Source organism: Bacillus sp. FSL K6-3154 (assembly GCF_040869395.1).
In the GTDB taxonomy this organism is placed as follows: Bacteria; Bacillota; Bacilli; order Bacillales; family Bacillaceae; genus Bacillus; species Bacillus safensis.
This window is the reverse complement of the sequence record NZ_CP152033.1, coordinates 3,279,729-3,337,399: the sequence shown is the minus strand read 5'-3', so window position 1 is coordinate 3,337,399 and position 57,671 is coordinate 3,279,729. Positions and strand designations below refer to the sequence as shown.

At 41.6% G+C, this 57,671-nt stretch carries 64 protein-coding genes (2 of these 64 cut by a window edge); all 64 read right to left on the bottom strand.

Annotated elements, in window-relative coordinates:
• Positions 1–366, bottom strand: the start of a protein-coding gene (tsf, locus tag MHH61_RS17255; RefSeq protein WP_024424151.1) for a translation elongation factor Ts. Its footprint begins 516 nt before the window's first position; 366 of the gene's 882 nt are visible here — the first part of the coding sequence; the start codon lies at positions 364–366; its stop codon lies off the left edge, out of view.
• A gap of 91 nt (positions 367–457) precedes the next feature.
• Complete coding sequence (rpsB, locus tag MHH61_RS17250; RefSeq protein WP_024426991.1) at positions 458–1,192, bottom strand: 30S ribosomal protein S2; 735 nt, start codon at positions 1,190–1,192, stop codon at positions 458–460.
• 155 nt (positions 1,193–1,347) lie between these two features.
• Entirely contained in the window at positions 1,348–1,887 is a 540-nt protein-coding gene (locus tag MHH61_RS17245) for a hypothetical protein (RefSeq protein WP_024424153.1), read from the bottom strand.
• A gap of 21 nt (positions 1,888–1,908) precedes the next feature.
• Entirely contained in the window at positions 1,909–2,676 is a 768-nt protein-coding gene (locus MHH61_RS17240) for a FliA/WhiG family RNA polymerase sigma factor (protein WP_024424154.1), read from the bottom strand.
• Between the two features lie 24 nt (positions 2,677–2,700).
• On the bottom strand, positions 2,701–3,201 hold the full coding sequence (locus tag MHH61_RS17235; protein WP_024424155.1) for a chemotaxis protein CheD: 501 nt from the start codon (positions 3,199–3,201) through the stop codon (positions 2,701–2,703).
• Entirely contained in the window at positions 3,201–3,827 is a 627-nt protein-coding gene (locus tag MHH61_RS17230) for a chemotaxis protein CheC (protein WP_024426988.1), read from the bottom strand. Before MHH61_RS17230 ends, MHH61_RS17235 begins: the two co-directional genes overlap by 1 nt.
• 12 nt (positions 3,828–3,839) lie before the next feature.
• Positions 3,840–4,301: a chemotaxis protein CheW gene (locus MHH61_RS17225; RefSeq protein WP_024424157.1), complete on the bottom strand. Its 462-nt coding sequence runs from the start codon at positions 4,299–4,301 to the stop codon at positions 3,840–3,842.
• 24 nt (positions 4,302–4,325) lie between these two features.
• Positions 4,326–6,353: a chemotaxis protein CheA gene (locus MHH61_RS17220; protein ID WP_044330605.1), complete on the bottom strand. Its 2,028-nt coding sequence runs from the start codon at positions 6,351–6,353 to the stop codon at positions 4,326–4,328.
• A gap of 5 nt (positions 6,354–6,358) precedes the next feature.
• Complete coding sequence (locus MHH61_RS17215) at positions 6,359–7,432, bottom strand: chemotaxis response regulator protein-glutamate methylesterase (protein ID WP_024426987.1); 1,074 nt, start codon at positions 7,430–7,432, stop codon at positions 6,359–6,361.
• Positions 7,429–8,334: a MinD/ParA family protein gene (locus tag MHH61_RS17210; protein ID WP_125586781.1), complete on the bottom strand. Its 906-nt coding sequence runs from the start codon at positions 8,332–8,334 to the stop codon at positions 7,429–7,431. The genes MHH61_RS17215 and MHH61_RS17210 overlap by 4 nt, the downstream gene beginning before the upstream one ends.
• A complete protein-coding gene (flhF, locus tag MHH61_RS17205) occupies positions 8,328–9,446 on the bottom strand; it encodes a flagellar biosynthesis protein FlhF (protein ID WP_125586783.1) in 1,119 nt (372 codons plus the stop codon). The genes MHH61_RS17210 and flhF overlap by 7 nt, the downstream gene beginning before the upstream one ends.
• Positions 9,446–11,479 carry a flagellar biosynthesis protein FlhA gene (gene flhA / locus MHH61_RS17200; protein WP_025092587.1) on the bottom strand — a complete coding sequence of 678 codons (2,034 nt, stop codon included), beginning with the start codon at positions 11,477–11,479 and terminating at the stop codon, positions 9,446–9,448. The genes flhF and flhA overlap by 1 nt, the downstream gene beginning before the upstream one ends.
• Positions 11,480–11,508: 29 nt before the next feature.
• On the bottom strand, positions 11,509–12,597 hold the full coding sequence (gene flhB / locus MHH61_RS17195; RefSeq protein ID WP_125586786.1) for a flagellar biosynthesis protein FlhB: 1,089 nt from the start codon (positions 12,595–12,597) through the stop codon (positions 11,509–11,511).
• A complete protein-coding gene (gene fliR, locus MHH61_RS17190; RefSeq protein ID WP_125586788.1) occupies positions 12,594–13,376 on the bottom strand; it encodes a flagellar biosynthetic protein FliR in 783 nt (260 codons plus the stop codon). Before fliR ends, flhB begins: the two co-directional genes overlap by 4 nt.
• Positions 13,377–13,379: 3 nt before the next feature.
• Positions 13,380–13,649: a flagellar biosynthesis protein FliQ gene (gene fliQ, locus MHH61_RS17185; protein WP_003211206.1), complete on the bottom strand. Its 270-nt coding sequence runs from the start codon at positions 13,647–13,649 to the stop codon at positions 13,380–13,382.
• Positions 13,650–13,665: 16 nt separating this feature from the next.
• A complete protein-coding gene (gene fliP, locus MHH61_RS17180) occupies positions 13,666–14,331 on the bottom strand; it encodes a flagellar type III secretion system pore protein FliP (RefSeq protein WP_008354479.1) in 666 nt (221 codons plus the stop codon).
• Complete coding sequence (gene fliZ, locus MHH61_RS17175; RefSeq protein WP_231506887.1) at positions 14,324–14,944, bottom strand: flagella biosynthesis regulatory protein FliZ; 621 nt, start codon at positions 14,942–14,944, stop codon at positions 14,324–14,326. Before fliZ ends, fliP begins: the two co-directional genes overlap by 8 nt.
• Positions 14,945–15,001: 57 nt before the next feature.
• Positions 15,002–15,364 carry a response regulator gene (locus tag MHH61_RS17170; RefSeq protein ID WP_007499584.1) on the bottom strand — a complete coding sequence of 121 codons (363 nt, stop codon included), beginning with the start codon at positions 15,362–15,364 and terminating at the stop codon, positions 15,002–15,004.
• Positions 15,365–15,391: 27 nt separating this feature from the next.
• Positions 15,392–16,513 (bottom strand): flagellar motor switch phosphatase FliY, encoded by a 1,122-nt coding sequence (gene fliY / locus MHH61_RS17165; RefSeq protein WP_125586790.1) that lies wholly within the window; start codon positions 16,511–16,513, stop codon positions 15,392–15,394.
• Complete coding sequence (fliM, locus tag MHH61_RS17160) at positions 16,503–17,501, bottom strand: flagellar motor switch protein FliM (RefSeq protein ID WP_024424167.1); 999 nt, start codon at positions 17,499–17,501, stop codon at positions 16,503–16,505. Before fliM ends, fliY begins: the two co-directional genes overlap by 11 nt.
• A gap of 32 nt (positions 17,502–17,533) precedes the next feature.
• Complete coding sequence (gene fliL, locus MHH61_RS17155) at positions 17,534–17,962, bottom strand: flagellar basal body-associated protein FliL (RefSeq protein ID WP_024424168.1); 429 nt, start codon at positions 17,960–17,962, stop codon at positions 17,534–17,536.
• A complete protein-coding gene (locus MHH61_RS17150) occupies positions 17,959–18,174 on the bottom strand; it encodes a flagellar FlbD family protein (RefSeq protein ID WP_008344794.1) in 216 nt (71 codons plus the stop codon). The genes fliL and MHH61_RS17150 overlap by 4 nt, the downstream gene beginning before the upstream one ends.
• Positions 18,175–18,211: 37 nt before the next feature.
• Positions 18,212–19,003: a flagellar basal body rod protein FlgG gene (flgG, locus tag MHH61_RS17145; RefSeq protein WP_024424169.1), complete on the bottom strand. Its 792-nt coding sequence runs from the start codon at positions 19,001–19,003 to the stop codon at positions 18,212–18,214.
• Between the two features lie 17 nt (positions 19,004–19,020).
• A complete protein-coding gene (flgD, locus tag MHH61_RS17140) occupies positions 19,021–19,467 on the bottom strand; it encodes a flagellar hook assembly protein FlgD (RefSeq protein ID WP_025092581.1) in 447 nt (148 codons plus the stop codon).
• Positions 19,467–20,792 carry a flagellar hook-length control protein FliK gene (locus MHH61_RS17135; protein WP_125586792.1) on the bottom strand — a complete coding sequence of 442 codons (1,326 nt, stop codon included), beginning with the start codon at positions 20,790–20,792 and terminating at the stop codon, positions 19,467–19,469. The genes flgD and MHH61_RS17135 overlap by 1 nt, the downstream gene beginning before the upstream one ends.
• Positions 20,793–21,494, bottom strand: a complete 702-nt coding sequence (locus tag MHH61_RS17130) for a MotE family protein (protein WP_169510835.1) — start codon at positions 21,492–21,494, stop codon at positions 20,793–20,795.
• Between the two features lie 12 nt (positions 21,495–21,506).
• On the bottom strand, positions 21,507–21,950 hold the full coding sequence (gene fliJ / locus MHH61_RS17125; RefSeq protein ID WP_024424173.1) for a flagellar export protein FliJ: 444 nt from the start codon (positions 21,948–21,950) through the stop codon (positions 21,507–21,509).
• 8 nt (positions 21,951–21,958) lie between these two features.
• A complete protein-coding gene (gene fliI / locus MHH61_RS17120) occupies positions 21,959–23,275 on the bottom strand; it encodes a flagellar protein export ATPase FliI (RefSeq protein WP_024424174.1) in 1,317 nt (438 codons plus the stop codon).
• Complete coding sequence (gene fliH / locus MHH61_RS17115; RefSeq protein ID WP_125586796.1) at positions 23,272–24,036, bottom strand: flagellar assembly protein FliH; 765 nt, start codon at positions 24,034–24,036, stop codon at positions 23,272–23,274. The genes fliI and fliH overlap by 4 nt, the downstream gene beginning before the upstream one ends.
• Positions 24,029–25,045 (bottom strand): flagellar motor switch protein FliG, encoded by a 1,017-nt coding sequence (gene fliG / locus MHH61_RS17110; RefSeq protein WP_024424176.1) that lies wholly within the window; start codon positions 25,043–25,045, stop codon positions 24,029–24,031. Before fliG ends, fliH begins: the two co-directional genes overlap by 8 nt.
• 11 nt (positions 25,046–25,056) lie before the next feature.
• Entirely contained in the window at positions 25,057–26,649 is a 1,593-nt protein-coding gene (gene fliF / locus MHH61_RS17105) for a flagellar basal-body MS-ring/collar protein FliF (protein ID WP_024424177.1), read from the bottom strand.
• Between the two features lie 49 nt (positions 26,650–26,698).
• Complete coding sequence (fliE, locus tag MHH61_RS17100; protein ID WP_231506888.1) at positions 26,699–26,962, bottom strand: flagellar hook-basal body complex protein FliE; 264 nt, start codon at positions 26,960–26,962, stop codon at positions 26,699–26,701.
• 65 nt (positions 26,963–27,027) lie between these two features.
• On the bottom strand, positions 27,028–27,480 hold the full coding sequence (gene flgC, locus MHH61_RS17095; protein WP_024424179.1) for a flagellar basal body rod protein FlgC: 453 nt from the start codon (positions 27,478–27,480) through the stop codon (positions 27,028–27,030).
• The gene (gene flgB / locus MHH61_RS17090) at positions 27,480–27,869 is read right to left on the bottom strand and encodes a flagellar basal body rod protein FlgB (protein WP_206427965.1); all 390 of its coding nucleotides are present in this window, start codon (positions 27,867–27,869) and stop codon (positions 27,480–27,482) included. Before flgB ends, flgC begins: the two co-directional genes overlap by 1 nt.
• Before the next feature lie 288 nt (positions 27,870–28,157).
• A complete protein-coding gene (codY, locus tag MHH61_RS17085; RefSeq protein WP_007499612.1) occupies positions 28,158–28,937 on the bottom strand; it encodes a GTP-sensing pleiotropic transcriptional regulator CodY in 780 nt (259 codons plus the stop codon).
• A 34-nt stretch (positions 28,938–28,971) separates the two neighbouring features.
• Positions 28,972–30,372, bottom strand: coding sequence for an HslU--HslV peptidase ATPase subunit (gene hslU, locus MHH61_RS17080; RefSeq protein WP_024424180.1), 1,401 nt, complete (start codon positions 30,370–30,372; stop codon positions 28,972–28,974).
• A gap of 16 nt (positions 30,373–30,388) precedes the next feature.
• On the bottom strand, positions 30,389–30,934 hold the full coding sequence (gene hslV / locus MHH61_RS17075; protein WP_024424181.1) for an ATP-dependent protease subunit HslV: 546 nt from the start codon (positions 30,932–30,934) through the stop codon (positions 30,389–30,391).
• Between the two features lie 14 nt (positions 30,935–30,948).
• On the bottom strand, positions 30,949–31,866 hold the full coding sequence (gene xerC / locus MHH61_RS17070) for a tyrosine recombinase XerC (RefSeq protein WP_024424182.1): 918 nt from the start codon (positions 31,864–31,866) through the stop codon (positions 30,949–30,951).
• A gap of 62 nt (positions 31,867–31,928) precedes the next feature.
• Positions 31,929–33,233: an FADH(2)-oxidizing methylenetetrahydrofolate--tRNA-(uracil(54)-C(5))-methyltransferase TrmFO gene (trmFO, locus tag MHH61_RS17065; protein ID WP_125586800.1), complete on the bottom strand. Its 1,305-nt coding sequence runs from the start codon at positions 33,231–33,233 to the stop codon at positions 31,929–31,931.
• Between the two features lie 70 nt (positions 33,234–33,303).
• Positions 33,304–35,379: a type I DNA topoisomerase gene (gene topA / locus MHH61_RS17060; protein ID WP_024424184.1), complete on the bottom strand. Its 2,076-nt coding sequence runs from the start codon at positions 35,377–35,379 to the stop codon at positions 33,304–33,306.
• Positions 35,380–35,572: 193 nt separating this feature from the next.
• Entirely contained in the window at positions 35,573–36,475 is a 903-nt protein-coding gene (gene dprA / locus MHH61_RS17055; protein ID WP_125586802.1) for a DNA-processing protein DprA, read from the bottom strand.
• Between the two features lie 63 nt (positions 36,476–36,538).
• Positions 36,539–37,441, bottom strand: coding sequence for a succinate--CoA ligase subunit alpha (sucD, locus tag MHH61_RS17050; protein ID WP_007499624.1), 903 nt, complete (start codon positions 37,439–37,441; stop codon positions 36,539–36,541).
• Between the two features lie 22 nt (positions 37,442–37,463).
• Positions 37,464–38,624, bottom strand: a complete 1,161-nt coding sequence (gene sucC, locus MHH61_RS17045; RefSeq protein ID WP_024426972.1) for an ADP-forming succinate--CoA ligase subunit beta — start codon at positions 38,622–38,624, stop codon at positions 37,464–37,466.
• Between the two features lie 176 nt (positions 38,625–38,800).
• On the bottom strand, positions 38,801–39,076 hold the full coding sequence (locus MHH61_RS17040; RefSeq protein ID WP_003211418.1) for a FlhB-like flagellar biosynthesis protein: 276 nt from the start codon (positions 39,074–39,076) through the stop codon (positions 38,801–38,803).
• Positions 39,073–40,800: a glycosyltransferase gene (locus tag MHH61_RS17035; protein ID WP_125586804.1), complete on the bottom strand. Its 1,728-nt coding sequence runs from the start codon at positions 40,798–40,800 to the stop codon at positions 39,073–39,075. The genes MHH61_RS17040 and MHH61_RS17035 overlap by 4 nt, the downstream gene beginning before the upstream one ends.
• A 26-nt stretch (positions 40,801–40,826) precedes the next feature.
• Positions 40,827–41,591, bottom strand: a complete 765-nt coding sequence (locus MHH61_RS17030; protein ID WP_024426970.1) for a ribonuclease HII — start codon at positions 41,589–41,591, stop codon at positions 40,827–40,829.
• Positions 41,592–41,667: 76 nt separating this feature from the next.
• Positions 41,668–42,516, bottom strand: coding sequence for a ribosome biogenesis GTPase YlqF (gene ylqF / locus MHH61_RS17025; RefSeq protein WP_024424188.1), 849 nt, complete (start codon positions 42,514–42,516; stop codon positions 41,668–41,670).
• Positions 42,517–42,605: 89 nt separating this feature from the next.
• Positions 42,606–42,953 carry a 50S ribosomal protein L19 gene (rplS, locus tag MHH61_RS17020; protein ID WP_008354510.1) on the bottom strand — a complete coding sequence of 116 codons (348 nt, stop codon included), beginning with the start codon at positions 42,951–42,953 and terminating at the stop codon, positions 42,606–42,608.
• A gap of 137 nt (positions 42,954–43,090) precedes the next feature.
• Complete coding sequence (gene trmD, locus MHH61_RS17015) at positions 43,091–43,825, bottom strand: tRNA (guanosine(37)-N1)-methyltransferase TrmD (RefSeq protein ID WP_024426969.1); 735 nt, start codon at positions 43,823–43,825, stop codon at positions 43,091–43,093.
• Positions 43,822–44,346 carry a ribosome maturation factor RimM gene (rimM, locus tag MHH61_RS17010; RefSeq protein WP_024424190.1) on the bottom strand — a complete coding sequence of 175 codons (525 nt, stop codon included), beginning with the start codon at positions 44,344–44,346 and terminating at the stop codon, positions 43,822–43,824. The genes trmD and rimM overlap by 4 nt, the downstream gene beginning before the upstream one ends.
• Positions 44,347–44,354: 8 nt before the next feature.
• On the bottom strand, positions 44,355–44,741 hold the full coding sequence (locus MHH61_RS17005; protein WP_024426968.1) for a YlqD family protein: 387 nt from the start codon (positions 44,739–44,741) through the stop codon (positions 44,355–44,357).
• A 103-nt stretch (positions 44,742–44,844) separates the two neighbouring features.
• Positions 44,845–45,090, bottom strand: coding sequence for a KH domain-containing protein (locus tag MHH61_RS17000; RefSeq protein ID WP_024424192.1), 246 nt, complete (start codon positions 45,088–45,090; stop codon positions 44,845–44,847).
• On the bottom strand, positions 45,090–45,362 hold the full coding sequence (rpsP, locus tag MHH61_RS16995; protein ID WP_008344841.1) for a 30S ribosomal protein S16: 273 nt from the start codon (positions 45,360–45,362) through the stop codon (positions 45,090–45,092). The genes MHH61_RS17000 and rpsP overlap by 1 nt, the downstream gene beginning before the upstream one ends.
• A 105-nt stretch (positions 45,363–45,467) precedes the next feature.
• Positions 45,468–46,808, bottom strand: a complete 1,341-nt coding sequence (gene ffh, locus MHH61_RS16990; RefSeq protein ID WP_024426967.1) for a signal recognition particle protein — start codon at positions 46,806–46,808, stop codon at positions 45,468–45,470.
• Positions 46,809–46,821: 13 nt separating this feature from the next.
• The gene (locus MHH61_RS16985; protein ID WP_012009935.1) at positions 46,822–47,154 is read right to left on the bottom strand and encodes a putative DNA-binding protein; all 333 of its coding nucleotides are present in this window, start codon (positions 47,152–47,154) and stop codon (positions 46,822–46,824) included.
• Between the two features lie 143 nt (positions 47,155–47,297).
• Positions 47,298–48,284, bottom strand: a complete 987-nt coding sequence (ftsY, locus tag MHH61_RS16980; protein ID WP_125586806.1) for a signal recognition particle-docking protein FtsY — start codon at positions 48,282–48,284, stop codon at positions 47,298–47,300.
• 21 nt (positions 48,285–48,305) lie between these two features.
• Positions 48,306–51,866: a chromosome segregation protein SMC gene (gene smc, locus MHH61_RS16975; RefSeq protein ID WP_125586808.1), complete on the bottom strand. Its 3,561-nt coding sequence runs from the start codon at positions 51,864–51,866 to the stop codon at positions 48,306–48,308.
• A gap of 105 nt (positions 51,867–51,971) precedes the next feature.
• Positions 51,972–52,715, bottom strand: a complete 744-nt coding sequence (rnc, locus tag MHH61_RS16970; protein ID WP_008344850.1) for a ribonuclease III — start codon at positions 52,713–52,715, stop codon at positions 51,972–51,974.
• 181 nt (positions 52,716–52,896) lie between these two features.
• Positions 52,897–53,130 (bottom strand): acyl carrier protein, encoded by a 234-nt coding sequence (acpP, locus tag MHH61_RS16965; protein WP_003212028.1) that lies wholly within the window; start codon positions 53,128–53,130, stop codon positions 52,897–52,899.
• 81 nt (positions 53,131–53,211) lie between these two features.
• Positions 53,212–53,955, bottom strand: a complete 744-nt coding sequence (gene fabG, locus MHH61_RS16960) for a 3-oxoacyl-[acyl-carrier-protein] reductase (protein WP_025092570.1) — start codon at positions 53,953–53,955, stop codon at positions 53,212–53,214.
• Complete coding sequence (gene fabD / locus MHH61_RS16955) at positions 53,955–54,899, bottom strand: ACP S-malonyltransferase (RefSeq protein ID WP_125586811.1); 945 nt, start codon at positions 54,897–54,899, stop codon at positions 53,955–53,957. Before fabD ends, fabG begins: the two co-directional genes overlap by 1 nt.
• A 16-nt stretch (positions 54,900–54,915) precedes the next feature.
• A complete protein-coding gene (gene plsX / locus MHH61_RS16950) occupies positions 54,916–55,914 on the bottom strand; it encodes a phosphate acyltransferase PlsX (RefSeq protein WP_024426965.1) in 999 nt (332 codons plus the stop codon).
• A gap of 15 nt (positions 55,915–55,929) precedes the next feature.
• Positions 55,930–56,496: a transcription factor FapR gene (gene fapR, locus MHH61_RS16945; protein WP_024424199.1), complete on the bottom strand. Its 567-nt coding sequence runs from the start codon at positions 56,494–56,496 to the stop codon at positions 55,930–55,932.
• Positions 56,497–56,608: 112 nt separating this feature from the next.
• A protein-coding gene (gene recG / locus MHH61_RS16940) for an ATP-dependent DNA helicase RecG (RefSeq protein ID WP_024426964.1) crosses the window boundary here: on the bottom strand, positions 56,609–57,671 show its 3' portion. 986 nt of this gene lie beyond the right edge of the window; only the last 1,063 of its 2,049 coding nucleotides appear in the window; its start codon lies off the right edge, out of view — the gene reads right to left on this strand; the stop codon is at positions 56,609–56,611.

Below are 57,671 nucleotides of genomic sequence, written 5' to 3'. Positions count from 1 at the left end.
TTCAACTGTTGAACCGTTTTCCATTTTAGAAGCATGAGCTTCTTCAAGTGTTGCAGGTTTAGCAGCAAGCAAATGATCAGCAAGTTCGTTAAGAAGTGCTTGGAATCCTTCGTTTTTCGCAACGAAATCAGTCTCAGAGTTCACTTCTAGGATCACGCCTGTGTTGCCGTCAGTTTTGATAAGAGTTAATCCTTCTGCCGCAATACGGTCTGCTTTTTTCGCAGCTTTTGCGATTCCTTTTTCTCTTAGAAGGTCGATTGCTTTCTCGATGTCACCATCAGTTTCTGTTAACGCTTTTTTACAGTCCATCATACCTGCACCAGTTTTTTGACGCAGTTCTTTAACTAATTGAGCAGTAATTGCCATTTTACATTTCCTCCTTCTATGTTAAAACACGGATTACTAGGTGAAAAAAAGGTGATAAAAGGCATTTCCCTCTTATCACCTTTTGAATAGGTTACGCAGTTGTTGTTTCAGTTTCTGTCGTTTCTTCTACAACAGCTTCTTCTTCGCCTTGTTTAGACTCAAGAATCGCATCTGCCATTTTAGCAGTTAGAAGTTTTACAGCACGGATTGCATCATCGTTTGCAGGGATCACAACATCAATTTCGTCTGGATCACAGTTTGTGTCAACGATACCGATGATTGGGATATTCAATTTACGAGCTTCTGCAACTGCAATACGCTCTTTACGAGGGTCGATAATGAAAAGTGCATCCGGAAGACTCTTCATGTCTTTGATTCCGCCTAGGAATTTTTCAAGACGCTCTAATTCTTTTTTCAGTTGAACGACTTCTTTCTTAGGAAGAACTTCGAATGTACCGTTTTCTTGCATTTTTTCAATATCTTTTAAACGTTTAATACGTTTTTGGATTGTTTCAAAGTTTGTTAAAGTTCCACCAAGCCAGCGTTGGTTCACATAGAACATACCAGAACGGATTGCTTCTTCTTTCACTGAATCTTGTGCTTGCTTTTTCGTACCAACGAAAAGGATTTTTCCTCCGTCAGCAGCAAGGTTTTTCGTGAAGTTGTATGCTTCCTCTACTTTTTTCACCGTTTTTTGAAGGTCGATGATGTAGATACCGTTACGCTCTGTAAAGATGTAACGCTTCATTTTTGGGTTCCAACGGCGAGTTTGGTGACCGAAGTGAACACCAGCTTCTAGCAATTGTTTCATAGAAATAACTGACATTTTGTTGCCTCCTAATATAATGGTTTTTTTTCCTCCGCTTAAGTCATGTTCACATAAAACTGCGCCACGGCAGCACCTTTATACGAATCATTAAGCGTGTGTATTTAACACCAAGAAATAATATAACACATGATGGACTGACAATCAAGAATCCTTTACAGCTTTCCGCTAAATTTTAATAAAAGCTCGATTTCTGTCTTGCCAGTTTTCATTTCTTTCGCTATTTCTTCTAGTGACCGCCCTTCATCATATAGGGTCTTCACTTGGTCCTCGAATGTTTCTTCTATTTCACTTTTAGAAGGCAGAGAAGCCTCTGTTTCAAGTTGTGGAACGGGTTCGTTTACCTTCTCTTCCTGCACCTCAACTTCGCTAAGGAGAGCCGACAGGTGCTCTGGTACGGGATCTTCACTTTCGACCGATTGCTGGGATTCAATTGGTGGTTGTGGCTGCTTTGGTGTCTGAAGATCCGATTTCAGCTCTTCAGCAGAAAAATCAGGGGAAGCGGCTGCCACTTTTGATAGTTTGTCATTCTCTTCTTTGACCTCCATCAAAAATGCAGCCAGGGTATTTTCCGTTTCTTCTAGAAGTTCTCGCTGCTTTTGTTCTGTTGCCTTCAGCGAATTCATTCTCGTATATAAAATAATCACAAAATAAATAAGTGCAGCATGAAGCATGAAGCTAATCAGCCATAACATATTTTTTCACTCACTAACTCTTTAAGATTGAATGGCTTTATCAAGCAGATGCTTAAGCTTGAACAAGGCCTTTGAATGAATTTGCGAAATGCGCGAAGTAGATAAATTGAGCACTTGACCGATTTCCGTTAATGTCAGTTCTTCTTTATAGAAAAGACTGATCACAAGCTTTTCTTTTTCTGAAAGCTCTGTGATTTTTTCAGAAAGCTGTTCAATTAATTCATCTTTCAGCATTTTCTCTTCTGGAGTCACAGACTTCTCGTCGCGAATCATGACTTGGACGTTCTCTCCGTCTTCTTGATCATGCAACTTCTCATCAATTGAGAGCAGATTTGCAAAGAATCCTTCATTCATCGTTGTGACGACATCCTGTTCACTCATGCCGAGTTCCTCAGCCACCTCTGTCGGCGTCACATTACGCAAATAACGCTGTTCAAGCTTTTCAATAGCCGCTTCTACTTTTTTTGTTTTTTCTCTTGATGTACGAGGCAGCCAGTCCTCTTTACGAAGACCGTCGATAATGGCCCCGCGGATTCTGAAGGATGCATATGTATCAAACTTCAGATCTCTTCCGGGATCAAATTTTTCAAGGGCATCATATAAACCGAGCATCCCTAGACTGATCAAGTCTTCTTTATGCACTGACTTCGGGAGACCGATGGAAATTCTTCCAACATGATATGTGACGAGCGGCATATAGCGGCGCATAAGATCATCTCCAGCAGCTGGGTCTTTCCACTCTTTCCATCTAGCCCATAGCGCCTGATCTTCGTAATTTAAGGATTGCATCTTTATCCCCCTATACTTCCTTAGTTATATCTTCATAATGCCTTGCTTCACAGTACGGATCTCAAGCTCTGCCGTAAGCGGATCGAATTCGATCGTGCGGCCACTGTTTCCGCCTGTATCCTCACTAATAATCGGGATATGATGAAGAGACAGATGTTCTTTTACAGCTGAAACGTTTCTAGGTCCAATTCTCATTAGATCATTGGTTGACTTAAACTTAAACATTTCCGCTCCGCCAGCAAGTTTTGCCTTTAGCGCATGTTTGCGTGCGCCTGCTTTTAAGAGCAGATCAATTGTATGCTTGACACCTGTATCTGCATATTTAGCCAAGTTCTCCACCGCCCCTTTTGAAAGAGAGGAATCTGGAAGCATAACATGGACAAGGCCTGCCAGCTTTTTGTCTTGATCAAACAAGACAAGCCCTACGCAGGAACCAAGACCGGATGTCCGAATGCGGTCCGGTGATTTAACAAGCTGAACATCCGCAATACCAACCTTTACAACTGCCGGAATTTGCACGTTCATTATAGGTTACCTAATGCTTTGAATAGTTTTTCGAACGATTCAAAGTCTGGTAATAGAAACATATTTCCTTTCAGCTCTTGCTTATTTTGATCATCAAAAATAGATGTATCAATCACAATCGCCTGATCCCCAAGAGGACTGAATTGCATCAACCCTTCACTAATGACAGCCCCGAACATATCGAGCGTGACATCTGGAACACTTGGGTAAAGCTGCAATTTGGTTAAATCGGCAAGGGCTGATAAATAAGAGCCCGCTAAAATATTTCCAAGTTCATGAAGTGCTGACGTCCCCATCTCATGTTCATGAATCGTATCAATATCAAATGCCGGATCCTGGACAAGCTCTCTTACAAATTGCTCTGCTTGCTCAAACGGCGTAATGAAAAAGATTGAGCCGGTTAAATCCCCTTCCATTCGCAGGAAAATACTTGCAACAGGAAGGTCTGCACCGCCAAAGAAATCCATTAAATCTTCAAACGAGAGAACCTTGACAAAAGGAACAGCCATATCGATTTTTCGATCCAATAGGTTGGCAAGAGCAGACGCTGCGTGGCCTGCCCCGATATTCCCAACCTCTCCTAAAATATCTAGCTGTTCATCTTTAATTTCGTTGAAAATGCTCATTTCACATCCCCCTTAATGAACAGGTGCACCTTGAACGCTCTTGTCGAGGACAGCACCGGCATGAATGATATTGAAAAGACGCTGATCATGCTTAATGATACCTGTCACCCATGACTGTCCTTCTTTTTCAGCTGATTCAGGAGAAGATTCTACTTCTTCCTGATGAACGGTTATGACATCATTTGCTTCATCAACAATCCAGCCGACTTCAATGTCACCAACTTGTACAATGATCATTCTTGTTTCATCTGTAATTTCGTTGTCAGTAGAACCAAGTCTGACTCTCAGGTCAATGACAGGTGTCACGACACCGCGTAAATTAATAACACCGCATATATAAGGGGCAACGCCAGGAACTCTTGTCGGCTGCTGCCATTTTTCAATGGACTTTACTTCTGATACTGAAATGGCGTATTCTTTTTTGTTTACGATAAACACAATCATCTTTTCGCCAGTTTTGATATCTGTACTCATTTCAGACCGCTCCTCTATTGTTTTTTACTTGATCAGTGCATTACAGTCAACGATGAGTGCAACTTGACCGTCACCTAGGATCGTTGCGCCGGATATCGCAAATACGTTTGGCAGATAATCTCCTAGTGATTTCAATACAACCTCTTGCTGACCAATAAATGAATCGACCACAAATGCTGTCAGCTTGTCTCCTTTACGAACAACAATGATGTGCAGTTCTTCCTCTAATTCATTCGCATTTGGTACGTGGAATTGTTTCTTCAAGTACACGACCGGTACGATAAATCCGCGGAAATCAATCACTTCACGATCATGCGTTTGCAGGATGTCACTTTTCTTAATGACAGCCGTTTCAATAATAGAAGAAATCGGAATCGCAAATGTTTCCTCTTCTAGTTTTACAAGAAGAACGGAAATAATCGATAATGTAAGCGGAAGCTGGATCGAAAATAGTGAACCTTGTCCTTCTGTTGAGTTAATGCTTACAGATCCGCCAAGTGATTCCAGCTTGTTTTTCACAACGTCAAGACCTACACCGCGGCCTGAGATGTCAGAAATCGTATCAGCTGTAGAGAATCCTGCTGCAAAGATCAATGAATCAATTTGATGATCTTCAAGTGTTTCTGCTTCTCTTTCTGTGATAACCCCGCGCTCTAATGCTTTTTCAAGCACCTTTTTACGGTTAATTCCGCCGCCATCATCTTCTACTTCAATGAAGACATGGTTTCCGCTATGGTACGCTTTTAATAGAACCGTACCTTTTTCCGGCTTGCCTTTTTTCACACGTTCTTCTGGTGATTCAATACCGTGATCTAGACTGTTTCTGAGTAAGTGCAAGAGCGGATCACCAATCTCGTCGATCACTGTTCGATCAAGCTCCGTCTCAGCACCCTCAATAATAAGCTCAATTTTCTTATTAAGCTCTTTCGTCAATTGACGAATCATACGCGGGAATCTGTTAAAGACAGTTTCCACAGGTACCATTCTCATGTTCAGGATGATTGATTGCAGGTCTCCAGAAATACGAGTCATTCTTTCGACTGTGTCTGTGAGTTCGTTATTTTCTAGTTCTTTCGCAATCTGTTCTAATCGGCCTCTATCAATCACAAGTTCTTCAAATAGATTCATAAGAGAATCAAGACGGTCGATGTTGACACGAATTGTTTTCGTTCCGCCGGCAGCTGCACCGTTATTGCCATTTGCTTTTGGCGCATCATTTGCTGGCGCTTTCGCAGCAGGAACGGATACTTCTTCTTTTTTCTGTTCAGGCTGCGTCTCTTGTTTTTCAGCTGGAGCTGCTTCTTCAAATGCGGAGACTTCAGAGATCTCAACCTTCTCAACCTCTGAGATCGCCGTAACGATTTTCTGTACTTCGTCCATCGGCTGTTTAGAAAGATAAGAAATGCTGAATTCAGATTCAAAATCTTCTGATTCTAACAGTTCTGCATTTGGAACGGTTTTGACAACCTCGCCTGCTTCATTTAATCTTTCAAAAATCATATAGACACGAACGGCTTTTAGTAAGCACGCTTCACTTAATGTCACGTTGAGTTCATAGCATTTGAAGCCTTGCTCTCTCGCTTCATCAAGAACCGTTCGTTCAAATTCGTTATAATCTAAGTCATTAGCAGCAGCTGATGCATCTGCTGTTTCAACGCTTGAAGCTGCCTCAGCATGGCTTCCTGTCACATCTAGCTTTTTACTAATCTCTGTGACATCGCGTTTCCCGTCTCCTCCTTCTGCAATCGATTGAACCATTGCTTCAAGATGATCGAGTGCTTCGAACATCGTATCCATTGACTCAGGAGTGACAATCATTTGTTCATTACGGATAGCATCAAACATGTTTTCTAAATGATGCGTTAAGTGAGCCATATCATCAAAGCCCATCGTTGCACTCATGCCTTTCAATGTATGAGCCGCTCTGAATATATCATTCACTAGCTGCAAGTCGGTTGGGTTCTTTTCTAAATCAAGAAGTTTTTCATTACAAGTTTGTAAGTGTTCTCTGCTTTCATCTAAAAAGATATCTAAGTATTGGTTTACATCCAACGTGTTCACGCCCTCTCTTTTTTCATGGAGCTTATAATTGCATGTGCGATGTCATCCACATGCCTTGTTTCATGTGCAAGGCCTGCTTTAATGACTGATTTAGGCATTCCGAAAACAACACATGATTCTTCTTTTTCTGCAATGACTTTTGTATGACCGCTTGCGACCATTTTTTTGACACCTTCAGTACCGTCACTGCCCATACCTGTCATAATGACAGCGATTTTCTCGTAACCTTTTATGCTGCTGATGGATTCAAATAAATAGTTAACAGATGGCTTGTGCCGGCTTTCCGTGTCTTCAGGGGACAGCCTGATAACAAGTGATCCCCCTTGGTCATGAAGTGACATATTCATTCCACCAGGAGCTATGTAAGCCACTCCATTTTTCGCGATGTCTCCATCTTGCGCTTCTTTAATCGTAATTTGTGATAAATGATCTAACCTAGCAGCAAGTGATGCCGTGAATCCTGCTGGCATATGCTGCACAATCAATATAGGTGCCTCGATGTCCTTAGGCAGCTTCGTTACGACTCGTTGAAGTGCCCTTGGTCCTCCTGTAGATGTTCCGATAGTAATAATCTTTCGGAGTGAGCTGCCTTTTACTGGTTGCAGACGGGGTGCAGCCACTGGACTTGGCGGCTTTATCACCGGCTTAGGAGACACCTTCTCTTCAGTGCGTTTCCTTGACAGTCCTGCCGCAAGTACCCGCTCTACAATTTGCCCTCTCACTTTGTGCAAATCGAGCGAAATACTTCCCGAAGGCTTTGTCACAAAGTCAAAAGCACCGAGTTCTAAGCAATGGATGGTTAAATCTTTTCCTTGCTTTGTCTGGCTTGACACCATAATCACGGCAAGGTCGTGTTCAGCCAGAATTTGTTTTAATGCTTCTGTTCCGTTTAAAACAGGCATTTCCACATCTAATGTGACAACATCTGGATTCAGTTCCTTGATTCGTTTTAAGGCATCTTCCCCATTTCGCGCCGTTCCGACGACTTCTATTTCTTGCTCGGCACTTAGAAAATCACTAATGAGCTTTCTCATAAAGGCCGAGTCATCTACTACTAGCACTCTAATCATGAGTCCACCTTCCTCCTTTTAAAAAAAGAGGACAACTTATCTATAAACGTATGCTGTTCTCTCCGTGCCTCTCTTATCTGCTGATGATATAGTGTTTCTGCCAGCATCTTAATGGTTTTACTCAGCCTTGAATGAGGCTGCTTCATATAAAATGGAATTTGTTCTGATACTGCTTTAGGAACCGCAGGATCATCAGGCACAGCGCCAGCAAATACAAGTTTTCTGTGAAGAAAAGATGTGACCACTCCTGCTAATTTCCGGTAGGTTTCAGACCCTTCTGACGGGGTTTTGCACCGGTTAACAATGATTTGCACAGACCGTTCAAACTGATGAATGGCTAAGTGTTTAATCGCGCTGTAGGCATCCATGATGGATGTTGGCTCTGGCGTAGTCACAACGACCACTTCTCCTGCCGATAAGACAAAAGGCAGCTGATCTTTTGACAAGCCGGCTCCCATATCGAAGAAAATACAATCGAAGTCCTGCATCATTCTTTCCATCTCTTCCAAAAAGAACGACCATTGATCTTTATCTAAAGAAAACAGCTGTTCAAGCCCGCTTCCGCCAGAAATGTAATATAGGTTATCCGTTCCTTTTGTCATGGCTGCTTGGAAGGATTTTTTTCTAACGAGAACATCTAATATAGAACTAGTCGATGTTTTCCCTAGTAAAATATCAATATTCCCCATCCCAAAATCAAGATCAATCACTAACACTCTTCTCTCTGTACTTGCGATAGACAGTGCCATATTCAGGGTCAAATTCGATTTACCTACCCCGCCTTTACCGCTCATGACGGCAATGGTTTTGGCCTGTCCGCTGACGTTAGGAGGAGCCGGTGTGATCATTTGACTCTGCTGAACTAGTTTTCTTAACCCTTCTGCTTGGTCGGGCTTCATGATTGTAAAACCATCCTTGTTAGTTCAAGAGGCGAGCCTTCAAGAATATCCTCAGGCACATTTTGACCATTTGTTAAAAAACCAAGTTTGATTTGAGAGTCAGCAATGATTTGAAAAATGGTTCCCATCGTGTCCGTTTCATCTACTTTTGTAAAAATGAATTGATTGATTGGAACGTGTTCAAAGCGTTTGACCATGGCTTTCATGTCTTGATACTTCGATGTAGCACTCATCACGAGAAAACTTTGAATGCTCTCATCAAATGGAATAATGTCGGTCAGCTCTTTGATATACGCTTCTTCTTTAAAGTTACGACCTGCTGTATCGATGAAGATATGATCATACTCTTTAAAGGTCTCTTGGGCTTTTACAAAATCCTCTCTTGAATAACAAACCTCAAGCGGTGCATTCAGCAGTTCAGCATATGTTTTCAGCTGTTCGATCGCTGCAATCCGGTACGTATCGGTTGTAATAAAAGCGATTTTCTTTTGCTGCTGAATGGCCGTTTTAGCAGCAAGCTTTGCAATCGTTGTCGTTTTACCAGCTCCAGTTGAACCGAACAAAACAATGTATTTTGAAGAAATCATCGGCTCATCAGAGGTTTTAGCTGGAAGCATATTTGTCAGCAGTTGTTCAAGTTCTTTTTTTATGTGATTTTCTTTAACCGCACCCTTTGTTAAAAGACCCTTCAGGCATTCGTCTCGAATGGCATCATCAAGTCCTTGATCCTTTAGCTTTTGATCGATTGCTATGAGAGGATCAGGCAGAATACCCGCATGCCGTTCATTCCTCACATATTCTAAAGGCTGGGTATGAGAAGGCGCTGGTTTCGCCGCCTTGGGAGCAAATGAAGGCTCTTCGGGCAGCTTTTGAACTTGTTCCTTTTTTGGTAATACTGGAAGAGGCGGCGCAGGGTTTAACCCTTTACCAGCTCTTTCCTCGAAATCTTGATCCAGCACTGCAATCACTTCGACCATTTGCTGTTTCTTCAAACCGAACAGTTTGCGTTTGACAACGGTTTTAGAATTTAAAATAACGGCATCTTTCCCAAGCTGCTGCCTGATTTGAATTGTTGCCTCCTGCATAGAATTTGCTGTGATTTTTTTCATTTTCATTAGATATCCACCACTCCGATGCTCTGTACTTCCACATTCGCTTCTAGTTCGTTATAAGATAGTACCGGTAAATCTGGGAAATATCTTTCTAACAACTGCTTAACGTACATTCTTATAGGAGGTGAGCATAATAGAACCGGCGTTTCCTGACGAAGCGAAAGCTGTTCAATTTCTCTCGCCACTGATTGAATCACACTTTCAGAGGATTCTGGATCTAACGATAAGTAGTTTCCATGCTCTGTCTGCTGAACGCTGTCCGCAATCACCTTTTCTACTCGGCCTGAGCATGTCACAACTTTGAGTGATTCATTTTCTCTTGCATACTGTGCGGTAATCTGTCTTGCGAGCGCCTGTCTAACATACTCTGTTAATAAATCTGTATCAGTCGTTAATTTTCCGTAGTCTGCAAGCGTCTCAAAAATGGTGACAAGGTTTCGGATAGAGACCTTTTCTTTCAGCAGCTTCGCCAGCACTTTTTGAATATCACCGACTGCCAGCGGATTTGGTGTTACCTCATCCACTAAGACAGGATAACTTTCTTTCAGATGATCGATTAATTGCTTCGTTTCTTGGCGTCCGAGCAGCTCGTGTGTGTTTTGTCTAATCTTCTCTGTGATGTGAGTAGACACAACAGACGCTGGGTCCACAACCGTATAGCCTAGCATCTCAGCCTGATCTTTTTCTGCTTCTGATATCCATTTAGCCGGCAGGCCAAAGGATGGTTCGATTGTTTCAATTCCTTCAATCGGATCATCATCAGGCGTTGGGGACATCGCTAAGTAGTGATCAAGCAGCAGCTCACCTTTTGCTACTTCGTTCCCTTTAATTTTCAACCGGTATTCATTTGGGTTCAGTGCAATATTGTCCCTGATCCGGACGACTGGAATGACAAGACCAAGTTCGAGGGCAAGCTGCCTTCGGATCATCACAATTCGGTCTAACAGGTCACCGCCCTGATTTGCATCAGCGAGCGGGATGAGGCCGTAGCCAAATTCAAATTCAATAGCATCCATTTGCAGGAGATGAATAACACTTTCTGGACTTTTCATCTCTTCTACCTCTGCCTGTTCTTCCAGTACCTCTTCGATTTCTTCTTGATCTTGTTTGTTTTTCGACATCATGTATGCGCCAAGTGCTATTAAACCTGCAATTGGCCCAGTTAAAAGTACGCCGATTGGCGTAAACAAACCAAGAAGGAAGATCGTTCCTGCTGTGACATAAAGCATGGCTGGGAAGGCAAAGAGCTGACCTGTAATGTCTGATCCAAGGTTTCCGTTAGAAGCTGCTCTCGTAACAACAATCCCTGTCGCCGTTGAAATGAGGAGTGCCGGAATTTGCGAAACGATTCCGTCCCCTACCGTTAATAGGGTAAAGTGAGAAGCTGATTCTTGAATCGACATGCCTTGCTGAAGCATCCCGATAATGATTCCAAATATAATATTGATGATAACGATGATAATACCTGCGATGGCGTCCCCTTTAACGAACTTACTGGCACCGTCCATCGCTCCATAAAAGTCTGCTTCCCTCGCTACTTTTTCACGGCGGTTTCTTGCTTCACTTTCTGTCAGCATCCCTGCATTTAAATCAGCGTCAATACTCATTTGTTTACCTGGCATCGCATCAAGTGTAAATCTTGCCGCAACCTCTGATACACGCTCAGCCCCTTTTGTGATAACAATAAACTGAATGATGATCAGAATAAGGAAAACAACGAGACCAACGATGATATTTCCTCCAACAACAAATGAACCGAACGTTTCGACAACCTTTCCAGCATCTCCTGTTGAAAGAATAGAACGTGTTGTAGAGATGTTAAGCCCTAAACGAAACAGTGTTAAGAGCAAAAGCAATGATGGAAAAATTGAAAATTCCAGTGGTTCTTGCATGTTCATAGTGGTGAGAAGCACGATAAGCGCAAGAGAAATATTAATAATAATTAAAATACTTAATAGCATTGGCGGAAACGGTATGACCAGCATCGCCACAATTAAAATAACACTGAATATAACAGATAAATCTCTTGCTGACATGCCTGTTCTCTCCTTTTAAAACCAAAAATTCATAAAATCTTTTGTTTCGTTTTATAGACGTAAGCTAAAATTTCTGCGATGGCCTTAAAGTATTCTTCCGGCACCGCTTGGTCGATGTCGACCTGATCATAGAGCGCACGGGCAAGCGGGCGGTTTTCTACAGTCATGACATCATGTTCTTTCGCAATCGTTCTAATTTTCAAAGCCAAAATATCCGTTCCCTTTGCCACAACATAGGGCGCGTCCATTTTTTCTTCATCATACTTTAAAGCAATGGCATAGTGGGTTGGGTTTGTAATGATGACGTCCGCTTTTGGGACTTCCTGCATCATCCGTCTCATGGCCATTTCCCGCTGACGCTGTTTAATCTTTGATTTGATGAGCGGGTCACCCTCTGATTTTTTATACTCATCTTTGATGTCTTGTTTGGACATCCTCAAGTTTTTTTCATAATCAAATTTCTGATACATATAATCAAGCCCTGCCAAAATCAAAAGAGCACCAGCAGCATACAGCCCCATAATTAAGGTCATATTTGCAACGAAATGAAGGGTTTCCTCTGCTGTTAATAAAGGAAGCCGCAGAATTTCGTCAAAGTGCATCCAAAGAGCAATAAATGTCGCAAAGCCAACAAAGCCAATTTTCAAAATGGATTTTAATAGCTCTACGAGGGCTCGAATACTGTATATCCGTTTAAACCCTTTGATTGGGTCAAGCTTTTCTAATTTCGGTTTGATCACTTCTGCTGAAAAGAGAAAGCCGACTTGTAAATAGTTACTGATAATCCCCGCCAGCATGCCAACACCAAGGATTGGCATGAGGAGGAGCCCTGTTTCCTGAAGCAATTCCAAGAATAGTTGATGAATATTAGATGTGCTAACCTTCATTAGAATGGTTGTTGAATAAAAACGTTCTATGAGCGCGATAATCCGCTCTTTCATAAAAGGCCCAATAAAAAAGAATGATAAAAAGATTAATAGAAATGAGATGGCTGTATTGACGTCGGTACTTTTGGCAACCTGTCCTTTTTTACGTGAATCCCGCCTTTTTTTCGGCGTTGCTTTTTCTGTTTTTTCACCTGCGAAAAATTGCAAGTCTAGTCTAAGCCTTGTCATCATGACGAACCACCGACCAATGCTAAGAAATTCCTCATGGTGAGTACAATCGTTTCAAATGTATTTTGGACAACACCGAAGATGACGCCCATACAGATGATGATCATAATAAAACTCACACCTATTTTAATAGGAAGTCCGACCACAAATACGTTCATTTGCGGAACTGTACGTGCCACAATCCCCAGCGCCAAATCGACTAAAAATAGACTTGCCACGACAGGTGCCGAGATTTGAAAGGCGATGATAAACATTTGGTTGAAGCTCTTTGCGATAAAGTAAGCAAAGGATTCACTGCCGAAATTCAGCGCGTATTGATCAACTGCAATGTATTGAAAGCTGTAATAGATTCCATCAAGCAGCAGGTGATGTGCGTTTGTTGCCAGCATTAATAGCAATGTGACCGTATAAAAAAACTGTCCCATCAGCGGCGTCTGCGCCCCTGTTTGCGGATCAATAATATTGGCAATCGCAAAACCCATTTGAAAATCAATGAATGAGCCGGCAATTTGAACAGCGGACACCATGATGTATGCAATCAGCCCAAGCAGCAGACCGACCATCGCTTCTTTCACCGCAAGCATCATATAAAGACCGTCTATGTCGAGTGCTGGCGGTTCTTTTATGGTGCTAAAACTAATGACAGCTAAAAACAGCGAGAATCCAACTCTGTGTACAGCTGGGATCGTTCTATGCGCTAAAAGCGGTACTGTCACAAAAAAAGCGGTGATCCGAATAAAAACTAAAAGAAAAGCAGGGAATAATTCTATGATTGACATCACTTGTTAACCTGCAAATCGATCTAAATTCGAGAACAGCTCTGTCGTAAAGGACACGATTGTTGAAAGCATCCATGGACCAAACACAACAAGCCCAATGAGTACAGCAACAATCTTAGGAATAAACGCAAGCGTCTGTTCTTGAATTTGGGTTGTCGCCTGAAACACACTGACAATCAGTCCCACAATAAGTGCGAGCGCTAGAAGCGGCCCACTCACAAGCAATACTACATACACTGATCTTTCAGCCATCGTAATGACAAATTCTGAACTCATGTTTTAAGCACCTACTCTAAAAGCTTTGCAGCAAAGATTTAACTATCAAATACCATCCATCGACTAAAACAAATAACAATATTTTGAAAGGGAGCGATATCATAACCGGCGGAAGCATCATCATCCCCATTGACATCAGAACACTTGCGACCACCATGTCAATAATTAAAAATGGAATAAAGATCATAAAACCAATTTGAAATGCCGTCTTTAATTCTGAAATGGCAAAAGCGGGAACCATCGCCGTTAATGGAATATCTTTAATCGATTCAGGTGTATCCATTTTTGCGTAGCTAAGAAATAAAGCCAAATCTTTCTGTCTTGTATGTTTACTCATAAACTCTTTAATAGGCACTTCGGCTTTTTCATACGCCTGATTTAACGTGATGTCATCATTTAAAAGCGGCGTCAGCGCCTCTTTATTAATCTGTGAGAACGTGGGAGCCATGATAAAAAATGTGAGAAACAAAGCAAGCCCAACAAGCACTTGGTTTGGCGGCATTGAGTTGGTTGCAAGTGATGTTCTGACGAATGAAAGAACAATCACAATCCGTGTAAAACAAGTCATTAAAATGAGAATGCCCGGTGCAACCGAAAATACAGTTAAAAGTAATAGAAGACGGACAGATGTGCTGATATTTCCTGCACCGCTGGAATTAAATAAATCGATAAACTCATTCATTTTGTTTCGGGCCTTTCTTTCTGACTTCTGATTGGGTCTTTTTCAATTCGGCTAGCTGCGCCTTTAAATTGGCTGAAAAAGAAGAAGTGGTCGGCTGATCATGTTTCTTTACCTGCGATGTGAATTTTTGAACCATTTTTGGTAAATCGGTTTTGCTTTCCATCGCTTCTTCATATTGTTTCACGATTGCTTCACATTCTTGTTCATCATCAATCTCTTTTAGCAGCTGGATTGAGTCTGCTACGCCGACAACTAATACTCTTTTGCCCACTTTGATCAGCTGGACTGAACGGTTTTGTCCGACTGTCGTTCCGCCAATATTTTCAACATATCGAAATGGTTTGAGTAAGCGGTTTTGCTTACCAACAAATCTCACCAATCCATAAATAAGCAGGATGACAAAAAGTAAGGCACCAATCATTTTGACAAAATCCATAATGGAGACAGAAGAAGAGGGAACTTCTTCTGCCGGATTCGTTTGATTGTCAGTGGTTTTCTTCTCTGTATCCTTTTTGCTTTCTTTCTCACCTTTGAGCCAGTCATTCACTGTGCCATTCTCAGGATCTTTCGTTTCGGCAAACAGTGAGGCAGGCTGCATCGTCAAGAAAAGCATAAAACTGATCATTGCTATACATATCAAACGTTTTTTCAACAAATCTTACACCCTTTTTTAGCCTAACGTTTTATTAATTGCTTCAAGTACGCGGTCTGCCTGGAATGGCTTCACGATAAAGTCTTTTGCACCTGCTTGGATTGCGTCAATAACCATTGACTGCTGTCCCATAGCAGAACACATGATGATTTTTGCTGAAGCATCGATTTGTTTAATTTCTTTTAGTGCAGTGATTCCGTCCATTTCTGGCATGGTGATATCCATTGTGACAAGATCAGGAGATGTTTCTTTGTATTTTTCAACTGCTTGTGCGCCGTTTTCTGCTTCTCCTACTACATCAAATCCGTTTTTTACAAGAATATCCTTGATCATCATTCTCATGAATGCTGCATCATCTACGATTAATACCTTAGTAGCCATTTACTTATTCTCTCCCTATATGTTTGTTTATTTTAAATTAGAAAGTCTTTCTGACTGACTTAAAATATCAGTCACACGAACACCAAAGTTCTCATCAATGACAACGACTTCCCCTTTGGCGACGATTCGTTTGTTCACTAGAATGTCTACTGGCTCACCAGCAAGTTTATCCAGTTCAATGATACTTCCAGCTGAAAGCTCAAGAACTTCTTTCACACTGCGCTGAGTTCTTCCAAGTTCCACCGTAATGGAAAGCGGAATGTCCATCAGCATATCAAGGTTTCCAAGCTGGCTTGTTGTATGCTGAGGCTCACTGAACGATTCAAATTCAACTGGCGCCACATTTACAGGTGCTGCCGGCTTTTGCTTCGCCTGTCTTTTCGGCGGTGCTGCTTGCTGCGCTGGGGCAGACTGCGTTTGCGGTGCTGCCGGCTGAGGTTCAGGTGCACTCACTTCTTCTTGAACCGGCGCTTCTTCTTGCGCAGGATCTGTTAATTCTGCAATTAAATCCTTCGCAAATGTAATAGGATAAAGCTGCATAATATTTGAATCGATGAGTTCACCTATTTTTAATCTGAAGGATACTTTGACAAGCATTTCTTCAGCTGGAATGCGGTCTGTCCCTTCTCCTTCTTTCACATCAAGTAATTCGACGCGCGGCGGAGAAATATCAATCTTTTTATTAAAGACAGTCGACATGGATGTCGCAGCAGAACCCATCATTTGGTTCATTGCTTCTTGTACTGCACTTAAGTGAATCTCACTTAAAGAAGGGTCAGCATTTGTCCCGTCTCCGCCCATCATTAAGTCCGCAATAACTGCTGCATCTGTTTGCTGGACGACAAGCAGGTTACTTGCGCTGAAACCTTCCGTATAATTCACTTCAATAGCGACATACGGATGAGGAAATTCCTCATTCAGCATACTTTTTTGAATCACTGTAACAGTTGGAGTTGTAATCTCCACTTTTTGATTTAATAGGGTTGAAAGTGCTGTTGCAGAGCTGCCAAATGAAATATTTCCGATTTCTCCAATGGCATCTTGCTCCATTGCAGAAAGGATTGTATCAGGCTCTATATCGTCATTGCTGCCTCCTTTAAGGAGCGCATCGATTTCGTCTTGTGATAATTTACTTCCGTTATTCTCCATCTTCTTCACCTCTTATGTCGTGATCTAGAATTTGAATCGCCTGTTTCCGATTCACGCGGCCGGCCTGTCCCAAGAATTTCGGTTTATTTCCGACCATAACAGTAAGAGGCGCATTTACTGGTTTGTCCAAGGCAATACAATCACCAATTTCCAAATTCAAAAACTCTTCCACCGTCATTTCCGATTGTCCCAGCTCTGCGACTACCGGTATTTTTGCCTTCATAATCCGTTTTTCAATGGCCTTTGTTTCTTGCTGTTTTGGTTCATTTCGTTCAGACTGCATCCAGTAGTGTACAGACAGCTTCGGAATAATAGGCTCTAATACAACGTGAGGAATACATAGGTTAATAACCCCGCTTACCTCGCCAATTTGTGTATTAAGAGAAATGACGACAACTGTTTCGTTTGGTGACACCATTTGAACAAACTGGGGATTTACCTCGAAATCTGCCATTTCAGGCTCGATGTCGGTTATGGACTGCCACGCTTCTCTGTAATTTTCCAAAGCTCCCTCAAACATGTTTGAGATAATCTTTGTTTCAATTTCTGTAAGTGATTCTGTCTTATTATGACTAATGCCAATCCCGCCCATCAGCCTGTCCATCATCGCATAGCCGATTGTTGGGTTTACTTCAAGCATGATTCTTCCTTCAAGCGGGCTGACATAAAATAAGTTTAATAATGTCATATTAGGAATCGAACGAATAAATTCTTCGTATGGTACTTGGTCAACCGAGCTGACAGTAATTTGAATATATGATCTTAGCTGCGCTGAAAAATGCGTGGTGAGCAGTCTAGCGAAGTTATCATGAATCCTTGTTAAACTACGAATCTGGTCTTTTGAAAAGCGCAGTGCACGTTTAAAGTCATACACCTTCACTTTTTTCGTCGTTTCCTCTTTTTTCAGCTCTTCTGCATCCATTTCGCCTGTTGAGATGGCGGATAATAATGCGTCGATCTCATTCTGGGAAAGCACTTCTCCTGACATTTCTTCACCTCCATCGCGTTAATTAATCGCCTCTATTGCAGATTAAAGGAGGTTATATATACTTCTTTCACCTTGCCATCTTGCAAATAGTTATTCACTTTGTTTTTGACTTGTGTTTTAAAATGTTCTCTGCCTTTTTTGCCATCAAGTTCATCTGCATTCGTGTCTGATAAAATGTCGATGACAGCATCTTTTACCTGGAAACTTCTTTTCTCAAGCTCTGATTTTGCTTTTTCAGAGTCCGTTTCAATATTCAGGACAAGTTTGACAGCATTTCCTTCAGATTTTAAATTGGTGATAATCTCAGGAATTTCAACAGAAGCTTTTACAACTTCATCTGCTGTTGGCTCTTTTTCGGCTTTTGCTTCGTCTGACCCATTCAGCAGAAAAAAGATGCCTGCTCCAATTCCGACGATGGCAATAATCATGATTAGCATTACTACGACTAATTTCTTCTTCATTCAAACTCCTCTATTCCTTGATTCAATGAAATGACTTGGATTTTTCTGTAGAAAGAAATGATTTTCTCTTGAAGCTGCTCTTCATCTTCTTTCACAACGAATTTCTTTCCATTGGCCAAAGTAATGGTCGTGTCTGGAAAACTTTCGATTTGCTCGATATGGAGAGCGTTCAGCATAAATCCTTTGCCATTTAATCTTGTCACTTCAATCATATTAAGCAGAGAAGCGAGCATCCGCTCCCCCTACCTCCTATCGTTTCAGATTCACAAGCTCTTGCAGAATTTCATCAGATGTTGTGATCGTCTTTGCATTCGATTGGAATCCGCGCTGCGCGATAATCATTTCGGTAAACTCATCTGTTAAATCAACGTTTGACATTTCTAGTTTACCTGTTTGGATCACGCCAGTTCCTTCTTGACCAGGTACGATAGGGTTACTTGGTGCACCTGAACTTAACGTTTGGCGGTAAAGGTTGTCACCAACTTTGTCTAATCCTCCTGCGTTACTGAAAGATACGAGTGAAATCTGTCCAACATTTCTAGATACGTTGTTTTCAACAACCGAAATTGTTCCATCTGGACCAACACTTACACTTGAAATGCCATCTGGGATCGTTATTTTTTGTCCATCCATTCCGAGAAGGTAATTTCCGTCAGTAGTCGTTAAATTTCCCTCCGAATCACGTCTAAAGTTCCCGGTTCTTGTATAAAGAACTTCTCCTTGACTTTCAATACGGAAAAATCCATCTCCATTGATATAGAAGTCGTAAGGTTCATCTGTATTTTGAGAAGATCCCGGTGACATGACTTTATCAATAGAAGCTAAAGATGATCCTAAACCAACTTGTTTTGAGTTAATTGAACCAGAGTTGTTCGTTGGTCCACCTGAGCTTGAAATGGTTTGACTGACCATATCTTTAAACGTGATACGGCTTTTTTTGTATCCGTGTGTATTGACGTTGGCTACGTTATTGGCTACCACATCTAATTTTGTTTGGAAGTTTTTCATTCCGCTAATTCCTGAGTAAAGTGAGCGTAACATTTATTTTCCTCCTCGAATTACTTCGTTTTTTCTCCAACTGCTGTAACATCCCAAGGGCTGATTTTCGTACCATCTTCTAAAACAAGTAAGTATTCATTGTCTATGTTTTTAACAGACTTCACAGTGCCCGATATCTCTTTATCATCCAATTTGCCCGATACTTCTTTACCAATCCAGCCTACATATGTCGTAAACGGATCTTGGTGTGCAACAAATGTAGACATGAGCTGATTCAGCTTGGTGATCGAATCGTTCATATTGGTTTGCTGTTCTAAAGATGAAAATGTCGCAAGCTGCGTGACAAACTCACGGTCATCAATCGGGTTTGTCGGATCTTGGTTTTGAAGCTGCGTGAGCAAAATTTTCAAGAATTGATCTTTGCCAAGCGTATCTGTTTTCTTTTCTGCTTTTGAAGAAGTGTCTGCTTGTGCGGCTGTTCTATTTGTAGCATCAACTGTTGCCATTAGATCTCCTCCTCTTCTTCATCTGACCCAACAAGAGCGTCCAGTACATCTTGGAATTCTGCTTCCTGTTCATCAGTCTGCTGGAAATTCTGTCCTTTTGGCTGCTGCTGCTTGTTTTCTTCACTAAACTGTCCAAATAACGGCTGCTCATTTGATTGAAGCGGTATATGGAAACGGTCCACTTGAACCGACATATTCGGAAGCGCCTGCTTGAGCTGCGGCAGATGATGCTCTAACAGTTCTTTCGCTGCTTGCGTCGAGGCTGTAATTTTACTCGCATACATACCGTTTTGCTTCGTTAGCTGAATGGTAATGAATCCAAGATTTTCTGGATTTAATCGAACGGTAAAGCGTCCGCTTGAATTGCCAAACGGCGTGAATTTCATTTGCTTCCACGTGTTTAGAATTTGCTGATCAACTGTTCCCGGCTTTTCATCAGTCGTTTGTGTCTGCTGAACAGGAGCCGCTGACTGCAGTTGGAAAAACTGCTTATGACCTGGCAAAAGTGTATGGGTCATTATTTTTTCAGAAGCTGGTGCAGCAGCGCTTTGTCCTTTAACGACTTCTTTTTTGATGAGCCACTCAAGAGATGCATTCCCTTTTGCCGGAGAAGCGAGTGTAGATTCTTGTTTTGGAGAGATTAGTTCTTTCAACTCGCCAAGTGAAATTTTCCACTCTTTGTCAGACCCTTTCGCATTCGCCATCATATGGTCGATTAACTGATTAAAGTGCTTTAGCTCATTTTGAGTCATCGAATTCAACTTTGGCGCTGATCCCTGCGAGAAGAACTGCTCTTTTACTTGCTGAATGAGTTTTTCATCTACCCCGTTTTTCGAAAGAAAGTGGATAAAGTCTTGACCTTTTCCTTCAATATCCTGCACAAGTTTCGCATCAAAGCTTGGCGGCTGTTGATTGAGCAATTGATAGATGAAGAAGTGGACTTGTATGAGCTGTTCACTATGTTCAGAACCTGGCTTTTCAGCTTGATCACCGTAAATGGAAGATTCCATTTTTTGAAATAATCCTTCAAGTGATTTGAGATCAGATGATTCAAGCGTTTGACCCTGTAGTGTTTGAAGCGCACTTAGTAGGTCTGCGTTCATTCCTTCTTCAGGTGATTGCATCCATTTTTCAACAATTTGCATCGCATCATTGATAGAAAGAGAGGCAGCAGCGGCTGTCTCAGCATGAACAGGACCGCTTTGAGCGCCTGCTCCGCTAAGCAATTGTTTAAACAAACCTCGTGCAGATGCAGCGCTGTCTCCTTTTAGCCCTGAGAGACCTTGAGAAGATTGCTGTAAGGCTCCAATATCCAATAACTTCACTTATTGTTCACCCCCATTTTCACTTTCTTCTTTTTTGGCAAGCTCTTTTGTAAACGTTGCTGCCTTCTGAGGTGTCAGTTTTGCTAATATGTCTGTCAGTTTATTTTTGCTCAGCTCTTCAAGGATTTTTAACGCCTCTTTATCACTTAGTTCTGATAAAATTTTGGCGGATTTCCCTGGGTCCATGCTTTCATAAATGCTGGCGACCTTTCCTTTTGTCTGCTGATTAGAGGATGCCGCTGCATCAGGGGAGGTCCCTGCTGAGTTATTATCTGACGTGTTATTTGATGAGCTGTTATTCGATGAACTGTCATTGGCAGACGTATTCTTTGCATCATTTTCAGATGTTTTTTCAAGTGAATTGATTTTTTGATTCAGTCTTTTAATCTCTTCATCACTTGTTTTCAAATCTTTTTGTGCAATTTCGAGCTCATTCTTTTGCTCTTTAATGGTCTTTTTCAGTTCTTTTAACTCTGCATCGCTTTGATCATTAGGTGAAGATGACGTTTTTGAGGTGTCATCTGAACCAACTAAGCTGCTGATCACCGGAATGTTTTGGAGCGGTTTTTTTAGATCAAAACCTGCCATATAAAGGATCGTGCCAGTGACAATCACAAGCACAATCAATGGGATGATGACAATAAACAAGATCCATTGAAATTTCCCGCCGCCTGATTCCTTCGTTTTTTCCTTCTTAGGCATTCATCTCGACTCCTAATGTCCTTGAAACATGAATTGGCTGATAGAGATATCATCCATTTCTTTCATTTCAATTGCCTTATGTTCAAGGGAGAACTTTTCAAATTGCTTTTCTTTCATTTTTTCAAACTTTTTAAACTCAATGTTTTTTTCAGTTAAATCAGATTGTTTTTCATTCATTTGATGGCGTTTCATGATCACAAGCTGCTGATAATGCTGGATGGTGTTATCTAAGTTGGTCACAAATTGCTGGTAATGACGCATTTCTTGAACACTCATTCCGCTTCTCAGCTTTTCTTCTTTGCTTTTTTCCATTAGCTCTTTTTTACTCATATTTTCATAGAGTTTTTCAGCAACTTGCTCAAATGCCGAAACGGATTGTTGGTATGCTGCGAGTGACTTGTCTTTTTCACTTTCTTTCAGTTCTAAGAGCTTTTGAAATTTGTATTGATATCTCACTGTTTTTGTCAATCCTCTCTATTCATCAAACTGAGCAATAAACTCACACTGTCTTCAATAGATACAGCCTCTTCTACATCCTGTTTCAAAAATGAAATCAGGTGAGGGTAAGCCTGCATAGCTTCATCAATATCTTTGGAGGAGCCTTTTTTATATGCTCCAATATTAATGAGATCTTCAGCGTTTTGATAAGTGGATAAAAGCTGGCGGAACCGGTTAGCCGCCTCCTTGTGATCATGACTTGCGATATTACTCATGACACGGCTGATACTTTTCAGAATGTTAACAGCGGGAAATTGTCCTTTGTTGGCTAAAGCACGATCAAGTACAATGTGCCCGTCAAGGATCCCCCTCACTGTATCAGCGATCGGCTCGTTCATATCGTCCCCATCAACAAGCACTGTGTAAAACGCTGTGATGGAACCAAGCTGATTTGTTCCAGTTCGTTCGAGCAATTTTGGCAGTATAGCGAACACTGAAGGTGTATATCCTTTTGTTGTTGGCGGCTCGCCAGTTGCGAGTCCTATTTCCCTTTGCGCCATGGCAACCCTCGTAACAGAATCCATCATGAACATGACATTTTTGCCTCTGTCCCTGAAATATTCCGCAATGGCTGTTGCAGTATAGGCAGCTTTCAGTCTCGTCAGTGCAGGCTGGTCAGAAGTTGCAACGACAACAATGGATCGCTTCAGTCCTTCGGCACCTAAATCCTTTTCAATAAACTCACGAACTTCACGGCCACGCTCTCCAACAAGGGCAATGACATTCAGGTCTGCTTCTGTCTGCTTTGCAATCATCCCCATTAAGGTACTTTTTCCAACACCGCTTCCGGCAAAAATCCCGATCCTTTGACCAGTGCCAACTGTGAGCAGACTGTCAATCACTCTAACACCGACACCCATCTTTTCTCGAATAGGCGGTCTGTCCATCGGATTTGGGGGTGACTGATCTGTCGAAACAGGTGCAAGTCCTTTTGGAAGCATACTGCCATCAAGTGGATCACCGAAGGCATCAACGACTTCACCAATTAATCCAGTCCCTACTTTGACCTTCAGCGACTCACCCGTCGCTTCAACAAGACTTCCTGGTGAAATATTGGATGCTTCTACATAAGGCATGAGCAGAATGTTTTCATCTCTAAACCCTACGACCTCTGCTTTTATCGGATGGTGCTTGCTCCCTTTTTTATGAATGAGACATACATCACCGATCGAACTCTCCGGCCCCTTAGATTCAATCATCAGCCCAACCACTCGATTGACTTTACCAAATCGTTTATAAGGATCAGCGGTTTCAATCGTTTCTTTTAGTACATCCATTTTCATTTGTGATCACCTGAATCAATGACTTCTAATAGTTTTTCTTTCAACTGATTCATTTGGGTATCAACACTCGCTTCCACTTTTCCAAAACTTGTTTCTACGTAACAAGTTCCTTTTGGTGCTTTTTCATCCGAGTAAATGGCAAGGTGTGTATCCTTTTGAAGGATTCTAATCAATTCGTCTTTATATTCCATCACATGCTCGTAATGTTCAGGGTCAACATAGATGGAAATATCATCATATTCTTTCACTTCTGAAATGACCTGCTTCACAAGAGCCAAAAATTGATCTTTCGTGTCCTCAGCTGCATTCCAAACGCGTTTGGCGAGTTCAAAAGCGAGTTCCACAATTTGCTCAGCAGAGCTTTCAATTTTTTCTTCGTAGTCCTGCCTTGCAAGACTGACGATGTCATTTGCTTGATCAAGAGTAGCTTGGTACTGCATATTCGCATCTGCTTCGCCCTTTTGGAAGCCGTCTTGATAACCTGCTTGTTTCGCTTCTTCAATGAGCTGCATTCTTTCTTCTTCAAAATCAGTCCGGCGCTGATTGATTTCAGCCATTGTTTTTTCCAGTTCACTGTTCGCTTGTTCTAATATGCGGCTCGCTTGATCTTCTGCATCACTAAGTACTAGCTGCGATGCTTCGGTTTCATTGACAAGCTCTTCTTCGTGATGTTCTCTTTTAAAGTTTACTTGCTGTAAAGGAATCGTTTGCCGTCCTTGTTCAGGAATAACAGATGTTTCATGTTTGATAATCCTAGACAATGATATCGTCTCCTCCGCCTCGAGCTATGACGATTTCTCCAGCTTCCTCAAGTCGTCTTACGATGCTGACAATACGGGTTTGTGCTTCCTCGACATCTCTAAGCCGGACAGGCCCCATAAACTCCATTTCTTCTTTGAATGTTTCGACCATACGCTGTGACATGTTGCGGAAGACAATTTCTTTGACCTCTTCGCTTGCCACTTTGAGTGCGAGCAATAAGTCATCATTTTCAACATCTCTGATAACGCGCTGAATCGCTCTGCTGTCAAGAGTGACAATATCCTCAAAGACAAACATACGTTTCTTAATTTCATCCGCAAGCTCTGGATCTTGAATTTCAAGTGTGTCTAAAATGGTCTTCTCAGTAGCACGGTCTACACCATTTAGCACTTCTACAACCGCTTCGACTCCGCCCGTTTGCGTATAGTCCTGCGTAAAGGTTGAAGAAAGCTTTTGTTCAAGAATACGTTCCACCTCATTGATGATCTCTGGAGATGTGCGGTCCATTAAGGCAATACGTCTCGCAACCTCAGTTTGTACTTCCTCGCCTAACTCAGATAAAATTTGCCCAGCCTGCACTGGATCCAGGTAGGAAAGGATAAGTGCAATCGTTTGTGGATGCTCATGCTGGATAAAGTTTAAAATTTGTTCTGGCTCAGCCTTTCGAGCAAAATCAAATGGTTTCACTTGAAGAGAGGATGTCAGCCTGTTTAAGATGCTGTCCGCTTTATCCTCACCAAGCGCTTTTTCAAGCACTTGTCTTGCGTACATAAGACCGCCCTGCGATATGTAGTCCTGCGCGATGGCAATGCTGTGAAACTCTTCGATGACTTCATCTTTTTTAGCAGTATCTACACTTCGTACATTGGAAATTTCTAATGTTAATTTTTCTATTTCGTCTTCAGACAGATGTTTGTATACAGATGCTGACACGTCTAGCCCTAAGGAAATCATTAGGATTGCTGCTTTTTGTCTGCCTGTTAGTCGATTTGGATCTTTTCTCGACATGTGTATTCCTCCTAATCCTCGGACAGCCAGCTGCGTAGCAATTTAGCAAAGTCTTCTGGTTTTTCTTTTGCCATTTTTTCAAGCTGATTTTTTCTCACCATTTCTTCTGTTTCTGGTTCAGTGTCGATATCAGGAACATCGATTGGTGTACGTTCATCAAACTCAAACTCTTCTTCTTCATCTCTTCTACGCTTGCGTACAAGAAGAATGATAAGAGCGATAATTGCAAGTAGGAGCACACCGCCTACAATATAAACCCAGATTGGAATATTGTTTGAAGGGTTATCTGCCGCAGTTTGCTGTTTACCGTCTAATTTTGATACAGATAAAACGATTTTGTTATCTAAGTCTGCTTGAGTGAGCGCTTGACCATTTGTGTATTCTTTATCAATCGATGTGCTAATGATCGTTGAAAGAATCTTTTTGATATCATCTTGTCTTTCAGCCGTTAAAGAGTTTACATCGTTTGCAGTTGGTGGTTCGACCAATGCTTGAATGCCAACATCTCTGATTTTATAAGGACTTTCTTTGATATCTTTATGAATGCGGTTGACTTCATAATTGATACGATCTTCGCTCTTTTCGTAATCTCCGCTTCCATTCGCTCCATCGGCACCTTGATAATTTGTGACATCATCATCACCTGTTCCAGCGGTGCCTCCAGCTGCTGCGCCATTACCTGAATAAGTTTCAGCAATCTTTTCAGCGCTGACAGCAATTCCCTGCATGTTTTCTTTATCAACAGGTTCTACAAGGTCTTCTTTTCTTTTTTCTTCAGTAAAGTCAATGTCTGTTGTGACCGATACAGCCACTTTATCTTGACCCATCATTGTTCCAAGCAGCTGCTGAATTTTTCTTTGAAGATTCTTTTCGATTTCCTCTTTTTTCTGCTGCTGTGCATCCATTCCACTTGCATAGGAATCGGAGCTGGTGTTTAAGTCGTAGTAGTTGGAATCTTGGTCCATAATGACAATGTTTTCTGTTTTTAAATTCGGCACACTTTTTGAAATAAGATGATAAAGGCCTTTTACTTGCTGCGGTGTGAGCGTGTAGCCTGGCTCAACTTGCAGCACAATGGATGCTGATGCATTACTTTGCTCTTCTCCAACAAAAACGGAATCTTTTGGCAGGTTAATCATCACTTTTGAATCTTTAATCCCATCAATTGTGTTGATCAGATTGGATAGTTCTGTCTGAGTTGCGTCTACTTTCAGAACATCAAATTCATTATCTGTTAAACCGAAGCCTGAATTGTTTGCAAAGAAGGAATAATCAATGTTGCCTGTCTTAGGGAGCCCTTCAGATGCGAGTGTTACTTTTAAAGAATCTGCTTGCTTTTCTGGAACGAGAATCGTTGTTCCATTGTTTGCAAGTTCCGATTTAACGTTTTTGCCATCTAGTTCCTGTTTGATTTGTCCAGCTTCTGCCTCAGACAAGTCTCTAAAGAGCGGAACCATTTTTTCAGAAGAAGCAAAGATGCTAACAACCGTAATAATGATTGCTAGGGCAGCAACGCCGCCAATCATGAGTATTTTTTGTAATTTTGATCGATTTCGCCAAAACTCAACTGTTTTTGTTCTTAATTGCATTAAAGTACGATTCATCTTAACCCCCGGTCATTCCATTCAGTCTTTTTTTGTCCACCAGCACCTCCTACATCTGCATTCTCATAATCTCTTGGTACGCTTCGACTGCTTTATTTCGAAACTCTGTTGCAGCTGTGAGTGTAACACTCGCTTTTTGCGAGGCAATCATGACTTCATCGAGATTGACATCTTTTCCTTGTGCAAGCGCATTTGTATACTGGTCTGATTTCAGCTGTGATTGATTTAATGCCTCAATGGAATTCTTCAGCACATCAGAGAAATTCGTTTGACTTTTAGGTGCAGCCGCCTGAACGGGCGTTGCATTCGTCAATTCACTTGCTTGCTGAGCAGTTTGAAGCTGGAAAGGAGATATTGCATTAACCAATTATTTTCACCTTACTTTCCTATTTCTAAAGCTTTCATCAGCATGCTTTTATTCGCATTTAGAGCAGTCACGTTTGCTTCATATGATCTTGAGCTGCTGATGAGGTCGACCATTTCTTTTAATGGATCGACATTTGGTGTTTGAACATATCCATTTTCATTGGCATCGGGATTTGTAGGATCATATTGAAGGTTGAATGGAGTTTCGTCTTCAGTAATCTTTGTTACTTTGACGCCGTTTCCTAATTTGCCGCTCGAATTCATACTTGAGTTCAATATAGATGAAAACGATTCACCTGACGGCTGTAATGTGACAAGCTTACGTCTATAAGGCTCCCAGTTGCCATCAACCTGTTTAGCTCTTGTTGTATCCATATTTGCAAGGTTTGAGGATACAACGTCCATTCTGAGCCTCTGTGCCGTTAATGCTGAGGCCGAAGCGTTCACTCCTGAAAAAATCGACATCACTTACCTCCTGTCAAAACTGTTTTAAGAGAATTGAATTTCCCGCTCATTCTTTCCACCAGCGCATTATACTGAATTTGGTTTTTAGCGAGTTCACTCATCTCTTGATCAATATCGACATTATTTCCGTTTTCTTGATAAGAAGTACGGTTGCTCGAAACAACTGAATAATTAGACCTTGTTTTTGAAAAATCAATGTGACCTTGGTATGTTTTTTTAGCATCTAATTTGATTGACGCATCATTTAGCATGTCATGGAATGCGACGTTTTTCGACTTGTAGTTCGGTGTGTCTATATTTGCGATATTATTGCTTATGACTTTTTGCTTAACATTCGCTCTGCCCAAGGCATTCTCAAGGTTGCTTATCGTTCCAGAAAATATATCCAAAACCATATACCTCCAATCATATGTATTTCATTCCATTTAATCATGTCGAGATTTGTAAAACCATATGTTCATTGTAAGAAATAATAGGATTAAAGTCTATGATGTATATGTAAAAAAAACTCGTAATATATATCTATTTTACGAATAGGTATAAAGGCCTAGATTCAAAGCACTACAGATTTGTAAGGGGTTTCTTGGAAAAAAGAGTGACATTTTTCGGACAAATCCTCATTTTTTCACATAAAAAAACCCTTTTCAGCATTTATTTCGGCCAAAAAGGGTTTTTGATTAATGAGATTTTAAATTTTCGAGTTCAATTAAAAATTTGTTGTTTAACACTTTGATGTACGTTCCCTTCATTCCAAGAGAACGAGATTCAATCACGCCTGCACTTTCTAACTTACGTAAGGCGTTTACGATCACTGAGCGCGTGATCCCTACACGGTCTGCAATTTTACTTGCAACGAGAAGACCTTCGTTTCCATCCAGCTCTTCAAAAATGTGCTCAATCGCTTCAAGCTCACTGTAGGAAAGAGAGCTAATCGCCATTTGAACAACCGCTTTACTTCTTGCTTCTTCTTCGATTTCCTCTGCTTTCTCGCGAAGAATCTCCATTCCAACAACTGTTGCCCCGTATTCAGCAAGAATTAAATCATCATCTGTGAATGTATCTTGTAAGCGGGACAGGATTAACGTACCTAAACGATCTCCTCCGCCGATAATTGGAACAATTGTTGTTAAACCTGATTGGAATAAGTCCCGGTTTTCAATCGGAAAAGCTGTATATTCACTGTTAATATCAAGGTTTGAAGACGTTTCAGGGACATTGAATAGACTCTTTGTATATTCTTCAGGGAACTGACGATCTTCAAGCATTTTTTTCATACGTGCATTTTCGATCTGTTGATTAATGGAGTAGCCAAGAAGCTTTCCCCTTCTGCTTAATACGAAAATGTTTGAATCAATGACATCTCTCAGTGTTTCTGCCATTTCTTTGAAATTAACTGGTTTCCCCGCTGCATCTTGCAGCATTGAGTTAATAATCCTTGTTTTTTGTAGTAACGCCATAATAATGATCCTCCTAGATTACTTTATTCATTTGTTAAAGTATAAATTGACTTAAATCTTTGTTATTTGCAATCTTTCCTAGCTTCTCTTCGACATACTGAGGTGTAATGGTCACTGTCTCCATCGTAATATCAGGCGCCTCAAATGAAAGCTCTTCAAGCAGCTTCTCAAGTATGGTATGAAGCCTTCTTGCACCGATGTTATCTGTCTCCTGATTGACATGATAAGCCACTTCGGCAATCTTATGAATAGCATCGTCAGAAAATTCAAGAGATATACCTTCTGTTTCAAGTAAAGCTTTATATTGCTTTAATAATGCATTATCTGGTTCCGTTAAGATTTTCACAAAGTCTTCTATACTTAATTTATCTAATTCTACACGGATTGGGAAGCGTCCCTGAAGTTCTGGAATCAAATCTGATGGTTTTGCCATATGAAATGCACCTGCTGCAACAAACAGCACATGATCAGTTTTAACGGCACCATATTTCGTCATCACAGTTGAACCTTCTACAATCGGTAAAATATCACGCTGAACCCCTTCACGAGAAACATCTGCAGATGATGCACCACCGCTTTTGGCGATTTTGTCGATTTCATCGATAAAAATAATTCCTTGCTGCTCTGCTTTGTAGACCGCTTCCTGACTGACTTCATCCATATCAATCAGTTTTGAAGCTTCCTCAGCCGTTAACGCCTTTCTTGCTTCTCTGACAGTCAGCTTTCTGCGTTTTTTCTTTTTAGGCATGAGATTGCCGAGCGCATCCTGCATGTTCATACCCATTTGCTCCATACCCGAGCCTTGAAGCATATCAAACATGGAAGGCTGCTGTTCTTCTACTTCAATCGTAACGTAATGATCTTCAAGTTCTCCCATCGCCAGCTGATGAGCGATTCGCTTTCTTGTCGATTCGAGTTCCACTTCTTCATTTGAATGATCTCGATCACGGTCATCTTCATCAGAACCGCCAAACAGCATCTCAAACGGATTTTTCACAGACTGGCTTTTTTTCTTGCCAGGAACAAGTAAATGAACAAGACGTTTATTTGCTTGTTTTTCTGCTTCCTCTTGAACATCTTTCATCTTTTCTTCTTTGACGAGTCTAATCGCTGTTTCAACTAAATCTCTCACCATGGACTCTACGTCACGGCCGACATAACCCACTTCAGTAAATTTCGTCGCTTCCACTTTAATAAAAGGCGCACCAGAAATTCGAGCAATTCTGCGGGCAATTTCTGTTTTCCCCACACCTGTTGGACCGATCATTAAAATGTTTTTAGGAACGACTTCATCCTTTAGCTTATCATGCAAAAGACTTCTTCTGTAACGGTTTCTTAAAGCCACCGCCACTGCTTTTTTCGCATCAAGCTGACCAATGATGTATTGATCAAGCTTTTCAACTATCTCTCTTGGGGTGAACGGCTTTTTCTCCATACGTCTCATGTCCTTTCTATTCAAGCTCTTCTAAAGTGATTTGATCGTTCGTGTAGACACAGATTTCTCCGGCCGTTTCAAGAGCGGCCTTTGCAATTTCTCTCGCTGAGAGATGATCACCTGCATGGGTTTTGAGTGCTCTCCCGGCGCTAAGCGCATAGTTGCCGCCTGAGCCAATGGCCAAAATCCCATCATCTGGTTCGATGACCTCTCCTGTTCCAGAGACAAGCAGGATGCTTTCTTTGTTCATGACGATGAGCATGGCCTCAAGCTGTCTTAGCATCTTGTCACTTCGCCATTCCTTCGCTAGTTCTACGGCTGCCCGCTTTAAATTACCACCATATTCTTCAAGCTTTGTTTCAAACTTTTCAAAGAGTGTAAAAGCATCGGCTACTGAACCTGCAAAACCTGCAAGCACCTTGCCTCCGAAAAGACGGCGCACTTTTTTTGCTGTGTGTTTCATCACGACAGCCTGCCCGAAAGTGACTTGACCGTCGCCAGCCATTGCACTTTTTCCTTTATGCTGAACGGCAAAGATGGTTGTTGCATGAAATGATGACATGAAAAAACCTCCTTTTAGGATCGTTTAAAAGCCCTTGGGTGATGAGACATGTACGTGTTTCTTAAAGAATCTTTTGATACATGCGTGTACACCTGTGTAGATGATAAATTTGAATGACCGAGAAGTTCTTGAACACTTCTCAAATCCGCCCCCTCGTTTAAGAGATGCGTGGCAAAGGTGTGCCTTAACATGTGAGGATGGATATGTAATGTACCTGACGCCTTTTTCATTAATTCAGTGAGAATGAATCGTACACCTCGGTCTGTAAGAGGCGTCCCGCGCTGATTCAAAAACACATGAGTATCAGCGCGGTCTTTCCCTTTAGATTTCAGCTTCTGCCTTCCATCCTCTAAATAAGTAATGAGCGCTTCATGAGCATATGACCCGAAAGGAACATACCGCTGCTTGCTGCCTTTCCCATGAACAAGCACTGTATCCATCGATAAATCAAGATCAGATTCTTTTAATGAACATAACTCACTGACCCTCATACCTGTTGCATAAAGAAGTTCTAAAATGGCTTGATTTCTTTGCCCAAGCGGTGTGCTGACATCAGAAACTGTAAAAAGCTCTTTTAGCTCCTCTTCATACAAAAATGAAGGAATCCGCTTATCCTGCTTTGGTAAGCTAACGAGTAAAAAAGGATTTTCTTTCACAAGCTGTTCTCTTAATAAAAATTTATAAAAGCTGCGAAGCGCAGAGACTTTCTTACTAATCGTTCTTCTTGTCAGGCCTTTTTCATAAGCTTCTGTTAAATAAATTCTCGTATCTTGATAGGATACCTCTTCAAAACCGTCTATTCCTTGAATGTTCATAAATCTGACAAACTCTTCAATGGCTTCTGTATATCCTGAGATCGTTAAAGCTGAATAGTTTTTTTCAATTTGCAGATATTCAATGAATAAGTGGACAAGACGCTGTTTATTCGTCATTTTTACACCTCTTTAAGGCTTTTAAATGGTATCACATATCTTGCTTTCCGTGCAATGTTTTACTACAGAGATTTCGAAATAGTTTGAATAGTTTCGATTGCGCGCTTAGCGTACTCTGCATAACGTTCTTGTTTGTTCTTAATTCGAACACCTAGATCTTTCAGCAAACCAAAATTCGCATTCATCGGCTGGAAGCTTTTCTTGTTTGTCGATGTGATGTAGTGAGCCATACTGCCAATCGCCGTCTCCTCAGGAAGTGTCACAAGCTCTTCTCCTTTGACAAAAAGAGCGGCGTTAATTCCAGCCACAAGTCCGGACGCTGCGGACTCGACATACCCTTCAACGCCTGTCATTTGTCCGGCAAAGAATAGGTCATCTCTATTTTTAAACTGATAAGTCGGTCTTAAAAGGCTTGGCGAGTTAATAAATGTATTACGGTGCATCACGCCGTAACGAACAATTTCTGCTTCTTCTAGGCCTGGAATCAAACGGAATACTTCCTTTTGATCGCCCCACTTCAGATGTGTCTGGAAGCCAACGATGTTATATAAAGTACCTGCTGCATCATCCTGTCTTAATTGAACAACAGCGTAAGGTCTTTTTCCTGTTTTCGGATCTTCCAGTCCTACTGGCTTCATCGGACCAAACAGCATCGTTTTCTTTCCTCTTTTCGCCATGACTTCAATTGGCATACAGCCTTCAAAGAAGATTTCTTTTTCAAATTCTTTTAATGGCACAGTTTCAGCAGAAATGAGTGCCTCATAAAAACGATCGAATTCTTCTTCTGTCATTGGACAGTTTAAATAAGCGGCTTCTCCTTTGTCATAGCGTGATTTCAAGTACACCTTATCCATATCAATGCTGTCTTTCTCTAGAATAGGTGCCGCTGCATCGTAGAAATAGAGATATTCTTCTCCTGTTAACGATTTTAATTCTTTTGAAAGTGCTTCTGATGTCAGCGGGCCAGTCGCGATAATTGTCGGACCTTCTGGTATGCTTTGCACTTCTTCTTGAAAGACAGTAACATTCGGATGATTTTTCACGCGGTCTGTCACGTTTGCTGCAAATTCATGACGGTCTACTGCAAGCGCGCCGCCAGCAGGAACTGAGCTTTCATCTGCTGCTGCGATAATGGCTGAATCTAAATGACGCATTTCTTCCTTTAATACACCTACTGCATTCGTTAAAGCATTCGCACGCAGTGAGTTGCTGCATACAAGCTCCGCAAATTTATCTGTGTGGTGAGCCGGCGTTTGTTTCACAGGTCTCATTTCATATAAATTGACTTTAATCCCTCGTTTAGCGATTTGCCATGCTGCTTCACTTCCAGCTAAACCGGCTCCGATCACATTTACAAATTGACTCATTGTACAACTCTCCTATTTCGTAAGGTCTGTTTGATGACATAAAAAAGCAGGTGAACAAGGCTGCTCACCGCTATTTTTGTTGTTCCTCTTTATAATCACAGTTGACACATTGAACTTGAACACCTTTTTTCAGCTTTTTCTCTACAAGCATATTTTCGCATTTTGGACACTTTCTTTCAATTGGTTTGTCCCAAGAGACGAATTCACACTCTGGAAAACGATCACAGCCGTAAAAAATGCGGCGTTTTTTCGATTTTCGTTCAACAATGTTTCCTTCATGACATGACGGGCATTTGACCCCGATATCTTTGACAATTGGTTTTGTGTTGCGGCAGTCAGGAAAGTTAGAGCACGCCATGAACTTGCCGTATCTACCCATTTTGTACACCATCGGATGTCCGCACTCTTCACAATCAACACCTGCGTATTCCGGCTCAATCTCAACTTCTTGCATCTCTGCTTCAGCTTTTTCTACCCGTTTTGCAAAGTCTTGATAGAAGCTGTCGATAATACGAACCCATTCGATCGTACCTTCTTCAACACTATCAAGTTCCTTTTCCATTTTCGCTGTAAATTCAACGTTAATGATTTCAGGGAAGAATTCAATGATTAAGTTGAGTACAATCTCTCCAAGCTCTGTTGGAGTAAATCGTTTATTATCAAGTGCGACATAGCCGCGCTTTTGAATTGTATCTAATGTTGGTGCATACGTAGATGGACGGCCTATACCGAGCTCTTCAAGTGTTTTGACCAATCTCGCCTCAGTGTAACGCGGAGGCGGCTGTGTGAAGTGCTGCTCAGGTTCGATGTCTTTTGAAAGAACTGTGTCCCCTTCTTTCAGATCAGGAAGCATTTTGTCCTTTTCCTCTAGCTGGTCGTCCTTTCCTTCCACATAAACCTTCATAAACCCAGGGAATTTTACTTTACTGCCATTCGCACGGAAAGTAAGACCGTTATGATCAAGGTCCACACTCATTGTATCAAGAACAGCCGGAGCCATTTGGCTGGCCACGAATCGTTCCCAAATCAATTTGTATAGACGAAGCTGATCGCGGCTTAGCACGTGCTTGACATCTGCCGGTTTTCTTAACGTCGAAGTCGGGCGAATGGCTTCGTGAGCATCTTGTGCATTTTCATTCTTTTTAGCTGTTCGTTTTGTTGTGTTTAAGAAATTCTTGCCGTACGTCTGATCAATGAAGGCAGATACTTCTTCAATCGCTGTATTGGAAATACGTGTTGAGTCCGTTCTCATATATGTAATGAGACCGACTGTACCTTCTTTACCAAGATCAATTCCTTCATATAATTGCTGTGCAATCATCATTGTCTTTTTCGCACGGAAGTTTAATTTTCTTGCAGCCTCCTGCTGTAAAGTAGAAGTCGTAAACGGAACAGCTGGATTACGTTTACGCTCTTTTTTCGTTACTTTCTCTACAGAGAATTTGCTTCCCTTTAATTTCGAAAGGATTTCTTTTACATCTTCTTTTGTTTTCAATGGATGTTTTTTGCCATTGAGGCCAAAGAAACTCGCTTCGAAGCTTTCTTTTCCTTTTAGGAATGTACCGTCAATTGTCCAGTATTCTTCTGGTTTAAATTCATTAATTTCATTCTCGCGATCAATAATCAGGCGGAGTGCAACAGATTGAACACGTCCGGCACTTAAGCCTTTTTTCACTTTCTTCCATAAAATCGGACTGATTTTATACCCAACGAGACGATCTAAGATCCGTCTTGCCTGCTGTGCATCAACTAAGTCCATATTGATCATACGTGGATGCTTAAAGGAATCTTTAATCGCATCCTTTGTAATCTCGTTAAAAACAACGCGGCAGTCAGAAGAGAGGTCAAGGTCAAGGCTGTGTGCTAAATGCCAAGCAATCGCTTCTCCCTCTCTATCGGGGTCAGCTGCGAGATAGACTTTCTTTGCTTTTTTCGCTGCTGTTTTTAATTCTTTTAAAACTGGGCCTTTCCCGCGAATCGTAATATATCTCGGTTCAAAGTCATGCTCAGTGTCAACACCGAGCTGACTTTTCGGTAAATCCCTTACGTGCCCCATTGAAGCTTTTACTTTATACTTTTTTCCTAAATAACGCTCAATCGTTTTCGCCTTTGCTGGCGACTCAACGATGACTAAATAATCAGCCATACTCAAAATCCCCCTTAAGAGGTGTTCTCTCTTTATACATTTCACAATTCATATTTATGTTAATTGCACCTATCTAACAGGCAATCATTAAAAATTCTTTATGATGAACATCATTATAAACACGAAAAACAAAGTGTAAACTTAAATCCTCACTATTATTAAATATTCCGATGTCTTTTGTCAAACGATATTTTTATGAGAGTTCAGTATATTGAACGCTGTGGAAGGAGAATTCCTCTAAAATATCCTTTGTGGAATGAACAAGCTTTGCCCCCTGCTGAATGAGTCTTGCCGGACCTGTGGAATTAGAATCAAAGATGGATCCAGCAACCGCAAATACTTCTTTGCCTTGCTCAAGCGCTTGATAGGCTGTAATAAGAGAACCGCTCTTTTCTTTGCACTGAATCACGATGGTCCCTTTCGTCAATGCACTAATTAAACGATTTCTCATTGGAAAATGCCACTTTTCTGGTTTGACATAAGGCGGGTGCTCTGACAAAAGCAAATGATGTTCACCCATGTATTGAGCCATTTGCGCATGTTCTTTTGGGTATACATGCTGAAAGCCGCCTGCTATAATGCCGATTGTTTTCCCTTTTTTCCTGATGCACTCTTTATGTGCCAGTCCATCGATTCCTTTAGCTAAACCACTGACAATCATCCACTCTTCCTTGACAAGCTCACCAACAATTTTCTTCACACATGCTTCTCCATAAGTCGATGGAACTCGCGTGCCGACTACACCTAAACTTTTTTCTTCATTTAAATATGATACGTTTCCTTTTAGGAATAACACAGGGGGAGGATCATAAATATTTTTTAGTGTGCTGGGATATAAGGGTGATGTGATGGGAATCATGTGAATGTTTTGCTTTAAATAGGCTTGAACGATGTGTTGAAACATGGGGAATTCATTTTCTTCAGCTTGTTTTAAGCGGGTAAAGTCGATCGTTTGTAATGCTCGATCCTGTTTAAAATGGTGTGTTTCTTCATTTATATATAGTTCAGGATCGACTTTCCACCATTTTGTTAATAATGAGGGTGAGATGAGGCCTTTTAAGCGGTGAAAAATCATTCTTTCGGACACGTTGTACATACCATTCCTCCAGTTTAAGATAGAAAGAAGAAGACTTGTCAAAGAACAAGTCTTCTTGTGTCATTAATGCGTTTTACAAGCTTCGAAGAGATTCTTCTCTTTTAATACTTTAATCAATGTTTCTCCCATGACAGATGGTGTTTCTGCCACTTCAATTCCACATTCACGCATTGTTTTTACTTTTTCATCAGCTGTTCCTTTACCACCAGAAATAATGGCACCAGCATGTCCCATACGTTTTCCTGGAGGCGCCGTTTTACCGCCAATAAAGCCAACGACTGGTTTTGTCATATTTGCTTTTACCCATTCAGCTGCTTCTTCTTCAGCCGTACCGCCGATTTCACCGATCATTATTACAGCATGTGTTTCAGGGTCTTCATTGAATGCTTTTAAAACATCAATAAAGTTTGTCCCATTTACCGGGTCCCCCCCGATTCCTACAGCTGTCGATTGACCAACGCCAGCTTCTGAAAGCTGATGTACCGCTTCATATGTAAGCGTTCCAGAACGAGAAACAACACCCACATGACCTTTTTTATGAATGTAGCCAGGCATGATACCAATTTTACATTCTTCAGGTGTGATGACACCTGGGCAGTTTGGTCCAACTAGTCTTGTCTTTTTCCCTTCCATATAACGTTTCACTTTGACCATGTCAAGCACTGGAATATGTTCTGTGATACAAATGACGAGATCGACTTCTGCGTCAACAGCCTCTAAAATGGCATCTGCCGCAAATGGTGCTGGTACATAGATAACAGAAGCGTTCGCTCCAGTAGTCTGAACTGCTTCAGATACAGTATTAAATACAGGAACTCCTTCTACTTCAGTTCCACCTTTTCCAGGTGTGACACCACCAACAATATTTGTTCCGTACTCAATCATTTGTTTTGTATGGAACAATGCGGTTGAACCGGTAATCCCCTGAACAATTACTCTCGTATTTTTATTAATAAATACACTCATTTAGGTTCCCTGCCTTTCTGCTCTACTTGACTAAAGATACAATCTTTTCTGCCCCGTCAGCCATAGACTCAGCAGAAGTGATATTTAAGCCTGAATCACTCAGGATTTTCTTCCCTAATTCAACGTTTGTTCCTTCAAGACGTACAACAAGTGGTAATGTTAAGCCGACTTGTTTCGTCGCTTCAACAACACCTTCTGCAATCACATCACATTTCATGATGCCGCCAAAAATGTTCACGAAAATCCCTTTGACATTTTGATCAGATAAAATGATTTTAAATGCTTCCGTTACTTTTTCAGCTGTTGCACCGCCGCCAACATCTAGGAAGTTTGCAGGGTCCCCGCCGTAATGCTTGATGATATCCATTGTAGACATCGCAAGACCTGCTCCATTGACCATACAGCCAATATTTCCATCTAAAGAAATGTAGCTTAAGTCATATTTAGATGCTTCAATTTCTTTTGGATCCTCTTCATCAAGGTCACGGTATTCTAATATATCTTTTTGTCTATATAAGGCATTGCTATCAAAGTTTAATTTTGCATCAAGTGCCATGACTTTTCCATCGCCTGTTACAACAAGTGGATTAATCTCAGCAATTGAACAATCTTTTTCAATAAACGCATTGTAAAGGCTTGTCATAAACTTAACAGCTTGGCCAACTAATTTTGTTGGAATATTAATTTTAAATGCCACTTCTCTCGCCTGATAGCCTTGCAGACCAATTGCTGGATCGATGACCACTTTGACGATTTTTTCTGGCGTTTTTTCTGCTACTTCTTCAATTTCAGTACCGCCTTCTTCAGATGCCATCAATACAATTCTTGATGTCGCTCTGTCCAAAACTAGTCCAACATAGTATTCCTTTTGAATATCGCAGCCTTCTTCAATAAGTAAGCGTTTTATCTCGCGCCCTTCAGGCCCTGTTTGATGTGTGACAAGTGTCTTGCCGAGCAATTCCTCTGCAAACCCTTTCACTTCATCTTTCGTTTTTGCAATTTTTACCCCGCCTGCTTTACCACGGCCGCCTGCATGAATCTGTGCTTTTACGACATATACAGAGCTCCCTAGCTCTTCTGATGCTTTCACTGCTTCATCAGGTGTAAATGCTACTTTACCATTTGGAACTGAAACCCCATATTTTCTTAGGATTTCTTTTCCTTGGTACTCATGGATATTCATTTCCCATCCTCCCAACATATGTAGAAACAAAAATTATAAAATAGACTGCGCTTTCATTTTAAAGAATAAAAAAGAGAATGTCTAGGGTTCTATGTAAAATCGTAAAATCCTTCTAAACATTCAAACTTTTATTTTATTAAAAATATAAATTTTTCAGCCAAATCATTTATTTTACCTTATTTTTTCATTTTTTGATCTAACCTGTAGATAAACGAAAAAATTTCTGCTACAGTATCGTATAACGCTTCAGGGATCTCCTCATCTAATGTTAAGTGGCGCATGAGTTCGACTAAATTACGGTCTTCCTGGATTGGGACTCCCGACTTTTTTGCTTCTTCAATAATATGATCTGCCACATAGCCGCTGCCTGTTGCAACGACTTTTGGCGCTTTTTGTTTTTCTTCATCGTAATGCAGAGCGACCGCTCTTCTAAGCGGTTTTGAATCCTTCATACTCGTAAGTCCAGCCCTTTCTCGCTGATTTTATGAAAGTGTTCATCTAGAAATTGAGACGGATCTACTGGCTCTTGTCTCTTTTTTGCTGTAATTCCCGTTAAACTGTATCCTAGCGCATTTAAATTCTCTCGAACAGCCGGAATCATTGGATTAATGGTGCCTTGCAGTTCATGGGCTGTCTCGACTGTAATGGACATGACCTTTTGCTGAATCGTACAGTCTATCAAGGTTTCTTCAAGGTTTTCCATGTTTAAATAAAACATGAGGCGGCACTGAGAAATATCAATAGAGCCATCCTTTTTCTTATGTCCTTTTAGAATAAAGGTTAAATCTTGAACACTATGTTTTGAGAAAAGCGGATAGGAAATCATCATTTGACTGACGGTTTGGTTCTCCTGCTGCACAAATAACTGCCCATTCAATCTATGAAACAATTGATCCACTTCTTTTTTAACGGGCTCTGGTAAATCCGCCTGTCTCACATCATTTAAGGTGAGCTTTAATTGGTGCAGCTCCTGACTTTTGACATCCTGGCTGCCTTTTTCAAGCAGTTTCAGCATACCAATTTCATCACGTACACCTATTGCCTTTTTCATCGTCATAAGTAAATCGAGCACATCGGTTTTATTACTTAATGTTGGTTCTGTCTGCTGCACTACCTGGGCCAAAGCTTTTGCCTCTGCTTTTGACAGGAAGGGAAACTCTTTTTGAAGCACAGCTGCTTTTGCGTCAGGCTGATGGAGCCCGTGCAGCAATGCTGTGAGCTGTTTTAAGTTAGGTTCTTGCTGCCCGTCTGCACCTTGTTTCATCAAACTTGCCAGTATCCGCTCAATTTGCTGAGGCGGGATTTGCAGCTCTTCTTTTGGACTTGTTGACTGCTGCACGTTTGTCTGAGGAACTTGGGACGGCTGACGCTCTTGAACGATTGCGGCATGGCTATTTTCTTTTTGCTGAGAAGGATTGAGCTGAGTCGTTACTGGTGAACTGCCGCCTTGCTTCGCCTCGCCTTCTCTCGCTGCTAGAAGGACCGATAAGAGCTTTTCTGAATGGACGGCTGTCTCTGCATCTACAACTGACCGAACGGCTTGTATAAGGGTCTGTGTGGCATCTGTGTGCTTCGGAAGCTGTGTTAATTGATTTAATAGCGCTGTTATATCCTGATGAAGGGCAGAGGGTGATTTTACGGCTAAAATAGATTGAAGCACCCCTTGCTGGATCGGTAAATCTTTCTTTAAAGCAAAAAGAAGTGACTGGAGCCCTTTCTTCACATCAGCTCCTTGAAGCTGTTCGATCCACTTCACTGCCGTTTTTAACTCTCCTTCGTTGATGACGGACTTTTCCTTTAAAAAAGCTGTAGCTGTCAGCATGTTTTCAAGCCCATTTTTCAGTGAGAGACCTTCTAATAGTTTGGCTGCTGCATCCTTTAATGTCTTAGGATCTTGATCAAATTGCTGAACGGGTCTTAGTTTATTGAGGCTGCCTCCACCCTCTTGTTCAAATTGGAACCAATAAAATGCGTCTGCTTTAAGCTGAGCCGCCAGCTGTGCTTTTATTTTCGTTGAACCTATTTGAACAAGGGCTGTATCATCTCCAAGCATTTTTAGTACTTTACCGAGAATCAGCCGATGAACATTATCCTTCCCTTCGGTGTTTAATGGAACCGATTCGGCCGTATTCAGCCGGCTATTCAGTGCTGTATGTATGTCCTCAACTCTTGTCATCACAGGCAGCCTCCTTAGATTAAAATTTATGATATAACAGATTTCACTGGCGCAAACGATAACCGGTGGATGGGGGTAGCACCATGTGTTTGAATCGCAGCCAGGTGCTCTTTCGTTCCGTACCCTTTATGTTTTTCAAATTGATACTCAGGATACTTACGCCCGTACTCTTCCATCATCTGATCCCTTGTCACCTTCGCAATACATGCACCTGCTGCAATGGATGCACTTTTTGCATCTCCTTTGATGATCTTCTCTTGGTGAGTAGAAAGCGGGAGTGTCATGGCATCTATGAGTAGATAATCAGGTGTATGAGTTAACTGCTCTACAGCTCTTACCATCGCCAGTCTTGATGCTTCATAAATATTGATTTCATCAATCGTAGCCGCATCAACAATGCCGATTCCGATATCAAGTGCTTCTTTTTGAATTAAATCATAATAAGCCAATCTTTTTTTCTCAGATAATTGCTTTGAGTCGTTTAAACCGAGCAGGACGGTATTTTCCTTTAATATAACGGCTGCTGCCACAACTGGGCCGGCAAGCGGTCCTCTTCCTGCTTCATCTATTCCAGCAATACATGTGTATCCCTGCGCCTTTGCTTTGTTTTCAAATTGCAGCATGTCATCCCATGCCGCGCGAAGTGCTTGCTGCTTTTCTCTCTCTTTGTGCCACTTTTCTATCAGTTTTTGGACACTTTTTCTCGTATCATCTTTCACAAGCTCGCGAATGTAGGACTCGTCTCCTGCATGCTTTTCTATAAGTTCTTTTATTTGTTTCACCGTGTACATAGGCTTTTTCGCAGCCTCCTTCTTTATATCGGCAGTTTTTCGCAAAAAATAAAGACCCGCATGAGCTGCGTGTCTTTTAGCTTTCAGGCTTCTCAAAAGTGAGGGGACCAAATTTTTCTGTTCGAATATCCCGAATAATGATTTCGGTGGTTTTGTCATAGTTTATGAATCCCCCGCTCATTAGACAGCCGCGCTTAGTGCCAATTGCATCAAACAGCTCAACCGTATCTTCAGGTATCTCCGCTAGGTCATAGCGTTTTTTTAATCGCTCTGGGTAGTTCTCTTCTAGAAAACGAAGGGCATACACAGCGACATCCTGTAAATTGATGATCGAATCTTTGATCGCTCCAGTCACCGCAAGTCTGAGTCCTACTTGCTCATCTTCAAACTTCGGCCAGAGGATTCCAGGGGTATCGAGCAGTTCTAGTTCTTTCCCTACCTTTACCCATTGCTGTGATGTCGTAATCCCAGGCCGGTCTCCTGTTTTGGCAATGTTCTTTTTTGCTAAACGATTGATTAAGGTCGATTTGCCGACGTTGGGAATCCCGATAATCAGTGCTCGAATGGCACGTGGTTTGACACCTTTTGCTTTCATGCGGTCGAATTTTTCTTTTAAAATTTCTTTTGAAGTCGTGATGATCTGATTTAACCCTTGTCCATCAACAGAGTTAATGGCAAGTGACCGAACGCCTTGCTGCTCAAAATGCGCCTGCCACTCCTTTGTCATACGAGGATCTGCTTTATCTGCTTTGTTTAAGAGCATGATTTTGGGTTTGTTTTGAAGGATTTCTTCGATCATTGGGTTTCTAGAGGACATCGGAATTCTTGCATCGGTTAATTCAAATACGATGTCGATGAGCTTTAATTTTTCTGTGACTTCACGTCTTGCTTTTGCCATATGGCCTGGAAACCATTGAATCGTCATATGTGCACCTTCTTTCTTGTACCATTATCTTTATACATTGTACAAAAAAAGAGCCTGTTACAGGTAACAAGCTCTTTCCTTTGATATCATTATCGTCTGATTTCTTTGATACGAGCCGCTTTACCGCGAAGTTCACGTAGGTAGTAAAGTTTCGCACGACGTACCTTACCGTGACGTACAACTTCGATCTTAGCGATTTTTGGTGTGTGTACAGGGAATGTACGCTCAACGCCTACACCGTAAGAGATCTTACGAACTGTGAAAGTTTCGCTGATTCCACCACCACGACGCTTAATTACAACACCTTCAAAGATCTGGATACGCTCACGAGTACCCTCGACAACTTTAACGTGTACACGTAAAGTGTCACCAGGACGGAACGCAGGAAGATCAGTGCGTAATTGTTCTTTTGTGATTTCTTCAATCAAATGTTGCATCGTTTTCAACTCCTTCCAACAGATGCTCATGTCCTCTTTCTTCATTGCAGCGGAACATCGTTTTCAAACTTGGATCAGCAAGCCGTCCAAGTCACAAGTAGTATCATACCATACCTCTATGCCGTGTGCAATACAATCTAGTCATTATGAAGCTGCCAAAGCCATCTTTTTTCTTCATCCGTTAATGTTTTGCAAGAATCGATCAAATCTGGTCTTCTTGTATAGGTTCGCTTCAAGGATTCTTTGCGCCGCCACTCTTCAATTTTGGCATGATTTCCAGAGAGAAGCACGTCCGGCACTTTTAGTCCTTTATAATCAGCTGGCCTTGTATAGTGCGGGTGCTCAAGCAGACCTGTACTGAATGAATCTTCGATGTGAGACGCTTCTTTTCCAAGCACATGAGGCAAAAGCCTGACCACACTGTCTGCAATCATCATCGCTGGCAGCTCTCCGCCTGTGAGGACGAAATCTCCGATTGAGATCTCATCTGTGACAAGATGCTCCCTGATGCGCTCATCGTAGCCTTCATAGTGGCCGCAAATGAACATAAGATGCTCTTCTTTTGCAAGTTCTTCTGCTTTCTTTTGTGTATATCTTTCCCCTTGAGGACAGACAAGAATGATTCGGGGTTCCGTGCTTGCTTTTTTCGTTAAATCTTCTACCGCATCAAATACGGGCTGCGCTTTCAGTACCATACCAGCACCGCCGCCATACGGATAGTCATCCACTGTTTTATGCTTATGATCCGAATACTCTCTAAAATTGACGACTTGAAATGAGACAGCTTCTTTCTCCTGTGCTTTTTTTAAGATCGATGAGTGAAGCACACCTTCGAACATTTCAGGAAAAAGGGTTAAGAAATCGATTTTCATTCGTCAATAAGTCCTTCCATCACTTCAATGTGTACGGTTTTGGATGAGATATCGATCTTTTTGACGACAGATGGTATATATGGAATGAGGGCATCTTTTTTGCCTTTTCTTCCAACCACCCACACATCATTTGCCCCTGGCGTAAGGATTTCTTTGATTTGGCCGATCAGCTTGTCCTCTTCATCGTATACTTCACAGCCAATGATTTGGTGGAAATAAAATTCTCCTTCGTCTAATGACCCAAGATGTTCTTTTTCTACCTTTAAGATTGATTCTTTCAAATGCTCTGCTTCATTTAATGAGTTGATTTCTTCAAATGTGAGCAAATCAAACTGTTTGTGCTGGCGATGTGATGCGACAGTCACTTTCAGCGGCTCGCTTTGACCTTGCTTAAAAATATAGAGGACGCTTCCCTTTTTGTAGCGCTCTTCTGGGAAATCCGTCTTTGACACGACGCGTACTTCTCCGCGCACTCCGTGTGTATTGACGATCTTTCCAACATTCAACCATTCTAGCTCCATGTTCTCAATCACCCCTGACGTATTTCCACAATGGTGCCGTCTTTCACGACGATGACATTATCTTGCATCTTGTCATCCCATTTATCACCTATTTTTACTTCAACCAATGCATCCACTTCTGTTTCTTTCATTTCACTTCCAAGTGGCAAAATATCCAGCTGCTCTACTTGAAAATCAATTTGCCGGATCTTCTCTTGCCTTTTATCGATCGCTTTTTGAAATTGAGGGATGGCTTCTTGCTGATGTGGTTCTTTTTCATGTTTTTTTAGTTGAAAATATAGTTGATTGCATTCACGTTCTAGTCTTTCTTTTTTCTCCAAAAAAGTCGTTAACAGTTTGTCCTTACTGCTTTCAGTTAATACTTGCATCACGGTGACATGTTGAATGATCTGCATCTTCCTTTTTGTCCCCCTATCCGAAGGCATTTGTCCTCTACAGTATAACGAAAAATAGATTTAAACGTGTAAAAAAAGGGGAGGTCCTAAGCCCTCTCCCTTTTTAGTCAGCAATCTCAAGTTGAACTTTCTTAGAAGACTCTGCACTTGCTGCAAAAATGACTGTTCGTATCGCTTTTGCTGTACGTCCCTGCTTTCCGATCACTTTTCCGGTATCTTCAGCATTGACAGACAGTGTGTAAATCACCTGCTCATCTTTTTCTAATGAAGATACGTGAATATCTTCAGGGAAATCAACAAGTGGCTCGACGATGGACACAATCAATTCTTCCAAGGACAGCTCATTCATTATTTGCTGTTTTTCGCATTATGAAATTTTTCAAGAATTCCTTGGCTTGAGAAAAGGTTGCGAACTGTATCAGATGGTTTCGCACCATTTTGAAGCCATTTAAGCGCTAATTCTTCGTTGATTTTCACCTCAGCTGGTGATACCACTGGGTTGTAAGTTCCAACTGTTTCGATGAAACGACCGTCACGTGGTGAACGAGAATCTGCTACAACAATACGATAGAAAGGAGATTTTTTTGCTCCCATACGTTTTAAACGAATTTTTACTGCCATTTTACTAGCACCTCCGAAAATATTTCAACAAGATAGTATATTAACAATGATAAAAGGGTTTGTAAAGTGTTTTTTCTTAACAACGGTTTTATCATGTATAACCAATTACATAAATGGTAATTTAAAGCCCTTTTTCTTTCCTTTGGACATGTTGGTCATTTGCTTCATCATCTTTTTCATTTCATCAAATTGCTTTAAAAGGCGATTGACTTCCTGTACAGATGTTCCGCTTCCTTTTGCAATCCGTTTTCTGCGGCTTGCATTGATGACCTCTGGCTGTTCTTTTTCCTGAGTCGTCATTGATTTAATGATCGCTTCGATGTGATTGAGCTGCTTTTCGTCCACTTGGACGTTTTTGAGCCCTTTCATTTTACCGGCTCCCGGCATCATTTGGATCAGTTCATCAAGTGGACCCATATTCCGAACTTGGCCAAGCTGCTCGAGGAAATCATCGAGCGTGAAGCTCATTGTCCGCATTTTTTGCTCAAGCTCTTTCGCTTTATCTTGGTCGACGTTTGCCTGTGCTTTTTCAATCAGCGTGAGCACATCTCCCATGCCAAGAATTCTTGATGCCATCCGCTCTGGATGGAATGGTTCAATTGCGTCAAGCTTTTCTCCTAGTGCAGCGAATTTAATCGGCGTATTGGTGACAGCTCGAATAGAAAGTGCTGCACCGCCTCTTGTATCACCATCTAGTTTTGTGAGAACGACACCTGTTAAACCAAGCTGTTCATTAAAGCTTTTTGCGACATTGACCGCATCTTGACCTGTCATAGAGTCAACAACTAGGAAAATTTCTTCTGGATTCGCTACTTCTTTTACTTTCTGAAGTTCATCCATTAATTCTTCATCGATATGAAGACGTCCTGCTGTATCTAAAATGACATAATCATGGTGTTCTTCTTTCGCTTTTTCAATTGCCTGTTTGGCAATTTCGACAGGGCTGACTTGATCACCTAATGAAAACACCGGCATATCAAGCTGTTTCCCGAGCGTTTGAAGCTGCTGGATCGCTGCTGGTCTGTAAATATCAGCAGCTACCATCATCGGCTTGCGATTATGTTTTTTGCGAAGTAAATTGGCAAGCTTCCCAGTTGTGGTTGTTTTACCTGCCCCTTGAAGACCAACCATCATAATGACGGTCGGAGATTTTTTCGCTACAGCGATCTTACTCTCTTCTCCGCCCATTAATTCAGTGAGTTCTTCTTTTACAACTTTAATGACCTGCTGTCCAGGGGTAAGGCTTTTCATGACCTCTTGTCCAACTGCCCGCTCACTTACTTTTTTCACAAAGTCTTTGACTACTTTAAAATTGACGTCAGCTTCAAGAAGGGCAAGGCGTACCTCGCGCATCATTTCTTTTACATCTTGCTCTGACACTTTTCCTTTGCCGCGGATTTTTGAAATCGTCTGCTGCAGTCGGTCGGCTAATCCTTCAAATGCCATACTGTGCCGCCTCCTAATCTAATTTCTCAAGCGATTCAATTAAAGCTTCTGCTTCTTCTGTTTGCGCAGAATCAGCTACAAGCTCTCTCATTTTTTTGAGAAGTTCTTTACGCTCTTTAAATTTCTTAAACAAGAGCAGCTTTTCTTCATATTGTTCAAGCATCGCTTCAGTCCGTTTAATATTATCATAAACAGCCTGCCTTGATACTTCATATTCATCCGCAATTTCACCGAGGGAAAAATCGTCTAGGTAGTAAAGCGACATGTAGCTCTTTTGCTTTGCGGTCAACAACGATTGATAGAAGTCAAACAAGTAGTTCATTCTCGTTGTTTTTTCAAGCGTCATGGGCTCTCTCCCCTTTGTTAAGTTCATTCCCTTTACATCAACTAAGTTTACACGGTTCTCTTCTGTGTGTCAAGTTTTTATCTTGTCACTTCATGAAGCGGCGTATAAATAAAAATGCCAGCAGTTTCGCCGGCATTTTTTTGTTAGTCTTGTTGATCAATCACGTCTGAGAATAATCCATACACATACGATTCTGCATCAAACTCTTGCAGATCGTCCACCTTTTCACCTAAACCGACAAGCTTTACAGGGATGTTCAGCTCATTTCGAATCGCAAGAACAATTCCGCCTTTTGCAGTACCGTCAAGCTTTGTTAAAGCAATCCCTGTCACATTTGTCGCTTTAGAAAATTCCTTGGCTTGTGCCATGGCGTTTTGACCCGTTGTCGCATCAAGAGCGAGCAATACTTCATGAGGTGCATCTGGAACCTCGCGCTCAATGACTCTCTTGACTTTCTCCAGCTCTTTCATCAAGTTGACTTTGTTTTGAAGTCTTCCTGCTGTATCGCAGATGAGGACATCCGCATTTTTCGCTTTTGCTGATTGAACGGCATCATAGATCACCGCTGCTGGATCAGAGCCTGCTGTTTGTTTGACGACAGGAACACCTGAACGCTCTCCCCACACTTCAAGCTGCTCGATGGCACCAGCACGGAACGTATCACCTGCTGCTAAAATGACGGATTTCCCTTCATTTTTCAGCTTGTTTGCAAGCTTGCCGATCGTCGTTGTTTTTCCAACACCGTTGACGCCTACAAATAAAATGATATTCAAACGCCCGTCTTCAATGTTCAGTGCAGAGATTTGTTCCTCTCCGCTATTGTAGATATCAACCAGTTTTTCAGAAATGACCGCTTGTACTTCGCTTGGGTCTTGAATGTTTCTTAATTTCACTTCTTTTTTCAGCTCATCAATCAGTTCCATCACAGTTGTGAAACCGACATCAGCGCCGATCAGAACCTCTTCCAGCTCTTCAAAAAAGTCTTCGTCGACTTTGCGATAGCGGGAAATCAGTTCATTTACTTTTCCTTGGAAGGAGTTTCTCGTTTTTTCGAGTCCATCTTTAAACTTTTCTGATACTGAATCGGTTCGCTGCGTAAATTTTTCTTTTAATTTCTTAAAAAAGCTCATTGGTTCAAAAACCTCCTTTAATTACTGGACAAGCTCTTTCGTTTCTTCTAGTTTGACAGATACAAGCTTAGAAACACCTGATTCCTGCATGGTCACGCCGTAGAGCACATCGGCTTCTTCCATTGTTCCCTTGCGGTGCGTAATGACAATGAACTGTGTTTCCTGGCTGTATTTCTTTAAATATTGCGCAAAACGGAAAACATTTGCTTCATCAAGTGCCGCTTCTACCTCATCTAACACGCAGAATGGAACAGGTCTCACTTTTAAAATAGAGAATAGTAAAGCGATCGCTGTTAAGGCTCTCTCTCCGCCTGAAAGAAGGCTTAAGTTTTGCAGTTTTTTCCCTGGCGGCTGCGCGACAATATCAACGCCAGAGTTGAGTAAATCATTTGGATCTGTCAGCTTAAGATCTGCTCTTCCACCGCCAAATAATGCTTGGAAAACAGATTCAAAGTGACCGCGGATTTGAGAGAATGTCTCAGAGAAACGCTTTGTCATCTCTTGATCCATTTCTTCGATGACTTGGAATAATGTATTTTTCGCTTCTGTCAGATCATTTCGCTGTTCTGTTAAGAAGAGATAGCGTTCATTCACACGTTCATACTCGTCAATGCTGCCTAAGTTTACTGTTCCAAGCTCTTCAATGGCTAGTTTGATCAGCTTCACTCGTTTTCTTGCTTCATCTGGCGATAACGTCAATTGATACATCTCTTTTGCTCCTTCAAATGAAAGAGCATATTCATCGTTCAAATAAGCGATCAGGTTATCGAGCTCGACTTCCATACGGCCAAGCTTAATCTCTTCATCTTTTAAGCTTGTGGTGAGCTGCTTATACAAACGTTTTTGTTCTTTAAGCTCACGTTCAGCAAATTCTAATGTTTCAGAAAGAGCGAGACGCTGCTTACGACGCTCTGAAATGAGGGCGGTTGTTTTGTTTTTGTTTTCCAGCTTCTCTTTCGCCGCTTCTTCCAGCTGTTCGGCTCCGCTTGAACTAGATGACATTTCACTTGTTAAGAGTGACAGATCTTCTTTTGTTTCCATCAGTGTCTGTTCAGCTTCTTCTAATTCAGCCATTAAGCTCGAAAGCTTTTCTTGTTCATTCGCTAAGGACTGCTCTTTTTTGGCAAGCGAGATTTTCAGCTCTGTTAATTCAGCTGAAATGGTTTCCTTCGTTGAGCTTTGCGTCTGCTTACGCTTTGTTAATGTATTGATCTCTTGATCAAGAGCCGTCAATTTTTCACCTATAGAGGCTTCTAGAGCGACCTGCTTTTTGTCCTTATCCGCGAGTTCAGTAGAACGCTGCTGCAACTCTTCTTTTTCTTGATCATAGAGTTCAAGATGAGCATTGATATTTTTTTCTGCAACTTGCAGTTCGTATAGCTTTCCTTTGAGATCTTGCTGCTTTTCACGAAGCGTTTCGCCGCGCTGACGCAGTTCGTTTAATTGGCTTTCGTTTACTCCGATTAGTTGCTTCGTTTCTTTTGTTTCTTTTTCAAGGATCGTTGTTTTCTCTTCCATTTCAACGAGCTGCTTTGTTAACGTTTCGATCTCCCGGTTTCTTGAAAGAAGAGAGTTGTTCTTTTTCTTTACGCCGCCACCAGTCATTGAACCGCCGGGGTTTACGACATCTCCATCAAGGGTCACAATGCGGTAACGATGTCCAAGCATTTTCGCCAGTTCATTGGCGCCTTTTAAGTCTCTAACGATCAGCACAGTTCCAAGCAAGTTCTGAATCACCTTTTGATACTTTTCGTCAAAGGAAACGAGGTGACTCGCTACACCGATAAATGCAGCATGCTGCTCTGCTGTTTGAACATCTCTGAGCTGAATGGTTCTGTCTTTGATCACGTTCATTGGCAGGAAGGTTGCACGTCCAAAGGAGTGCTGCTTTAAGTATCCAATCGCTTGTCTCGCAGCTGCTTCATTTTCTGTAACGACGTGCTGCGTGGCTGCACCCAGCGCAATTTCAATCGCTGTCTCATACTGCTGATCCGTTTGAATCAGCTCTGCAATGGCACCATGAATACCGCCTAACCGTTCTTTTGCCTTTAAGACCTCTTTCACTCCTTGGAAAAAGCCTGAGAAGTCTTCCTGCATGGATTCAAGCATTTCTTTTTTGGATTTTGCCTGCTGTACGTATTGATAGGCTTGGTAAAGAGCCGTTTCTTTTTTCTCGTATTGACGTCTCATTTGCTCAAGCTTTTGTTCTGCTTCTCTAAAGCGTTTGACTTGAGCCAGAATGTCTTCTTCCAGTGCTGAAAGCTGCTGCTCAGCTTCTGTTTTCTTTTCTTTAACAGACACTCGTTCTTCGATATGTTTTTGGTTATTTTGCGTCAGCCGCTCTAGCTGAATCGCCGCCTGGCGCTGCTGTTCTTCTAGTAATTTACGTTCATTTCGAATGGAAGCCTGTTCATTGAGCAGATCAAAATAATCGCTTTTCAGCTGTTCAATTTGACCTTCCACATCTTCACTATGAAGCGACAGTTGATGCTGCTTTGTTTTCACTTCATCTTTTAGCTGGTGCACTTCTTTTTGCAGGCTGTCCCGCGTGATTTTCTGCTGCTCAATCTTTTCGGTTAACAGCGACTGCTTTTCAGTTAAGCGAACGAGCGTTTCTTCAAGCTGTCCTTGGTTTGCGGCCGCATTTTTTTTCCGTTCTTTTAGCACTTCTTTTTTTCCTTCAAGCTTTTCTAATTCTTCACTTGTGAAAAGAAGAACTTCTTGCAGGTCATTAATTGATTCGTCAAGCGCTTGAATGCGGTCTCTCGACTCTTCAATTTTGGCTTCTTTTGCTTGGATATCTGTAGACTGCTTCATTTCATCTTGTTTGAAGCGCTCGACTGCTTCACCAAGTGTTGTCCATTTTTCATGAAGTGCTTCGATGTCATGGACAGTTAGGGCAATTTCGACATTTTCAAGCTCTTCTTTTTTTTGCAAATAGTCCTTTGCAATGGATGCTTGCATTCTTAATGGTTCTACTTGATCTTCTAGTTCATGCAGAATATCTTCTACTCGGTTTAAGTTGTCCTGCGTTTCAAACAGTTTATTCTCGGCTTTTTTCTTCCTTGTTTTATATTTTAAAACGCCAGCCGCTTCTTCAAAAATACTTCTTCTCTCTTCTGCCTTGCTTGATAGAATTTCCTCTACCTTTCCTTGGCTGATGATTGAAAAAGCTTCCTTTCCAAGACCTGAATCCATGAAAAGATCAATAATATCCTTTAAGCGGACAGATTGATTGTTTATGAGAAATTCACTTTCGCCTGAACGATAAACCCTTCTTGTCACACTGACTTCATGAAAATCGATCGGTAAAAAATGATCTTCGTTATCTAACGTTAAAGTCACCTCTGCTAGATTGACTCTTTTTCTTGAGTCACTTCCTGCAAAAATGATATCTTCCATTTTTCCTCCGCGGAGGCTTTTCGCTGATTGTTCTCCAAGTACCCAGCGGATGGCATCGGTAATATTACTTTTGCCGCTTCCGTTTGGTCCAACAACAGCTGTGACCCCTTTAACAAAGTCCACGGTCACTCGCTGTGCAAATGATTTGAATCCTATCACGTCTAAACGTTTGAGGAACATGAGAGTGATCCTCCTTATGTATTTAAAGTACTATCATCTTACCATATGAAGTGAAAAAAGATGATGGAAAACAGAGTGAAATCCCCCTGAATAACGAGGGGGATTTTATTGGTTCATATGATGTTTCTGCAATTTAGCAAGTGCTTCCTGTGCAGCGTGCTGTTCTGCTTCTTTTTTAGAGCGTCCATTTCCAATTCCGAGCACTTCACCTCGAAGGGATACATTTGCTTCAAATTCCCGGTTATGTGCAGGCCCTTTTTCATGCAGGATACGGTATTCAAGCACACCTTTTCCATCGCGCTGCACAAATTCTTGCAGCTGGCTTTTAAAGTCCATGACGTGCGAGAACGCTCCATCATTAATTTTCGGATAAACGTACGCTTCTAGGAAGCGTTCAACTGGCTCCAGCCCCTGATCTAAATAAAGTGCGCCGATAAACGCCTCGAATACGTCCGCTAAGAGTGCTGGGCGTTTTCTACCGCCTGTCATTTCTTCGCCTTTTCCTAAAAGAACAAGGTCTCCGAAGGACAGCTCATGTGCTAGTGATACAAGTGACGGTTCACATACGATCGCCGCTCTTAGTTTCGTTAAATCTCCCTCGCTCATCGCTGGATATTTTGCAAATAAGAATTGAGAGATGGTCAATTCTAAAACAGCATCTCCTAAAAATTCAAGTCTTTCATTGTCCTCGTATGGTTTTTTCCGGTGTTCATTCACATAAGAGGAATGGGTAAAGGCTTGATATAGAAGCTTTTCATTTTTAAAGTGTACAGAAATGCGCTGCTGGAATTCTCTAAATTGCTCTAGTTTTTTGCTCTGTTTCTGTTTGTCTTTATATTGTTTTGGCATAGCAACCTCCAGGTAGGCGTAATCGCCTTTAAGGATACTGATTATATGGAGTCTCTCTTTCTACATGCAGGGAAACAGTGCTCCCAGCATCTGAAAAAGGCTGACAATTGATCAGCTGAATGTGTTGAAACTAACATAAATTTTCAAAGTCCCGTCGAAAGTAGACGGGACTTTGTTACGCTTATTGCTGGCTATTTATGTAGTTCACAGCGTCACCGACTGTTGCAATTTTTTCAGCATCTTCGTCAGAAATTTCCATATCGAACTCATCTTCAAGTTCCATAACTAGCTCAACTACATCAAGGGAATCAGCGCCTAAATCTTCTTTAAATGAAGCTTCCATTTTCACGTCAGCCTCATCAACGCCAAGGCGGTCTACAATAATTTTTGATACACGCTCTAATACGTCTGCCATTGCCTTTCACCTCCCCTCAAAGTATTATAGTTGAATTGTTTTTAAAAAACTAGAGAAAACCTAATGAAATTTTGATATTTCTTAGGACATGACCATTCCGCCATCTACTTGGATGGTCTGGCCTGTAATATAACCTGCTCCTTCTGAAGCTAAAAAGACAACGACGTTGCTAATATCTTCAGGTGCACCAAAGCGTGCGAGCGGAATTTGCTTGAGCATTTCCGTTTGTACATTTTCATCAAGCTTGTCTGTCATATCTGTTGAAATAAAGCCTGGTGCCACTGCATTAACAGTAATATGACGGGTTGCCAGCTCTTTTGCTGTTGTTTTCGTTAATCCGATGACACCAGCTTTTGCTGCAACATAGTTTGCTTGTCCAGGGTTTCCACATACACCAACGACTGAAGCCAAATTGATGATTCTTCCGCTTCTTTGCTTCATCATTTGACGTGTCACGGCTTTTGTACAGTTAAAGACACCTTTTAAGTTTATGTTAATGACATCATCCCATTCATTCTCTTTCATTCTCATGAGCAGATTGTCCTTTGTGATCCCTGCATTATTCACAAGAATGTCAATTGAACCAAAGGTATCAATTGCTTGTTTCATCATGGATTGTACTTCTTCAGCATTTGAGACATCAGCTTTCACAGCAAATGCCTGCTGGCCGAGTGCTTTGATTTCATCTACGACTTCATTTGCTTTTGCTTCGTTTCCAGAATAGTTCACGACAACATTTGCACCACTTTTCGCTAAATCGATCGCGATGGAACGGCCAATCCCGCGTGATGCTCCTGTTACAACGGCTGTTTTATTTGTAAGCATCAAGAATCCCCCTTGAGTGTTTGAATGGCTGCTTCAATTGTTTCTTGATCTGAAACGGAAATCGTCGTCAGGCGGCGATTCACTTTTTTCACAAGACCTGAAAGCACTTTGCCAGGACCAATTTCAATAAATGTTGTGACGCCTAAATCAATAAGACGTTCCACACTTTCTTCAAAACGAACTGGAGAATACAGTTGTTCAATGAGCTTTGTCTCAATTTCATCACGAGAAGTCACGATGTCTGCTGTTACGTTTGAGATGACCGGAGTTTTGGCATCCGCAATATCCAGCTTTGACAAAACATCTGTAAATTTTTCAGCGGCTGGTTTCATTAATGCAGAATGGAAAGGTCCGCTTACTTCAAGGGCAATTGCACGTTTTGCGCCTTTTTCTTTCGCTTTCTCTGAAGCAAGTTCTACTCCTTTGGCTGTACCAGAGATCACGATTTGACCAGGACAGTTTAAGTTAGCGAGCTCTACAAGGTGACCGCTCTCTGTCACTTCTTTTGTCACTTCTTCAAGTGCCGCTTTGTCTAAGCCAAGAATTGCTGCCATGGCGCCTTCTCCTGCTGGAACAACTTCATTCATTAATTCTCCGCGCTTTCTGACTGCATAAACAGCATCTTTAAACGAAAGTGCGCCTGCTGCAACGAGGGCAGTGTATTCACCAAGACTGTGTCCTGCTGCATAATCTGCTTTGATTCCGCTCTCTTCAAATTTCTTTAAGATGGCGATACTTGTCGTTAAAAGAGCTGGCTGCGCGTTAAAGGTGAGCGTCAGTTCTTCTGCATCCCCTTCAAAAATCATAGAAGATAAGTCAAACCCGAGGGTATTGTCTGCTTCTTCAAAAACAGCTTTAGATACTGCTTCTTGGTCAAATAAATCTTTTCCCATGCCAATTTTTTGAGAGCCTTGGCCAGGGAATAAAAATGCAATTTTAGTCATGCTGCTTTACCTCCAATTAAGACTCTTTCGTCGTTTCTTTTTGGACTTCTTGATGAATGATGGCTGAAACGTCTTTTTCTACGATATCACGCGCCTGACGAATTGCATGGAAAATGGCATTTTCATCAGAAGAGCCGTGCGCTTTAATAACAGGTGCCTTTAAACCAAATAAAGCGGCACCGCCATATTCGGAGTAATCCATTTTAGATTTCATCTGCATCAATTTCGGCTTCATCATGCCTGCTGCTATTTTTGCTGTGAAGCTTGATGTTAAAGTTTCTTTCAGCATTTTAAAAACAGAAAGGGCTGTGCCTTCAATTGTTTTAAGCGCAATATTTCCTGTGAAACCATCTGTGACAACAACGTCAGCAACACCTTCTAATAAGTCACGGGACTCTACATTTCCTACGAAATTCAAGTCGGAAGCTTTTAATAATTCAAAGGTTTTTTTCGTTAAATCGTTGCCTTTTTTATCTTCTGTTCCTACATTTAACAGTCCAACACGCGGATTGCTCTTTGGGAAAACACGCTCTGCGTAGATGGATCCCATCATGGCATATTGCACGAGATGCTCTGGTTTAGCATCAACGTTGGCACCAACATCTAGTAATAAGAAGCCGCTGCCATCCAGTGTTGGCAAAGTTGGGGCAAGGGCTGGTCTGTCAATACCGTCAATTCTGCCTACGATAAACAGTCCCGCTGTCATGAGGGCGCCAGTATTTCCTGCTGAGATGCAGGCATCTGCTCGTCCTTCAGACACTTCCTGCGCCATTTTCACCATAGATGAATCCTTTTTACGTCTGACTGCACGCACTGGTTCATCTGTCGGTTCAATGACTTCTTTTGCATCTAAAATCGTGATGCGGTCGTTGTTTGTTATGTATGGTTTGATTTTGTTTTCATCGCCGACAAGTGTAATCTCGATATCTGAAAATGCTGTTAAGCTTTTTTGCACACCGTCAATAATGGCTTTAGGGGCATGATCTCCCCCCATTGCATCGACTGCAATTCTCATATTACGTGCCACCTTTTACTTTTGTTTTGAGCGATACATGACGAAGTCACCTGAGAAGACAACTTCCTCACCAACATAGCTGTTTACTTCAACTACGGTTCTTCCTTTTTCTTTATCATGTGAGGCTACTTTGGCTTTAGAGACGACTCTTTCGCCTTGTTTCACCTGCCTTGTAAACCTGATATTCGCTTTTGCTGTCAAAGCCAGTTCATCGTCAATGACGGCAACTGCCAGCGAATTTGCCTGGGCGAAGAGATGATGTCCCCTGGCAATTTGGTTTCGGCTGAATACATGCTCTTTTCTCACTTCTAAAATGGAAATAGCTTGATCATCAAGCTCTACATCAATCATTTCTCCAATCACTTCATCCAGTGGAAGTGACTTTACTTCATCCTCTAATGTCTTTTCGGCCACATGCTTAATTCTTTCGCGTAATTCAGGGATCGACAGCTCTAAACGATCAAGACGAACCGTTTGTATGCTGACACCGAATTTACTTGCCAATTCTTCATCAGTAATGAATGGAGTCGAGCTGATCGTTTGCTGGAGAAGCTTTTGACGTTCTTTTTTATTTAGTTTCATATGCAGACACCATCCGTACATTTATGACTAGGTACTAATAGTAGTATATAATCTCATAGATGATAAATCAATCCTTGTTTCAAAAAGACAAGAAAATTCCTCCAGCGTTTGATCAGCTTAATTTATCTCCTCCCAGCACACCGCTGTCTATCAGCGTTTGCCGAAGTTCTTTGTATTCGGGATCAGTCCAAAAGGCGTCCGATTGGACAAGATCTGCTGCATCTTTTCTAGCTGTTTCCAGCGCTCTATAGTCGTGAACCATATCTGCTACCTTAAATTCTGGCATCCCGCTTTGTTTTTTACCGAAGAAATCGCCGGGTCCTCTTAGTTCTAAGTCCTTTTCAGACAGCTCAAAGCCATCGGTTGTTTCGGACATGATCCGCATCCGCTCTTTCCCCGTTTCTGACTTCGGATCAGCCATTAAAATACAAAATGATTGATGCTCTCCTCGTCCGACCCGGCCTCTTAGCTGATGAAGCTGAGACAGTCCGAAGCGGTCTGCATCATAAATGACCATGATGGTTGCATTCGGCACGTTGACCCCGACTTCAACAACTGTGGTTGAAACGAGAATTTGTACTTCATTTGCGGTAAAGGCTCTCATGACCTGATCCTTTTCATCACTCGCCAGCTTCCCATGCATTAAGCCGATCGACCACTTGCCGCGGTATGCTTCAGTGAGCATGCTATGGACATCAAGCGCATTTTGGACATCAAGCTTGTCTGATTCTTCAATGAGCGGACAAATGATATATGCCTGTCTTCCTTTTCTCAGCTCTTTATCCACAAAAGCAAGAATTCTCTCAAGCATGTCATGCTTCACCCAATACGTTTCGATTTGTTTTCTGCCAGCTGGCAATTCATCAATGACGGATACGTCCATTTCTCCAAAGACAGTGATCGCAAGTGTTCGCGGAATAGGTGTGGCCGTCATAAACAAGACATCTGGGTCCTGTCCTTTACTTCGCAGTTTTTTCCGCTGCTCTACGCCAAACCGGTGCTGTTCATCTGTAATGACAAGACCGAGCTGCTGAAATTCGACTTCGTCTTGAATGAGTGCGTGCGTGCCGACTAATATGTCAATCTCGCCTTCTTTTAAACGTTCAAGCAATTCTCTGCGTCTCTTTCCTTTCACAGAGCTTGTCAAAAGGGCGATATTCAGCCCCCATTTTTCA

Bases quoted from the DNA above. Each gene is read 5' to 3' on its own strand.
- fliQ (WP_003211206.1), bottom strand. From the start codon at position 13,649: ATGAGTTCAGAATTTGTCATTACGATGGCTGAAAGATCAGTGTATGTA.
- MHH61_RS17170 (WP_007499584.1), bottom strand. From the start codon at position 15,364: ATGGCTACTAAGGTATTAATCGTAGATGATGCAGCATTCATGAGAATG.
- flgD (WP_025092581.1), bottom strand. From the start codon at position 19,467: ATGGCAACAGTTGATGCTACAAATAGAACAGCCGCACAAGCAGACACT.
- MHH61_RS17000 (WP_024424192.1), bottom strand. From the start codon at position 45,090: ATGAATGAGCTGTCCTTGGAAGAATTGATTGTGTCCATCGTCGAGCCA.
- fliL (WP_024424168.1), bottom strand. From the start codon at position 17,962: ATGAAGAAGAAATTAGTCGTAGTAATGCTAATCATGATTATTGCCATC.
- rpsB (WP_024426991.1), bottom strand. From the start codon at position 1,192: ATGTCAGTTATTTCTATGAAACAATTGCTAGAAGCTGGTGTTCACTTC.
- MHH61_RS17130 (WP_169510835.1), bottom strand. From the start codon at position 21,494: ATGCCTAAGAAGGAAAAAACGAAGGAATCAGGCGGCGGGAAATTTCAA.
- sucC (WP_024426972.1), bottom strand. From the start codon at position 38,624: ATGAATATCCATGAGTACCAAGGAAAAGAAATCCTAAGAAAATATGGG.
- hslV (WP_024424181.1), bottom strand. From the start codon at position 30,934: ATGTCATCATTTCATGCAACAACCATCTTTGCCGTTCAGCATAAAGGA.
- smc (WP_125586808.1), bottom strand. From the start codon at position 51,866: ATGTTCCTCAAACGTTTAGACGTGATAGGATTCAAATCATTTGCACAG.
- MHH61_RS17235 (WP_024424155.1), bottom strand. From the start codon at position 3,201: ATGAACGTGCAAATTCCGGCAGTTGTAAAGGTTGGTATTGCGGATGTT.
- MHH61_RS17005 (WP_024426968.1), bottom strand. From the start codon at position 44,741: ATGCAGATCATTCAACATGTCACCGTGATGCAAGTATTAACTGAAAGC.
- fabG (WP_025092570.1), bottom strand. From the start codon at position 53,955: ATGCTTACAAATAAAACAGCCGTTGTAACAGGAGCATCACGCGGGATT.
- dprA (WP_125586802.1), bottom strand. From the start codon at position 36,475: ATGTACAACGTGTCCGAAAGAATGATTTTTCACCGCTTAAAAGGCCTC.
- trmFO (WP_125586800.1), bottom strand. From the start codon at position 33,233: ATGAGTCAATTTGTAAATGTGATCGGAGCCGGTTTAGCTGGAAGTGAA.
- fliI (WP_024424174.1), bottom strand. From the start codon at position 23,275: ATGAAAATGGATGTACTAAAAGAAACGATTGAAACCGCTGATCCTTAT.
- fapR (WP_024424199.1), bottom strand. From the start codon at position 56,496: ATGAAACTAAATAAAAAAGAACGTCAAAAGCTTCTCCAGCAAACGATC.
- codY (WP_007499612.1), bottom strand. From the start codon at position 28,937: ATGGCGTTACTACAAAAAACAAGGATTATTAACTCAATGCTGCAAGAT.
- trmD (WP_024426969.1), bottom strand. From the start codon at position 43,825: ATGAAAATCGATTTCTTAACCCTTTTTCCTGAAATGTTCGAAGGTGTG.
- fliY (WP_125586790.1), bottom strand. From the start codon at position 16,513: ATGGAGAATAACGGAAGTAAATTATCACAAGACGAAATCGATGCGCTC.
- rnc (WP_008344850.1), bottom strand. From the start codon at position 52,715: ATGCCAAAACAATATAAAGACAAACAGAAACAGAGCAAAAAACTAGAG.
- MHH61_RS17225 (WP_024424157.1), bottom strand. From the start codon at position 4,301: ATGAGTACAGATATCAAAACTGGCGAAAAGATGATTGTGTTTATCGTA.
- flhA (WP_025092587.1), bottom strand. From the start codon at position 11,479: ATGTCAGCAAGAGATTTATCTGTTATATTCAGTGTTATTTTAATTGTG.
- flhB (WP_125586786.1), bottom strand. From the start codon at position 12,597: ATGATGACAAGGCTTAGACTAGACTTGCAATTTTTCGCAGGTGAAAAA.
- MHH61_RS17150 (WP_008344794.1), bottom strand. From the start codon at position 18,174: ATGATTGAAGTGACAAGATTAAATGGCAAAGGATTTATGCTGAACGCT.
- sucD (WP_007499624.1), bottom strand. From the start codon at position 37,441: ATGAGTGTATTTATTAATAAAAATACGAGAGTAATTGTTCAGGGGATT.
- rpsP (WP_008344841.1), bottom strand. From the start codon at position 45,362: ATGGCAGTAAAAATTCGTTTAAAACGTATGGGAGCAAAAAAATCTCCT.
- rimM (WP_024424190.1), bottom strand. From the start codon at position 44,346: ATGGAGCTAGAATGGTTGAATGTTGGAAAGATCGTCAATACACACGGA.
- MHH61_RS17245 (WP_024424153.1), bottom strand. From the start codon at position 1,887: ATGTTATGGCTGATTAGCTTCATGCTTCATGCTGCACTTATTTATTTT.
- hslU (WP_024424180.1), bottom strand. From the start codon at position 30,372: ATGGAGAAAAAGCCGTTCACCCCAAGAGAGATAGTTGAAAAGCTTGAT.
- ylqF (WP_024424188.1), bottom strand. From the start codon at position 42,516: ATGACGATTCAATGGTTTCCAGGCCATATGGCAAAAGCAAGACGTGAA.
- fliG (WP_024424176.1), bottom strand. From the start codon at position 25,045: ATGTCGAGAAAAGATCCAAATCGACTAACAGGCAGACAAAAAGCAGCA.
- fliP (WP_008354479.1), bottom strand. From the start codon at position 14,331: ATGAATGAGTTTATCGATTTATTTAATTCCAGCGGTGCAGGAAATATC.
- flhF (WP_125586783.1), bottom strand. From the start codon at position 9,446: ATGAAAATGAAAAAAATCACAGCAAATTCTATGCAGGAGGCAACAATT.
- fliZ (WP_231506887.1), bottom strand. From the start codon at position 14,944: ATGCTTTTCTTGACGATGCAGCCTGCCTCACTGTTTGCCGAAACGAAA.
- fabD (WP_125586811.1), bottom strand. From the start codon at position 54,899: ATGACTAAAATTGCATTTTTATTCCCTGGCCAAGGCTCTCAAAAAATT.
- xerC (WP_024424182.1), bottom strand. From the start codon at position 31,866: ATGACGAATAAACAGCGTCTTGTCCACTTATTCATTGAATATCTGCAA.
- fliM (WP_024424167.1), bottom strand. From the start codon at position 17,501: ATGTCAGGAGAAGTGCTTTCCCAGAATGAGATCGACGCATTATTATCC.
- MHH61_RS17215 (WP_024426987.1), bottom strand. From the start codon at position 7,432: ATGATTAGAGTGCTAGTAGTAGATGACTCGGCCTTTATGAGAAAGCTC.
- flgG (WP_024424169.1), bottom strand. From the start codon at position 19,003: ATGTTACGCTCACTTTACTCAGGAATTAGCGGAATGAAAAACTTCCAA.
- ffh (WP_024426967.1), bottom strand. From the start codon at position 46,808: ATGGCATTTGAAGGATTAGCCGACCGACTGCAGCAGACGATTTCAAAA.
- ftsY (WP_125586806.1), bottom strand. From the start codon at position 48,284: ATGAGCTTTTTTAAGAAATTAAAAGAAAAATTTACGCAGCGAACCGAT.
- plsX (WP_024426965.1), bottom strand. From the start codon at position 55,914: ATGAGAATTGCAGTCGATGCAATGGGGGGAGATCATGCCCCTAAAGCC.
- topA (WP_024424184.1), bottom strand. From the start codon at position 35,379: ATGGCTGATTATTTAGTCATCGTTGAGTCGCCAGCAAAGGCGAAAACG.
- flgC (WP_024424179.1), bottom strand. From the start codon at position 27,480: ATGTCGATTTTTTCAGGAGTGAACGCTTCGGCCTCAGCATTAACGGCA.
- fliF (WP_024424177.1), bottom strand. From the start codon at position 26,649: ATGAATCGTACTTTAATGCAATTAAGAACAAAAACAGTTGAGTTTTGG.
- MHH61_RS17040 (WP_003211418.1), bottom strand. From the start codon at position 39,076: ATGAAGGATTCAAAACCGCTTAGAAGAGCGGTCGCTCTGCATTACGAT.
- MHH61_RS16985 (WP_012009935.1), bottom strand. From the start codon at position 47,154: ATGACGCTTGAAAAAACAACGAGAATGAACTACTTGTTTGACTTCTAT.
- MHH61_RS17240 (WP_024424154.1), bottom strand. From the start codon at position 2,676: ATGCAATCCTTAAATTACGAAGATCAGGCGCTATGGGCTAGATGGAAA.
- MHH61_RS17230 (WP_024426988.1), bottom strand. From the start codon at position 3,827: ATGAGCATTTTCAACGAAATTAAAGATGAACAGCTAGATATTTTAGGA.
- rplS (WP_008354510.1), bottom strand. From the start codon at position 42,953: ATGCAACATTTGATTGAAGAAATCACAAAAGAACAATTACGCACTGAT.
- MHH61_RS17035 (WP_125586804.1), bottom strand. From the start codon at position 40,800: ATGACAAGAGTTGAGGACATACATACAGCACTGAATAGCCGGCTGAAT.
- MHH61_RS17030 (WP_024426970.1), bottom strand. From the start codon at position 41,591: ATGTACACGGTGAAACAAATAAAAGAACTTATAGAAAAGCATGCAGGA.
- acpP (WP_003212028.1), bottom strand. From the start codon at position 53,130: ATGGCAGACGTATTAGAGCGTGTATCAAAAATTATTGTAGACCGCCTT.